This window comes from Ruegeria sp. AL1 (genome assembly GCF_056540905.1).
In genome coordinates this window covers 56,368-114,038 of the sequence record NZ_JBQFXP010000015.1, presented here as the reverse complement: position 1 = coordinate 114,038, position 57,671 = coordinate 56,368, and the positions used below count along the sequence as shown (strand labels likewise).

Here is a 57,671-nt window from a genome sequence, read left to right as displayed (position 1 = left end):
ACACGCGCGACTTTACAGGGCCGGCGGTGTTGAACGCGCTGCAATGCCACGAAGATACTTTCCGGTATCCGTTGTCTCGCTTTCTGTCTTCTTGAGGTCAGCAAAAAAGCCTGCAAGCGCGGACCCTTGGTCGCCCAGAATTTCTTTTGAGATCAAAGTTGATAGCATACGAGCGAAAATTGCGAGGCTCATTTCTGAGTTGCCGACATGGTCGCGCGAAGCTTCAATGTGGCAGAAGCGTCCACCGTCCATGAACTGGTGTCTATGACAACCCCATAGTCCTTCTCTGCGCTTTCAATGGACACGTAACCGTCGCGGACATCGTCGAGAACCAGTTCCGGGTCGCGATCAGGCGCGGGGCCGTAACCGCCACCGCCTGGCATTTCGAGAACGGGGACCGTATCGGGGGCAACCATGGCAGAAATCTTGGGTTTCAGATCGACGTCATTGTTTGTCACCAAATTACCTACGGCACCCGGGTTGCCGCCATGCAAGCCCGGGGCCGGGTATTTTACCCGCTCAAACAGGCCAGAGAACAGATAAGCGTCGTCGGTCAAAAGTTCGATTTCCATCGTCTGTCCAAGGCCGCCACGTGCCTTGCCCGGACCGCCCGAGTCTGTTCGCAACTCGCGGCGGCGCATAATGATGGGCGCCAGTGTCTCCATGACTTCCGATGGCACGCCGGCGATTCCGGAGGGATATGCCGTTGCCGAGAACCCATCCTTTCCGCTAAGCGCCCCGGTGCCACCCGATGCGAACCAAGTGTATGAGAAGTGTTTTCCGGTTTTGGGATCGACACCTGACAGGTGCGTATCCCACAGGCCGTCAAATCCCGGTGCCATGACATTGTCAGGCAAGGCATCCGACAGGGCACCCATGACAAGCGACGGAAGGAAGTGCCCGACCAGATGTCGCCCCCCAATAGCCGCCGGATATTTCGCATTGAGGAGCGTTCCTTCCGGAGCGACGATCTTGACGGGAAGGAAGCTGCCTTCATTGTTCGGAATGTCACCGCCGAGAGCGCATTTGACACCATAGGTCGTATATGCAGCCGTGTAGTTCAGGGTCACATTGACGCCAAGCGCCACCTGATCCGGTGAGCCTTCAAAGTCGACCGTCAACTCGTCGTCTTCAACGATAATCGCCGCCTTGAGGAGGAGCGGATCGTCGAACCCGTCGATGGTCAATTCATAGCTGTAACGGCCATTGGGCAACGCCAGAATACGGTCGCGCATCGCCCTTTCTGACCGATCGACGATTTCGTCGGCAAGCTCTTCAATATCATCCAATCCGAACTCGTTCAGGAATGAGAGGAGTTGCTTGGCTCCTACTTCATTTCCAACGATTTGACTGTGGATGTCGCCCAGCACTTCTTCGGGTGTGCGGACATTTGCGCTTATGAGATCAAAGATTGCTTGGACTGGTTTGCCTTGATCGACCAGCTTCATGACCGGAATGAAAAGCCCTTCTTCAAAAACAGAGCGCGAATCCGCCGAAAGACCACGGCCACCGATATCGAGCGCGTGGCAACAATTGGCGAACAGGGCTATGCACCGGTCTCCCTTAAAAACGGGCGTTGCGATGGTGATGTCGTTCAGTTGTGAGGCGGTTTTCCAAGGATCATTCGTCACCAGGACATCGCCAGGGCGCAATGTGTCGATAGGGAAGCTGTTTAGAAAGTGGATCATGCCGGTTGCCATCGAGTTGATGTGTCCCGGTGTTCCTGTGACCGCCTGGGCGATCATCCTTCCCCGCCTGTCAAAGACACCTGCCGATAAGTCACCGGCTTCGCGAACGATCGAGGTAAAGGAAGATCGCATCAGTGCGGCGGCCTGATCGTTGGTTGTCGCGATCAAGCGGCTCCAGAGAATATCGAGGGTGATCTGGTCAATTGCCATGGTGCGCTCCTATACCTCTGACGGCTCCATATCGATGATAAGGTTGCAGTTTTCATCCACCTGAATCCGACCTGAACCGTTGATCACGACCGTCGATTCACGTTCTTCAATTACTGCAGGACCAGATAAAACCGCACCGGCAGGCAAACGATACCGGTCATATACCGGCACGGTATTCAGGGACTTATGCGCAGGGAGGTAAATGGCACGCCGACCCTTGAGGGCGTCAGACACGTTGTTAGAGCTGTTCAAGGCGGTTGGGAGCGTCAGTTTGGGTTTGGGGCCCTCCGCCACGATGCGCCAGGACACGACTTCAATCGGGACATCAGGCAACACGTGGCCATAAACGGTGCGATAGGCGTCCTCAAACGCGGTTTTGAGTTTGTCGCGATAGCCCGTATCCAATGGGTCGTTGTCCAACGCCACCCGCACATCGAACCCTTGTTTGGCGTACCGCATGTCAGCAAACCGGCGAAACCTTACAGTGTCCGGGTCTATGGTCCGTCCTAAAGTCTCGCGACCAGCGTGTTCCATGTCTCGCACAGCCTGTTCTGCGGTTTCCCAGTCCATATCCTTCAACTTGCTCGGCAAGGATCGCGCAAAGCTCATGCTAAGGGGCGCAGTCAGGAATCCGATGCTCGACATCACACCTGCACCTAACGGATAGATGACCCGAGGGCTGCGAAGGATCGAGGCTACACCAAAGGCGTGAACGGGTCCGGCACCCCCGGTCGCAAAGACCGGGAACCGCGTGATGTTCATCCCGCGTTCGATCGTGTGAATACGGGCTGCGGATGCCATGCTTTCGTTTGCCAACTGGTGAATACCCCAAGCGGCTTCCAGCGACGAAAGCCCTAAAGGTTCGGCGATTTTTTCGCGGATGGCGGTTTCGGCTGCCGCAACATCCAACGCCATCGTTCCGCCCAGGAAAAAGTTGGGATCAAGATAACCAAGCAGCAGATCAGCATCCGTTACGGTCGGGTTGTCACCGCCGAGCGCGTAAGCCGCAGGCCCGGGCTCGGACCCGGCGCTGTCTGGTCCGACTTGCAGGCGGCGCATTGCATCAACGCGGGCAATAGACCCGCCGCCCGTCCCGATCTCAATCATCTCGATAACGGGTACCTTGATTGGCAAGCCGCTCTGTTTCTTGAACTGGTATTGACGGTCCACTTCAAATTCGTTGGTCACAAGCGGAAGACCGTCGGCGATCACACAGGCCTTGGCGGTTGTGCCACCCATGTCAAAGGCGAGCACATCCTTGTGCCCCAGAAGGTCGCCATAATAGGCCGCCGCCAGCGCACCCCCAGCTGGGCCAGATTCGACCAAACGGATCGGAGCCGTTGCGCCCTCGTCAATTTCACAAAGCCCGCCGTCGGATTGCATGATGAAGAGTGTGGCAGGCAGGTCCAACTGATCTTTGAGGCGCTGACTAAGACGGCTGAGATATTGTTCCGCGATCCGTTTGACATAGACATTCGCCAATACGGTCGAGCCGCGCACATATTCACCAATCTCGGGAACCAACGAACTGGACAGTGTCACCGCGATCTCTGGCGCTTCTTCCTGCAGGATGCGGGCAATCTGACGCTCGTGCGCGTCGTTGACATAGCTATGAATCAGCGAGACACCAACAGCCTCTACACCTGTCTCCTTCAAGGTCTCCACAAGTGCGCGCACTTCGTCGGGATCGAGCGGGGTTCGAATGGTTCCGTCCACCAGTACGCGCTCATCCAACTCGAACCGCCGACGTCGAGGGGCAAGCGGCAGAGGGCGTTTCATTCTCAAGTCATAAATGTCATAGCGATGCTCGCGGCCAATCTCTATCGCATCCCGAAATCCTTTGGTGGTGATCAGCGCGGTCACGGCGCCTTTTCGTTCGATCAGTGCGTTGGTGAACAAGGTTGTGCCGTGCAGAACGTCAAGAACGTCGTCTCGGTTTACACTTTTATCCGAGAGAAGCTTTTCCAGCCCTTCGATTATGGCGTTGTCGGGCTGCTGAGGTGTCGTAAGGATTTTGCCGAATTCGAAACGGGTGCCGTCGTCACTCACAAGAACAAGGTCGGTAAATGTACCGCCAATATCCGCTCCGACATGCAATGGCATGGTCTCTTATCCCCGCTTATTGAATGCCTTTGAATGAAGTACATGAACAAAGCAAATACAAGCATTTCCCCTGCCCACCTCCTGCAGCTGGTTGACGCCTTCACCAAGCATTATGACCGCCGATGGTTCCACAAGGGCTTGCAACACCTTTCGCTGACCGCCGTCCTTGCAGAGCGGGTCGCATGACCAGATTACTTCGGATTTAAGTGGTGCAGTTGCGCGCGCTGACGAGCGCGGCTCACGCCTCATACGGCGGCGTGTGGTTGGGAACCTGGATCGTAGCGCGCCAGTGCGCGGTGGTTTCCGTGCGTGTCCCCAGCAGCAGACCGCGGTTTTCCATCGCTTCGATGTGGGGGCCTTTTGGATAAGACCCGGCTGTTGGTGTCCACGCCATCGCTCAGAAAAATGATCAGACGGTCTTCGACTTCGCTGCCGTCGAACATTCGGATCGCCAGCCCGATGGCATCTCCGATGGCTGTGTTCGGCCCTTCCATACACACTTGCGTCTGGTCAAGGAACTCTTCAAGGCTTTGCAGAACTTCGGTGAAAAGAGCCTGCACAAAGGCCCGCGTACCAAAGACGATCAGGGCCATTCGGTCGCCGTCGCGTTCGGTGATGAAGGTCTTGAGCGCATCACGTACTGCGTCCAAATGTTGTAACCGCTGTCCGTTTTCACCAATGAAATCTCTCTGATCCATCGAGAAGGTCGATATAGTCTCGGTCGGCCAGCCAAGCGTGGGTGCGGCTGTATTTGTCCAGAGCAATCGAGGCGCGCGGGCCGGTATCGATCTCGATCCAGCTGCCCGGTCCCTCGCTGAGGGTTGTCGGCGTTCGTGTGGCGTAAACCAAATCGGCAAAGTAAAGCTCCATCGCTTCCAGCAGGGCGGCTTACACCTTGGCGGGCGCGCGATTGATCTCGTCGGCCAGAACGATTTTGGCGAAGATCGGTCCTGGCTCGAACCGGACCCCGGACGTGCCCCCGGCCTGAATGTACACCTCGGTTCCGGTGACATTCGAAGGCAGCAGATCGGGCGTGAACAGGATGCGGCTGAACTTCGCATCCAGATGATGGCAAGTGTCGAACTCCGTTTGCGGCTGAGACTGATTTGGGCACGCAAAAAAATCAATTTTTAACACAATGGCTCAATTTTCCGTGTAAACTGGGGTAGTTCCGTATTCCTCAAAAAAGGTTTGAAAACATGTTTGCAGCCATTGAGCTCCGGCGCATCATCCGACCATTTGTGACTTTGACCAGCGCGGTCTTTCTGGCCGTTTCAGCCACCGCGCAAGAGCAAAAACCCAATATTCTTGTGATCTGGGGTGACGATGTCGGCCAGTCCAACATCTCGGCGTACACGAAGGGTCTGATGGGATATCACACGCCCAATATCGACCGAATCGCCAACGAGGGCATGATCTTTACCGACTATTATGGTGAGCAATCCTGCACAGCCGGACGCTCTTCGTATATCATGGGACAGTCCGTGTTTCGGACCGGGTTGTCCAAGGTGGGCCTGCCGGGCGCTGATCTGGGGATGCAGGAGGAAGACCCGACAATCGCGGGACTGCTCAAGGCCGAAGGGTATGTTACCGGTCAGTTCGGCAAAAACCATCTGGGCGACAAGGATGAACATCTGCCGTCCAACCATGGTTTTGATGAGTTTTTCGGCAATCTCTACCACCTGAATGCCGAGGAAGAGCCCGAGAACGAAGACTATCCCGGCAACCGGGTTCTGGCCGATGGCCGCACCTTCCGCGAGGCATACGGCCCGCGTGGGGTGATTAAGTCCAAGGCCGATGGCACGATCGAGGACACCGGTCCGCTGACCAAAAAACGCATGGAAACAGTCGATGACGAGACAGTGGCCGCCGCTATCGATTTCATCAAGCGCTCGCACGAGCAGGGACAACCTTTCTATGTCTGGTGGAACGGCACGCGGATGCACTTCCGCACCCATGTAGCCGATGATCGACGCAACCCGGGCAACGACGAATATACCGACGGGATGCTGGAACATGACATGCATGTCGGACAATTGCTGGACCTGCTGGACGAGTTGGGCATCGCCGACAATACAATCGTGCATTATTCGACGGACAATGGCCCGCATATGAACACCTGGCCGGATGCCGCGATGACTCCGTTCTGGGGTGAAAAGAACACCAATTGGGAAGGTGGCTGGCGGGTGCCGTCGATGGTGCGTTGGCCCGGTCTGATTGAGCCTGGCTCTGTCTCGAACGAGATCATGCACCATATGGACTGGCTGCCGACTTATCTGGCTGCTGCAGGGCGTGACAATATCAAGGAGGAGCTGATTCAGGGCGGCGTTCAAGCCATCGGACGTGAATACAAGGTACATCTGGATGGCTATAACTTCCTCCCGTTTTTCAAGGGTGAAGTGGAAGAGGGACCGCGCAAGGAGATTTTCTATTTCTCGGATGATGGTGACCTGACGGCATTGCGGTATGACGACTGGAAGCTGATTTTCCTTGAGCAGAAGGCATGGGGCACTCTGCGCGCCTGGATGGAACCTTGGACAGAGCTGCGTATCCCTTTGATCATCAACCTGCGCCGCGACCCCTATGAGCGCGCTTACCGGACCTCGAATACCTATTATGACTGGTTGCTAGACCGGGCCTATTTCCTGGTCCCGGCGCAGCAGTATGTGGGCAATTTCCTGGCGACATTCCAGGAATTTCCGCCCCGCCAGAAGGCCGCCAGCTTTAACCTGGAGCAGGTTATGGAAAAGATGATCGCGCCGGTGGGTGACTGATCTTCGTTATTGTATCAAGCTGGGCCGCCGCATAGCGGTGGCCCTTCTTCTATTTTTTTGAACGGATAAGTGCTTTGCAATGCGTCGCCTATATTTGATCCTCTCGTTTCCTTTCATTGTTTCTGCGGCGCTCGCAGACCCATTGCCATCCTGGAATGACACGGAAAGCAAGGCACGGATCATTTCGTTCGTCGAAACCGTTACGGATGTCGCATCCGATGACTATGTCACGCCATCTGATCGTATCGCCGTATTTGACAATGACGGAACCCTTTGGGCTGAGCAGCCGGTATATTTCCAACTGATTTATGCGGTCGACGCGTTTCAGGGAATGGCGCAGGATAATCCAAACCTGATCACATCTGATGCGCTCCAGGCTGCGGCAAAGGGCGATTACGGCGCTCTTGCGGAAGGTGGCAAGGAGGCGGTGTTAGAGGTTTTGAGCGCAACGCATAGCGGGCTGAGCGTAGATTACTTTCAGGCTAGCGTCGCTGATTGGTTGGCGACCGCAAAGCACCCGGTTACCGGACTGCGTTATGACCAGATGACGTATCAGCCGATGGTGGAGTTGCTGCGCTATCTGCGTGATGAAGGGTTCAAGACATATATCGTCTCTGGCGGTGGAATCCACTTTATGCGGGTCTTTGCAGAGGCCGCCTATGGCATCCCTACAGAACAGGTCATCGGCACCTATACCGAAACCACCTATGAGGTGATCGACGGGGTTCCCACCATCATCAAACAACCCGCAATCGGTTTTGTCGATGACAAAGAAGGCAAGCCGATCAATATCGACCGGATTATCGGTAAGCGACCAATCATTGCAGGCGGAAACTCGGACGGTGATTATGCGATGATAGAATGGACAACGGCAGGTTACGGACCTCGGCTTGGTTTGATTGTGCATCACACGGATGGTGAACGCGAAGTGGCCTATGCCTGCGATAGCCATATCGGTCGGCTGTGTGACGGGCTTGAAAAGGGTCCGGATCTGGGATGGCTTATTGTTGATATGGCGAAGGACTGGGCGCGCATCTACACTGGCGTGCAATAGCGTGAGGAAAGGCTTTAATATCGACTATTTTGATCAATGCCTTGATCGGATGTGCCGCGTAACTTTCCTGTCCTGAGGTTTTTGGATATGGCAGTCAGCTAGCTTTCCGAGAGAATTTGGCTTGAGGCGGGTAGGGGCTTTTGTGGCCATATGCATGAATTAGCGAACTCTATCAAATTCTAAACAAACCAATCTCGGGGTCGTCCGTTTTGCAGTGATATTGTGTACTCGATTTCCGTTCTCGCTTTGGAAATGACGCCAGGCAAACTGGCGGGTGATGGGACGAACATGCTGCCGCGCCGCCCGAAACCAGTGACCACCTCGGTCGCGATCGGCAGAATATCGATTTTGTTCAAAACCTTCTGAATGGCAACGCAATACACATCAGGTGGCGGTAAAATCCCGCCGGTTCCTAGGATGGGTTGGCCGATGAAGGCCGCGATTGTGTCGTGCCCTTCGGCAAGGATCAGGCCTTCGAGACGGGCGGAGCGCCATTCGGAAAATTCCTGTTCGCTCATGCCGGCCTCGGGTCGGCGCAGGTAATACGGGGCTTCGGTGAAAATGGCCTGAGCAAGCATCAGGTCGAATTTCTTGTGAAAAGTTCGAGCCCGGTGAGTGACCCGGTCATCAGAAGCGACCTGTGATACCCTCGCTACCGGCCAATGATCTTCTTCTTATTAAGGCGGCCACGGATGTTGTTGTAGTCAGTCGGTCGTCGTTCAGTTTTTGTGAAAGCATCGAGCCCTTGTCTTGCGCCTTCGCGTCCAAGCCCGGGCCGTTTGACGTCGGCGAACGGCATCAACGCACAGGTAATTTGGGCGCGGTTCATCGAAACCATGCCGAATTGCAAAGCCCGGCTCGTTCGATAAATCCGGCGCCGGTCCTGCGTGTGGACATGTGCGACCAGCCCGTGTTCCGTCGCATTTGCGATCTCGACAGGTTGGTCTTCGGTGTCGATGGGCACGATTGTTGCTGCGGAGACAGGTGTCTCTTCGTGAAAAAACCGTGGCGGAACAATAAGTTTCGTTTTATCCGAGCACCGATACCAGTTGGCCGCCACAAGGGTTTGCGCCCGGGTTCCGTTCCATTGCAAAGATTGGGGTTGTTCGGAAACCCGGCTTTGTATCGGTGGGTTAGGCCGCCAGTTCTACGAACTGTAGAAATGGACGGAGTCCAAGCATGATTTGACCTTTGGTATGGTCCACCTGCGCTGGAAACCCAAGAATGAAACTTCTCAGGTCATTGCTCCAAATCCCAGAGGCATTGTTTCCATCTTTGTTGATGACACTCTTGCGCGGGATACCGGGGGACGAGTATGTCTTGGTAATAAGCTCGGTCGAAGCGGAACGAAAAGTTTCGGGTTGAGGGGTGAAGGGCTGCATATTCAGGTGTGTTTTGATCTGGATGCAGGTGCGCCCGGACCAGATTGTGGAGATTCTGATCAGTTTTGTGGTCAAGGCCCAACGCGCTGTCCCCCTATTGGACAAAAGGGGGTGTGTCAGGTTGTTGCGCGGAACCGACCGGCTATGCGACCTAATACAACCGCACTGAGTAGACCGTTCCCCGAAAGATATCCGTCATCGCCCGTGCCCGAGACACCGACAGCGGCACCACCGCCTGCAAAGAGGTTGGTGAATGCGGTCCCGTTTGGTTTGAGAACACGAGCGGAAGTATCGATCCGTAATCCGCCCTGAGTGTGAAATAGCGCTCCGGTCACGCGGACTCCCTTGAACGGGGGACGAAGCCTTGGAGCATTGAATTCCCGCCCGAATTTGTCTGCGCTGCGAACGGGAATTTCTTTCAAGGTTTGCGCCACGGCGGCAGATGGAAGGCCCAACAGGTTTGCCAGGTCTTCAATCGTGTGACCGGATTGGACCGCGCCACAGGTTTCGGCGCGTTTGAAATCCTCGAACTGGCGGGCAATTGCGGCGATGCGCTCGTCGAATATGGCAAAGGCCTCACCACCGGGTTGAGCGAGCACGGCGCGGGCGGCTTCGGAATAGCCTTGCGCCTCGTTCCAAAAGCGGTGGCCGTTGCGGTTTACCTGAATGCCGCCTTCGGTGATGACGGCCCATGTGATCAGGATGCCATGCGGATGGGCGACGTTGCCGTGGCCCTGAAAAGCTCCAAGGTTCTGGAGGTCGGCCCCCAGCGCCTGCCCCCAAAGAACGGCCTCGCCTTGATTGCCGCTGTGGCCGAACCACAGGGCCTGTTCGATCTGCGGCATGTGCCGGGCCACCAGTTCGCGATTGCCGCCGAACCCGTTGCAGGCCAGGATCAGCCGGTCGCAGGCGATGGTCTCGATGCGGTCATCCGGGCCGGTGACGGCGATGCCCTGGATCAGGTCGCCGTCCTTGTACAGCACCGTCGCGCGCCGGTTGCAGATGATGTCCAGACCTACATCTTCGCAAGCGCTGCGCAGGGCATTGATCAGTTCCTCGCCCGAGCGGGTCGGCAGCCCGTGCATCCGTCTGCGGGAATGGCCGGGGTAATCGAAATCCGTCACAATTGAGAAAGGCAAACCGTACCGGTCGGTCAGCCAGTCGATGACCTCGGCGGCATTGTCTGCCAGCAGGTCAACCAAAGCCTGATCGTTCTGATGATGGGCCTTGGCCTGAATATCGTTTGCGAACTGTTCAGGGGTATCGCCAATCCCTGCAACCTGTTGCAACTTGGTGCCCGCAGCCGGGATCAACCCCGCAGACAGCGCGGTTGAGCCGCTGGGTACCGGGTCAGCCTCGATCACCAGCACGTCCTGCCCCTGTTCGGCGGCAGACAGGGCCGCGACCATGCCGCATGCGCCCGCTCCGATGATCAATGTGCCGGTCTTCAGATCGAATTGATCGGGCAGTGCGCTTTCAACTCTGGGGGTCATCATAGCGTGCCCCGGCTTCCAGCATGTCGGCGGTTCCGATCACGTCGTTCAGGCCGCCAAAGTCGAACATGTGATCGGCAAAGGGTTTGTTGGACCCGTGTTCGGCAAGGCTGTGGTAATAGGCCTGCGCTGTCTTGGCCAAGGCGCGGACAATGCCACCTGGAAAAATGACGATGGAATAGCCTTGTTCTTCCAAGTCACCCGCCCCGAGGATCGGCGTCGCGCCACCCTCGACCATGTTCGCCAGCAGGGGCACGCGGGGGGCGAATTGGCCGGCAATGGCGGTGAGTTGTTCGCGGCTTTGCGGAGCCTCGATGAACAGCACATCCGCGCCAGCCTCCAGATAGGTTTCCGCGCGGTCGGTGGCGGCTGAGAACCCTTCGACCGCTATGGCGTCTGTTCGGGCGATGATCAGCGTATCGGCACTGGCGCGCGCATCGGCCATGGCCGCGATCTTTCCGGTCATTTCCTGCGCCGGGATCAGCGACTTGTCTGACAGGTGGCCGCAACGTTTTGGATAGGTCTGGTCTTCGACCTGCAGGGCCGATGCTCCGGCGCGTTCGTACAGCCGCATGGTGCGCTGCGCGTTCAGCGCGTTGCCAAAGCCGGTATCGGCGTCGATGATGACCGGCAAGCCAACACGATCCGCGATCAGGGTCATGGTATCCGCCATTTCAGAGGCGGTGGACAGGCCGATATCCGGACGTCCAAGCCGCGTATAGGCCACGGCGGCCCCGCTGAGATACAACGCCTCGAACCCGGCCTTTTCGGCCAGCGAGGCGGTCAGCCCGTCATAAACGCCGGGCGCGACAAGGATTTTCTGCTGTTGCAGCCGGGATTTCAGGCTCATGCTGCGCCCTCCAGCCAGTTCAGGACCTCGGCGCAGGTGCGTTGATGGGTGACCGTGCCCAGTGACAGGATCGTGGCCTCGTGAACCTCATCCCGGAAGGCTGCGCATCCGTCGGTCAGCATGACAGTATCGATATTGCGCAGATGCGCGTCGCGCAGGGTCGAGGCGACGCCGCCATTGGTAACGATCCCGCCAATGATCAGAGTTTCAACACCGACAGCGCGCATAAGGTATTCCAACCGGGTCTGGTAGAATGCGGAATAGGCGACCTTTTCGATGACAAAGTCGCAGGGTTGTAAGCTGTCCACCAGCGTGTGACCGAACCCTCCGGGCGCAAAATCGCCCTTGGTCAGGAACGGGCGCAGCTGTTTTAGATGCGGAGCGATCAGCGGCTCTCCATTGCGGTCCGGCACCAAAGTGAACTGGGCCGAGAAATAGTGCCCTCCGGCCTGTTGCAACCGCCGCGCCAAGGGGGCGATGCGATCGGGCAGGGCGGCGATGGCGGGGGCAGACTGCCCGGCGCGGCCATAGGCCCCCTCGGGATGCAGGAAATCGTTCTGCAGGTCGATGGTCAGAAGGGCCGTCTTTTGCGGGTCCCAGGTGTTTGGATCGCTCATTCACGCCTCCTGCGGTTCGATGATCGTGTTGCCATAGGCATCCACGCGGCCTTGCAGATGCGGTTCGATCAGCACGGTGGTATCGGGCTGGGTCAGGATCGCGGGCCCCGTGACAACGGCCCCGACCGGCAGGGACAGGCGGTCATAGATCGCCGTGTCATACCAATCTTGGGCAAAGTGAACCTGCCGCGTCGCTATTGGCGTTACCAGGCCTTGGGTCGAAGGAGCCAGCGTAGACAGGTCGAATTTTGGCCGTTTGCCTGTAACCGCGCTGCGCAGGTTCAGAATGCGGCGCACGCCGTTTTTCAGAAGCCTGCCATAGGTGGCGTGATAGGCCGTGTCGAAGGCCTGTTCGATGGCTGCGCTGTCAGGCGGAGTAACCATGCCCTCCGATACCGCAACGCGCAGCGGCACCGGCACCGTATGCGTTTGCCCGACATAGGCCATGTCGAGCTCGAACGAAATCTCGCGCGCCTCGAACGTGGTGCGGGCGGCGTCCAGCAAGGCCATGCCCTGATCGACGTGATCCTGCATGAACGCCCCCATCGCAGCGCTGTCCAGCTGCGAAACCAGCGAGTTGATCGTTTGCACGAAATCCTGCCGCATATCTGCAATTACGCACCCCATGGCCGAGGTCACGCCCGGATAGCGCGGAACGATGGCCCGCGCGATGCCGACCTCGGCCAGCATGGCCCCGGCATGCAGCGCACCACCACCGCCGAAGGGCATAAAGACGAACCGCTTGGGATCAAACCCGCGTTCAATACTGACCAGCCGGATCGCGCCTGCCATGCGAGAGTTGGCGACGCGGAGGATGGCCTCGGCGGCCTCAACCGTGGACAGGTCAAGCGGCTGCCCCACATGGGTGTCAATCGCCTGACGGGCTGCCTCGACATCCAGTCTCTCCAACTTGCCACCGATGGGATTGTCCGGGTCGATCCGGCCCAGAACCACGTTGGCGTCGGTCACCGTGGGGCGGTCATTGCCCAACCCATAGGCCACCGGGCCGGGCTTTGATCCGGCGCTTTCGGGGCCGATATTCAGTAAGCCACCCTTGTCGACCCAGGCGATTGAGCCGCCGCCTGCGCCGATGGTCGTGATCTCGATCATCGGGTTGCGCACGACCATGCCAAAGTCGATCGAGGTCTGAGCCGACAGCATCGTCTGTCCCCCCGCAATCAGCGAGACGTCAAAGCTGGTGCCGCCCATATCGCCGGTGATGACATTGTCGAACCCCGCCGATTGCGCGATGTAACCGGCAGCGATGACCCCTGCGGCAGGGCCGGACAGGGCAGTGCGGACGGGTAACTGGCAAGCCGTGCCAACGCCCATAACACCGCCGTTGGACTGCACGATCATGAACTCCCCGTCGAACCCGCCCGATTGCAGAGCGTTTTCCAGCCGGTTCAGATAGCCCGAAACCTCGGGCTGCAGATAGGCGTTCAGTGCGGTGGTGGAAAATCGCTCGAACTCCCGGATCTCTGGCAGGATTTCCGATGACGCCGACACATGCGGGTTTGGCCAAATTTCGCGCACCGCAGCCACGGCGGCAGCCTCATTTTCGGGGTTGGCATAGGCGTTGGCGAAAAGGATCGAGACGGCCTCGCATCCCTGATCGCGCAATTGGGTGGCCGCCGCGCGCACGGCATCCAGATCGACCGGCGTGCGGATACTGCCGTCGGCCAGAGTACGCTCGGGCACTTCCAGCCGGTCGCGACGGTCCACGACCGGTTCGAAATCACCGCGTAGGCCCCATGTGCGGGGGCGGTCGCGGCGGCGCATCTCCAGCACGTCGCGCAGGCCTTGGGTGCAGATCACCCCGGTTTTCGCACCCTTGCGTTCCAGCAGAGCGTTCGTGCCAGCGGTGGTGCCATGCACAACAACTGCAATTTCGGACAGGTCCGAGACCTCGCGCCCGATCCCGTCGAGGAAACCACCCGACTGATCCGGGCGGGTTGTGGGCACCTTGGCAACGGTTGCGGTGCCGTCGCCTTCGTTCAACACGAAAACATCCGTGAAGGTGCCGCCGACATCAACGCCGATCATGCGCCCGGTCATTGAGCTGCCTCCCGCCAGGCAGAGCCATAGACCTGGTCCGCCTGATCCGCGCTGACCAAGCCGCGCGCGACGTCTTTGGCGATATTTTCAGGCGCACGGCGTTTTGCTGCGCCGTAACCCCCACCGCCGGGTGTTTCCAGCCGCACGGCTTGTCCTTGGCGCAGTTTGATCCCGCGCATTTTCGACACCAGAGGCGGCGCTTTCCAGCCGTCATCCTGTTCGTAGGTGAAGACATTCATCGCGCCGTCCTGACCCTCGGCGATCCCCTTGGGTGCAAAACGTCCGCGTTCGCCGAACAAAAACGCCTCGGCCCCGTTCTCTTCCAGCACTTCGATCTCATAGACAGCCCCAAGCCCGCCGCGATGCGCGCCCGCGCCTGCGCTGTCCGGGCGCAGGGCCCATTGCCGGAACATGACGGGATAGGCGGCCTCAAGAATTTCCATCGGCGGGATTGTGGCGGTGGAAATCGGCGCATTCCCGTGGTTCAACCCGTCGCTTTCGACCGAGCCGCCGTGCCCACCGCCGTAAAAGCTGAACATTACCCAAGGCTGCCCGTTCGACCGTTTTCCCGCAATCGACAGCGCGTTGATCGTGCCATAGGCATTGGCCACAACCCGGTCCGGCGCAGCCTTGGCGAAGGCGGAAAAGACCACGTCGATCATCCGCAAAATAGTCTCGGTATACCCGCCGGTCGGGGCCGGGAACTTGGCCGACAGCAGGCTGTCATCGGGCACGATGACTTCGATGGGCCGCATCACCCCGGCATTGGCGGGCAGAGACGGGAAGACGTGCTTGATGGCCACATAGGCCGTTGCGACAGTCGTCGGTAGAGCGATATTCACCGGCCCTTCGCATTGCGGCGAGGAACCGGAAAAATCCAGAACCATCCGGTCGCCTTTGATCTCAAGCGCCATGTTGATGCGCAGGGGCGTGTCGGTGATGCCGTCATTGTCGAGGAAATCCTCAGCCTCCCATCGGCCATCGGGCAGGTCTTGCAATTCGGCCCGCATCAGCGCCTCGGCGCGATGGCCGAGCGCCTCCAGCGCGGCTGACACGATGTCCGCGCCGTATTCGTCCAGCAACTCATCCATTCGCCGAACGCCCAGATCAAGCGCCCCCAACTGGCCGTTCAGATCGCCCATGGCTGATTGGGGCAGGCGGGTGTTGCGCAGCAGGATGTCGATGATGTCCTGATTGACCTCACCTTTGCGTGCCAGTTTGACGGGCGGCAAGACGAACGCCTCCTGAAACACATCTGTCGCGGCAGGGTTGTAGTTCCCGGGCACCGCGCCGCCCACGTCATGCCAATGCCCGACCGAGGCGAGATAGCTGAACAGCTGCCCATCACGAAAATAAGGCCGCACCAAACGCATGTCCGACAAATGCGTGCCGCCGATATGCGCGTCGTTGAAGATGTAGATGTCACCGTCTTCCAGATCACCGTCAGCGGCGGCCTTTTCGATCACCGCCTTCACCGCAAAGGACATCACGCCGACAAAGATCGGCAGGCCGGATTTGCCCTGAACCAGCGTGTCGCCGGTTGTGGCCGAATAGAGCCCGTGGCTGGCGTCATGCGCCTCGGCAATGATGGGGTTGAAGGCCGCGCGGAATAGGGTTGCGTCCATTTCGTCCGCGATCTGTTCCATGCGACCTGCCAGAACCGAAAGAGTGATCGGGTCAATCTCGCTCATGCCTGTGCCCTTGTTTCTGCGATGTCGTTCCAGACATCCTGACGAGTGATCCGGTTGTCGATGATCTCGAACCGGTCGATGAAGCGGAGTCCTGCGAAAGGGGTCCCGTCCGGCCATTCCCCTGACAATGTACCCCGGCAATAGACAATCGCGGCGTCGCCCGCGCCTTGCAGCGCATCGAAGCCTTCATAGGTTTTGGTGATGCTGCGATAGCGGGGTGCGGCCCAGCCCATAAGCTCGGACAGGTCGTGCATCGGTGGTGCTCCGGGGAAGTGCATGACGAAGCCCGGTGCCAGTCGGGCCGCCGCCTTGTCGAGAGCGCGTTCGCTCATTTCCACAAGGAACGCGCGGACGATCTGTTCGGGGTCATCCTTGGCCTGTGCGGGCTGTCTGGTCTGGCCGCCGCGGTAATAATCCTCAGGCGGCAGGTCATGGATCAGCACAGTAACGAGATCAGGCGCAGCGGGCACGACGAATCGCACCGCATCGGTCAGCACGCGGCCAAGCCGTTGTTTTTCCACGGCGCTGTAACCTTCGATCACATGCAGCTCGACGATCGGCACGCAGCTTTCCCCTCTGTAATTGGTATTATTTGTAATACAGCTTAAACACCAATGATAAGACTTTTTTTGAACCAAGTATAATACTAAAGCTTGATTTTCGAAGTCTCGCTCTTACGATTGCCAGTGCTGGGAAAGGGGAATCATCGGGTGAACCAGATCAACGCGGCCAATCTTCCGGACGGGACCAAGGCGCAGCGCGTCTACCTGTCTCTGCGCGATCAGATCACCGCAGGGCAGCTGTCGGCGGGGGAAACCCTGCCGGGTGAGCAGCGTCTGGCCGAAAAGTTCGGCGTGTCCCGCGTGACCATCCGGCGCGCGCTTGAGGCGCTGGCGGGCAATGGTTTGATCGAACGGCAGGCGGGCAGTGGCACGCGGGTGTCGGGCCGATCGCCGCAGGGCGCGCGGGCGGCGATGGATTTCAACACCCTGATGCCGCAGCTTGTTGAAATGGGGCAGAGTACCACCGCGCGGCTCTTGTCCTTTTCTTATGGCAATGCGCCCGAGGCGGTGGCGTCGGCCATGGGCCTGCAGGACGACCGACAAGTGCAGATTGCCACGCGGGTCCGCCTGACAGATGATGTACCCTTTTCGCACCTCACAACATATGTGCCCGCCGCAATTGCTCGGAATTATTCTGAAAGCGATCTGGCCACAACGCCGCTGTTCAAGCTTCTGGAACGGGGTGGCGTGCAGATCGAAGAGGCGCATCAGACGGTGTCGGCCACGCTTGCAGGCCCCGATGTGGCCGAGGCCTTGGGCGTTGCCGTCGGCTCGGCGCTGTTGTCGCTGAAACGTATTGTGCGGGATATCGAAGGCAACGGGGTCGAATACCTGTCCGGCCTATACCGGCCTGACATGTTCCGCCTTGAGATGCCTCTGGCGCGGGTCGGAACCGGGTCCGCCCGCCATTGGGAACCCGCCATCGGTCGCAGTGAGGCCGAAGAATGACGGCCCCGCGCACCATGCTCGATAAGCTCTGGGTTTCGCATGAGGTGTTGCGGCGCGAGGATGGTGTCTCGCTGCTGTGGGTAGATCGCCATCTGGTGCATGAGGGCTCGCACCATGCCTTTGCAAAGCTGGCTGAGCGGGGTTTGCAGGTGGCTGAGCCGGATTTGACCTTTGCGGTTGTCGATCACTATGCGCCCACGCGGGACCGGGGCCGGATTACAGACCCAAAGATTGCCCGGATGATCGAGACGCTGCGCAGCAATGCCGACACGCACAATCTGCGGATTTTCGATCTGGACGATCCGGCGCAGGGTATCGTGCATGTCATCGGGCCGGAACTCGGGCTGACCTTGCCGGGGCTGTTGATCAATTGCGGGGACAGCCATACCTCGACCCATGGCGCGTTCGGAGCGTTGGCTTTCGGGATCGGCGCGACCGAGGTTGCGCATGTTCTGGCGACTCAGACTGTCTGGCAGCGCAAGCCAAAGGCGATGCGCATCGTGGTCAATGGCCGTCTGGGGCCGGGTGTGTCGGCCAAGGACATCGCGCTGAACTGGATTGCCATGCTGGGCACGGGCGGCGCGCAGGGGCATGCGGTGGAATATGCGGGGCAGGCCGTGCGGGACCTGTCGATGGAAGGGCGCATGACCCTGTGCAACCTGTCCATCGAGGGCGGAGCGCGCTTTGGCATGGTGGCCCCTGATGAAGTGACGTTTGCCTATCTTGAAGGACGTGATCACGCGCCGGAGGGCGAAGAGTTTGACGCAGCTTGTGAAACATGGCGACGGCTGACCTCGGATGAGGGCGCGATTTTTGACCGCGACGTTGTGCTGGATGCGTCCAGCATTGCGCCGACCGTGACATGGGGCACCAGCCCGGAACAGGCGCTGCCCGTATCGACGGCGATCCCAAACCCGGACATGATGGACCCTGCAAAGGCAAACGCCGCGCGCGACGCGCTGGATTACATGGGGTTGGCAGTTGGTCGGCCCTTGGACGGGGTGCCTGTGGATCAGGTCTTTATCGGGTCCTGCACCAATGGCCGGATCGAAGACCTGAGGGAAGCCGCTCTGGTCTTGTCCGGACGCCGGGCGAAAGTGCCGGGGTTGGTCGCACCGGGCTCGGCCCGGGTGAAAGCACAGGCCGAAGCGGAAGGGCTGGACCGCATATTCACCGAGGCTGGGCTGGAATGGGCGGCGTCGGGCTGTTCGATGTGTGTCGGCATGAACGGCGACCTGGTGGCTGAGGGCAAGCGCTGCGCCTCCTCGACCAACCGCAATTTTCGGGGCCGTCAGGGGCGCGGCGCACGCACGCATCTGATGTCTCCAGCGATGGTGGCGGCAGCGGCCGTGACCGGCACGATCACCGATGTCCGACCATTCCTGCAGGGCAGGGCGGCGTGATGGCGGGGTGGAGCGCGCTTACCGGGCACGCGGTCGCTTTGGTGGGCGACAATATCGATACCGATCAGCTGATCCCTGCGCGGTTCATGTCGGTTCCTCGCAGTGAGGGGTATGGGCCATATCTGCTGCACGACATGCGGCGGGACGAGAATGAAAACCTGCACCCGGATTTCCCGCTGAACCGGCACACAGGCATCAGCATTCTTGTTGCGGGGCAGAATTTCGGCAGCGGGTCGTCGCGTGAGGCGGCGGTTTATGCGTTGGTCGATGCCGGGATACGCGCGATCATCGCGCCCAGTTTCGGCGACATCTTTGCCAACAACGCCATCAACAACGGCCTTTTGCCCGCGCGGGTAAGTGCCGCGACGATGACGCAGCTGAACGGCGCACTGACAGATGCCCCCGCGCGGATGTCCATAGACCTGACCAAAGGCCGCGTCACGCTGGGAGAATTCGAGGCGGAATTCGAACTGGATGAGGGCTGGTGCGTCAAGCTGATCAACGGCTGGGACGACATCGATCTGACCCGACAGCACGCACAGGCGATCAGCGCCCACAAGCAAACCCGTAATCAGACCGCGCCATGGGCGTGGCCAACTCTATCCGACTAAGACACGTCGCGCGAAGACGGCGCAACAGGCCACAAGGCCAGGAAAACAAGGGGTGAACTCAGGAAAATGCCCCGGACACAAGTGGAGGAAGACTTATGAAACTGAACGCATTGGCGGGCCTGTTGACTGGGGCCGTGATGGTCGCCGGGGTGGCGAAGGCCGAAGAGACCATCTCGGCCGTGCACGCCTTTCCCGAAACGCTGATCTATACCCAAAGCTTTCTGGATTTCGTGAACAAGGTGAACGAAGCGGGCAAGGGCGTCATCCAGATCGACGTGCGTGGCGGACCCGAGGCCATCGGCATGTTCCAGCAGCCCGATGCGGTGCGGGATGGTATTGTCGACATGGTCTACACGCCGGGTTCGTTCTATGGCGGCGCGCTGCCTGAAAAGGACGCAATGGTTGCGTCGAACCTGACCGCGATTGAGACCCGCCAGAATGGCGGCACCGAGTTGATCGACCAGATCCATCAAGAGAAGATGGGCCTGAAATATCTCGGCTGGTTCGATAGTGGTGTTTGCTACAACCTCTGGACCCGGAATGAGCCCAGCTTTGACGCCGATGGCAACCTTGAGGTCGAAGGGCTGAAGCTGCGCGGCAACAACGTATACAACGCCTTCTTCACGAACTACCTAGGCGCGCAGGTGATCGACCTGCCCACGGGTGAGGTTTATTCGGCCCTGCAACGCGGTGTCGTGGACGCAACGGGCTGGACCCAGATCGGATTGATCGACTTGAAGTGGAACGAATTCCTGAACTACCGGATCGAGCCCTGTTTCTTCTCGACCGATCTGGGCGTTATCGTGAATCTGGAGCGTTGGAACGCGCTGTCGGATGAGGCCAAGACGATCCTTCAGGACGTGGCGATCCAGCACGAGAAAGACAGCGTCGAAGCCCTGCGCAGCAAGCGGGATGAGGATTTCGCCGCGCTGGATGGCGCGGGCATGACCGTTGTCAGCCTGGAAGGTGAGGCCAAGGCGAATTACCTCGCCGCTGCCCGTGAAAAAACGTGGGAGCGGATGAACAGCCTGATGGCGGAGCAACCGGGTGGAACCGACAACTATGATCGCCTGATCGAGCTGTTCTACGATCTCGACGCAGCAAACTAAGACCAAGAAAAGGCCCGCATAAAGTCTGCGGGCCCGACCGGTATTCGGGGCAATTCAGGCATGACGATGAAAAAAGCCTATGACGCAGTGCTGTTTGGCATGGCCATTCTGGCAGGGCTGTTGCTGGTCTGGCTGATGCTGTCCGTCATTACCTCGGTGCTAATGCGCAATGCAGGGCTGCAGCCGTTTGCGTGGCTGTTCACCTCGGCCGAATATGGGCTGTTGTACATGACCATGCTGGGCGCGCCCTGGCTGGTGCGGGAAAAGGGGCATGTGCATATCGAACTGGTCACGGCTGCCCTGCCTTTGCACCTGCGCCGGATCGTCAGCCGTTCGGTCGCGGCGGCCTGTGTGCTGGTCTGCCTGATCCTTGCGTGGCAGGGGGGTGATCTGGTCCTGACCAACATCGAACGCGGCGACTATGACACGCGCGCCTATTACTTCCCCCGCTGGCTGCTGACCATCGCCTTTCCCCTGTCCTTTGGGCTGATGGCGATCGAATTCTCGCGGTTCGTGTTTGGCCCTGACCTGATGCATAGCGGCGAAGCGGGGATTCACGAATAATGGAATGGTACGAGGCCCTTGCCCTTTTGCTGGGTTCCATCGTGTTCCTGATGGCCATCGGAATGCCCGTGGCGCTGGCCTTTCTGGCCGCGAACATTCTGGGGGCCTGGGTGTTCATGGGTGGCGAGCGCGGGGTGACGCAGCTGCTCAACAACGGGCTGGGGGCGCTGACGAAATACGCCCTGATGCCCATCCCGCTGTTTCTGCTAATGGGGGAGATTTTCTTTCACACCGGCCTTGGTGGGCGGATGTTCAACGCCATCGACAAGTTGCTGGGCCGATTGCCCGGACGGCTAAGCTATGTGACCGTTATGGGGGGTACGGCCTTCTCCACTCTGTCCGGGTCGTCTATGGGGTCCACTGCGCTTCTGGGGTCGCTGATGGTGCCCGAGATGAAGCGGCGTGGCTACAAATCGCACATGAGCATCGGCCCCATTCTGGGCACGGGCGGCCTTGCCATCATCATCCCGCCCTCGGCGCTTGCAGTTCTGCTGGCCACGCTGGCGCAGATCGACGTGGCCGCGTTGTTGATCGCGGGCGTGATCCCCGGCCTGATCCTGGCCGCGTTCTATATCGGAACGATCTGGCTGCAGACCCGGATCGACCCGACCGCTGCGCCCGCCTATGACGTCGAGCCGATGTCCATGGCCTACCGCCTGAAACTGTTGATGACCGAGGTGGTTCCAATGGTCGGCGTCATGGTGGTGATTATCGTCCTGATGATAAAAGGTTTTGTCACCCCGTCCGAGGCGGCGGCTTTCGGCGCCTTGGGCGTTCTGATCCTTGCCGCCCTTTTCCGCTGCCTCACATGGGAGGCGATGAAGAAATCGGTTATCGGCGCGCTGAAAGTGACACTGATGGCCTACCTGATCGTCTTCGGCTCGGCCACGTTCAGCCAGCTTCTTGCGTTTTCCGGTGCATCCCGAGGGCTGGTCAACTGGGCGATTGCGTTCGATCTGGCCCCGCTGGCGATGCTGACGGTGATGTTTGCCGTCCTGTTGCTTTTGGGCATGTTCATGGAGCAGATCTCGATCATGCTGCTGACGGTGCCGATCTTTTTCCCGCTGGCGCAAACGCTTGGGTTCGATCCGATCTGGTTCGGCCTGATCATGTTGCTGTCGCTGGAAATCAGCTTCACGACGCCGCCCTTTGGGCTACTTTTATTCGTGATGAAAGGAGTCGCCCCACCGGGCACGACGATGCGCGAGATCTATACTTCGGCCTTTCCGTTCATCTTCTGCTCGCTCTTTCTGGTGGTTCTGTTGATCGCCTTCCCCGGGCTCGCGTTGTTCCTGCCGTCTTTATGAGGCATCCCGGTTGTGTGGCTCAGACGTAGAAGACCGGTCGCGACCTGCAGAGATCAACGAGCTACCCGAAATAGCCCGCACCTGGGCACAACAAGCCTGCGGGTTTTGCTCGGCGGTTTGGCAATGCGACCTCGGCGAGAAAGGCAGTGAACAAAACGGGTGTCTTTCCACCTCCTGTTCAAAGAGATAGCCCTAAAGCAGACGGTCTTGGCACAACACGACGAGATCTTGCTGAGGTGATCGGCTCACTTGGATAGAGAACAGATCACCTGCGACCTCCTGTGTTTGCCGCAGAAACTCGGGGCCAGGATATTCTTTAGGTCGAATTGTATCCGGTGTTATCCCAGCGCCGCTTGTATTCTATTCTGAGCACGCTTTATCCCTGCAATTACATGGTTTTGACCACGCACCAGTTCAGTTCGTGAAAACCCAAGAAGCTTTTCGGGTCTGGTGGCAATCTTCGTCGCTTCTTCCAGCGCGGGAAGGGGTGGAATGGTTAAGGCCGGATCGTGCCGGAACCGGTCTGAGCGGTTGAAATTCAGCGGAACCAGAATACGAGCGAGGTCCTGAATAGCCGCATTGGCCGCCGCTTCGGGGATGCTGCTAGCTTGCGTCCGGTCGTAGAACGCCTCAAGATCGGCCAGCAACGCATCGGCGGCGGTGGCTGTTGCGGACAGGTCGAAGCACTCGCCCGCCTGCGTCTGATAATCCGCGACCGTAGCCTGAAACTCACGCGCGGTGGCGCGCCAGTCCATCGGCAGGATACCCGCATTTGCATTGCGGAAGACGGCCAGCAGATAGACCTTGATGTCGCGCAGCAGAATGTCTTTGTCCGCAATCTCCAACGTGTCGTTTTCAGTGTGCCACGCGATGTTCATACCGCAGCCGCCCACGGCATAGTAGCCAAGCTCTTCCCGGTGGGCGTCTGTCATGGCTGACGACAGCATAAGGTAGCTGGAGATGCCGATATTGTTGAACGAGTAATCCCCGGCCCGATGCGGACGTTCGGATTGCAGCGTTTTACCCGCGACATCCTGAATGACCCCGGCCAGAAAATCATGCGCCTCGGACATGACCGAGACATGGATGAACTCGGTCGCCCACCGGCAGCCGGGGCTGTCGCAATTCACCTGCGCCACGCAATTCTCGTCAAGATCCAGCGCGAAAGTATCCGAATACCAGGTCGATCCGGCATAGCGCCCTGTCGAATGCCCGGGCCACCAGCAGATTTTGACCGTGCGCCGCAGCTTGTCGCGATTGGCCCAAAGCACTCGCGCGACCTCCAACATTGTAGCATCGCCTGTGGCGTTGTCGCCGACGCCCACATCCCAACTGTCCAGATGGCCGTGCAGCAGGACGTATTTGTCCGGCTCTTCGGTGCCCGGAATGGTGACCTCGGGCAGTTTTGAGCGGAACCACCCCTCTTCCATCTCGGTAAAGATCGTGGCCTCGCCTCCGGCTTTGGCAAGCTCGATCAACGCTTTGCCGCTTTCCATATTCACCGCTGCCGCAGGGATCGCCGGTTTGCGGTGCAGATCGCTGGCACTCGGAATGCCCCAGATCGTGGTGCAGATCCCCCAGTGGATGTCGACGCCGGGGTTGATCGCGATCACCCCCACCGCCCCACAGCCTTCCATCAGCGAGATGATGGCGGGGCTGGCAAAGCCTTCGGTCAAAACAATCTTGCCGCGCACGCGGGTTTCCATCTCAGGCCCGGCCTCAAGCTGACTTTCAAAGGCGTCTTCCTCGTCCAAATTCGTGGTGCCACGGATATAGACCAGCGGGCCGCTGAACCCGCCCGGCGCATTGGCGCTGAAGGCAGGCGGCTTGGCGCGATAGGTGACGCCCGCGGCCTCAACCCGGGCTTCGCCAGGCAGGCTGAGAAACAGGTCAGGCTCGTGCACCTTGACCTCGACCCCGTGTTTGGTCAGCCGGCCCACGACCTCATCCATGCCGCGATTGACGTCGTCGGGATGTTCCCGCTTGAACGTTGCGAAGCTTTCGACCAGAGCCCAGGGTTCATCGGTTGTGACTTGATCCAGCAATACGGCTTCTTGGGGGGTCATGGGGCTCTCCGATGTTTTATTCAGTGAAACGCTGTAGCAATGATTAAAACATAAACCGACAAATTGATTCCACGCAAGGCTCGTGCCTGTACGTCTTGGAATGCAGAAATCCGCCTTCGCCCGGATATTCTGTCAGGTTTTTGATCAGCCCAAAGTCAGTTTTTCGGAAATCTCGTTGGCCGCTGTGACGGCTTTTTCGATGTATGTCGCTCGCCGGACCTCATCCAATCGGACAGAGGCACCAGCCACCGAAATTCCGGCGATGATCTCACCGGCGCTGTTGCGGATCGGGGCAGCGACCGAGAAGGCCCCGTCATCCAGATCATTGATCGCCACGTTATACCCATTGGCCCGGATCAGCAGCAAAACCTCGCGCAGCCGCTCGGGGTCGGTGATCGTATGTGGGCTGAACCGTTCAAGGTCACTGGCCAGAACACTGTCGCGGATGCTGGGTTCGGCATAGGCCAGCAACAGCATCGAGGCACCCCCGGCATGCAACGGCCCGCGCCGCCCCAGCTGCGCAAAAAGCCTTATACTGTGCAATCCCTCGCGCGTTGCGATGGCCACAGATGCGGTGGCCTCGCGGATCACAAGATTGACATTCTCGCCCGTATCATCCCGCAGCGCGTCCATCACCGGGCGGGCAACCTGCAGCAAGGCCCCCTCGCGCCCGACACGTTCACCCAGCAGCGCCACGCGGTATCCCAGCGAATAAATCGCCCGTTCCTCATCGCGCTGGACATAGCCATCCTCTTCCAGCGTTTGCAACAGGCGAAAGACGATCGACTTGGTCAGGCCAAGCTGTTCTGCAAGGGCAGTAGCGCCGATCCCGGGTGTGTCGGCCAAAGCCTCCATCACCCGCAAGGCGCGGGCGACGGCGTCGATCCGATACGACTTTCGCTCAGGTCCCGTTTGGGTGGTTTCTTGTGACATCGGCGATTTCGACACTCTTGCTTTTAAGCGAATCTATGTTTTACTGACCGAACGATAGCAAACTCGTTTCAGTGAGTAAAACAATAATACCGCACCCGGGATAGCAACTTTGCCGGGTGACCATGGGAAAGGGTGCTGCGCCTTCGGCGGCAAAGGAACGACCGCCAGGATTGAAACAGCCCGCGTGCCCCGTGGGCCAACCAACGGGAGAATGACCTTGAAGACTCTTGTTACAGCTGCTGCCGGACTTGCTGTCTCAGCATCGCTCTGGGCGGCAAGTGCCAGCGCACAGGATCAAATCCGAACCATCGAACTGTTGACCCGCCCACAGGCGGCACAGCCTGCCGAGTTTCAGGCCATCCAGCTGATCGCGCAGGAATGGCGCAAGCTGGGGCTGGACGTCAATGTGAACGTGATGCCGTGGTCACAAATGGCCGATGCCGTCTGGTACAACCGCGACGATTGGGACGTGACCGCCTGGCAGATGACCGGGCGGCCGGAACGGTCTGACCCGGATGAGATCATCTATAACCTGTTCCATTCCTCCACCGCCGAGAACGGGTATAATTTCATTGGCTACAAGAATCCCGAATACGATGCGCTGGTGGAAGAACAGCGGGTGACAGTTGACCCAGAGGCGCGGCAGAAACTGGTGCTGAAAGCGCAGGAGATTCTGGACGCGGATCAGCCCAACATGATGTTGGTCCATCCGCAACAGGCCTTTGCCTTTGACAAAAATGTCTTCGATCCGGCCTCGGTCGTGGATCAGTCCGGTATTGGCATCCGTAGTTACTGGACCTGGCTGGGCCTGACGCCCACGGGCGATCAGAAGGATATCATCGTCAACAGCTCGGACAATGTGATTGCGGTTAACCCGCTTTACATCTCGGGCGTGACCGACAACTGGCTGACCGAGCTGATCTATGACCGTCTGTTCCGCGTGGGCCCTGACGGTCTGCCGCAGCCCTGGGCGGCGGAAAGCTTTGAATGGCGCGATGACACCACCATCGCGGTCACGCTGCGCGACGGGCTGACCTTCCATGACGGCAAGCCGGTCACCGTCGATGATGTGGTCTTTTCCTATGAGGCGACCACGGGAGGCGAGGCCCCGATGTACGCCCCGTTCGGCAGCAATGTCGCCAGTGTCGCTGTCGAAGGTGACAACACGATTGTCTTCTCGCTGAATACACCTTCGGCGTCGTTCCTGACCTCCAGCCTGGCCAAGATCAACATCATCCCGAAACATGTGTGGGAACCCATTCTGGCTGATCTGGCGACCAAGGATGAAAACGCGGAAAGCTATCAGGAGGATACGCCGATCGGCTCTGGTGCTTACAAATTCGTGCGTTGGCTGCAGAATGAAGAGATTGTGCTGGAAGCCAACACGGATCACTTCAATGCCCCCAAGGCCGAGCGCTTTATCCTGCGTCTGGTCCCGAACGCCGAGGCCGCGCTGGGTATGCTGCGCTCGGGTGAGCTGAACTTCCTGACCGATTTCCAGGGCGATCCGCAGGTCCTGCTGGATGCCGCGGAACAGGATGGCGATCTTGAGGTGGTTTCGACCGTTGATATCGGTTTCCGCTATGTCGCCTTCAACCTGCGCCGCCCACCGTTCAACGACCCGGCCTTCCGCCGCGCGTTGTCTGCGGCTGTTGACCGCCGCCTGATCGTGAACGCGGCCTTCAAAAAGTTCGCTGTCCCATCGAACTCGGTCGTCTCACCGGCGCTGGAATACTGGCACGCCGAAGACGTGGTAAACGGGTTCAAAGCCGGCAGCGATGTGGCCAAATCGATCCTGGAAGAGGCCGGTTATGGCGGCGTCGGGGATCGGCTGACCTATCCCGACGGTGTCAAGGAAACACTCGCGGACTAATACCCGTCGGGCTGGCGCGGCGGGCAATCGCCGCGCCCTTCTAAACACCACAACCTAACCCTCCGGGATCCGTTCAGGACAGAGATGAGCACTCTCAAGCCTTTCCTCATTCGCACGCTGCAACTGATGCTGGTCCTCTGGGCGGTTGTGACGATCCTGTTCCTGATGTTCCGCCTGATGCCTGGCAATCCGCTGGCGGCTTATATCGACCCGACCTTTACCGCAGAACAGCAAGAGGCGCTGATCCGGCAGTTCGGCCTGGATAAACCCCTGTGGCAGCAGTATTTCACCTATCTGGGCAATCTGTTGCAGGGGGAGCTTGGCTATTCCTTCCGCTATCGCAGCCCCGTCTCAGAGCGGATCATGCTGCTTTTGCCGAACACTCTGATCCTGACGTTTTCCTCGCTGATCGTGGCCTATACCTTTGGCATCCTCGCCGGGGCGTGGCTGGCATGGAAACGCAATTCGCGGTTCGAAGCAGCGGCGCTGCCCGCCGTTCTGGCCACCCGTGCGATGCCCGAATTCTGGCTGGGCATGGTGCTGCTGGCGATCTTTTCCTTCTCGCTGGGCTGGTTCCCCGCAGGCGGCACGCGGTCTGCAGGCACCAGCTATGACAGCCTGTGGCAGCTTTATACCTCGACCAATTTCCTGTCGCACCTGTTCCTGCCGATGATGACGCTGGCGATCTACTCGCAAGGCCTGCCACTGCTGCTGATGCGATCAAACATGCTGGATGTGATGAAAGAAGATTTCGTCACCATGGCCAAGATCAAAGGGCTTTCGCCCTCCGCCGTTGTGATCCGGCACGGGGCCCGGAACGCTCTACTGCCAGTGATGACCTCGTTCGCCATTGCGGTGGGCTATCAGCTGCAAGGCAACGTGGTGGTCGAAAGCGTGTTTTCCTGGCCCGGTCTGGGGCGAGAGCTGGTGAATGCAGTTGCGGCTTCGGATTATCCGCTGGCGCAGGGGGCGTTCCTGATGATCGCCATTGTGGTCATCATCATGAACCTGATTGCCGATCTGCTTTATACCTTCCTGGACCCGAGGATTTCTCATGCCTGATGCGACGATCAAGGCGGCCCCCTCGGGCATCGCGCGGGTATTCGAGGCGATCAAACTGCCGGTGGGCGATCCTTTTGCTTTGGCCGGTCTGCTGATCTACGCTTTTTTCATCATCACCGCCTTGGCCGCGCCGATCATCGCGCCGTATGACCCGACCGAGATCCTCTACACCGAAGATTTCGACCTGGCCTCGGACCTTTTGCCGGGTGAACAGGGGCATATTCTGGGCACCACGTCATTGGGCCGCGATATCTTTTCCCAGATCGTCTGGGGGGCCAGATCGGCATTGCTGGTGGGCTTCACCGCAGCGTTCATGGTGGCGTTCATCGGCTCGGTCGTGGGGTTGCTGGCCGGGTATTTTGGAGGGCGCGTCGATGCCTTCCTGATGCGACTGGCCGATGTGGCCTTCGGCATCCCGTTCCTGCCCTTCGTCATCGTGATCTCGGCCTTCTCCGAGCCATCGATCTGGAACACGGTAATCGCCATGGCGCTGGTGCTGTGGCGGGACACGGGCCGGGTGATCCGCTCGCAAGTCCTGTCGCTGCGCTCGCGCGGATATGTCGAGGCCGCGCGTGTCGTCGGGTCCTCGGACCTGAAAATAATCCTGCGCCACATCACCCCCAATATTCTGCCGCTGAGCTTTCTTTATGGCTCCATCGCCATCGGCTGGGCCATCCTGACCGAGGCATCAATCAGCTTTCTGGGTTTCGGCGACCCGGATGCGATCAGCTGGGGTTTCATGCTGCAGGACGCATTTGCCAGCCAGGCTTTGGCGCGGCAGGCCTATCACTGGTTCATCCCGCCGGGGCTGGCGATCATCCTTGTGGTAAGCGCCGGTTTCTTCATCTCGCGCGGGTATGAAAACCTGCTGTTTCCGAAGCTGGGGCGCTGATGATGACAGACACGCTTCTTTCCATCCAGGATCTGTCGATTGCCTATCAGGTGGGCGCGCTCGATGTGGTCGCGGTCAGTGAGGCGTCTTTCGACGTTCCGCAAGGCGCCATCGTCGGTCTGGTCGGGGAATCGGGCTGCGGCAAGACCACCATGGCCCGTGCCCTGACCCGCGTGATTGCCGACAATGCGCGTATTGCGGGCGGCGCGATGCAGTTCGACGGGCAGGACCTTGCCGCGATTTCCGAGCGTGAGATGAACAACCTTCGCTGGCGCGATATTTCGTTCATTCCGCAATCGGCGATGAACTCGCTCGATCCGGTGTATCGCGTGGAATATCAGATCATGGAAGTCCTGCGCGACCGGGGCGGGATGAGCAAATCACAAGCGCGGAAGCGAGCCGTCGAGTTGTTCGAGATGGTGGGCATCGACCCGGGCCGCCTACGCGACTTCCCGCATCAATTCTCAGGCGGCATGCGGCAACGCGCGGCGATTGCTCTGGCTTTGGCGCTGAACCCGAAACTGGTTGTGGCGGATGAGCCGGTCACAGCGCTTGACGTTATCATCCAGCGCCAGATTCTGGACCAGTTGCGCAGCCTGCAGCGTGACCTGGGCCTGTCCGTCATCATGGTGACGCATGATATCTCAGTTGTGGCCTATATCTGCGACCGAACGGTGGTGATGTATGCGGGAAAGGTCGTTGAAAATTGCGACACCGCGACCCTGCTGAATGAACCGCTGCACCCCTACACGATGGGTCTGAAAAACGCGTTTCCCGATCTGCAATCCGCCGGAACAGGCGTTCTGACCCCCATCGCAGGCAGCCCGCCGGACCTGATTGATCCGCCCAAAGGCTGCCGATTTGCCCCGCGCTGCCCCTTTGCCACCGATCTATGCCGCAATACCGAACCGCCCCTGACCGAAGCGGCCCCTGACCACCACGTCGCCTGCCACCGCGCCGATGAGGCCGCCGCCCTGCGTGAAACGGCCCGCAACCCCTCGACCTGGGGGACAGCCGCATGACCGAGGCGATGATCGAAATGGAGAACGCGCAGCTGCACTATAATATCGGCAACGCGATCTCGGCGATGATGGGGTTGCCCTCGACCGTCAAGGCCGTGGACGGCGTGACGCTGACCCTGAAGAAAGGCGAAAGCGTCGGGCTGCTGGGCGAATCCGGCTGTGGCAAAACCTCGATGGGTCGCATCCTTGTGCGTTTGGAGGAGGTCACGGGTGGCTCGGCCCGGTTTGATGGGCAAGAGATCAAAGATCTGTCGGGTGATGAGCTGCGCGCCTTTCGCAGCCGGTCGCAGATGATCTTCCAGAACCCGTTCGACGCGGTGAATCCGCGCTATTCCATCCGAAAGACGCTGGAAGAACCGCTGGCCAACGCTCGCATTCCGCGTGATGAATGGCCCAGCCGCGTTATCGACTCGCTGGAGCTTGTTGGTCTGGGCGATCCGGAACAGTTTCTCGAACGGTATCCGCATCAACTCTCGGGCGGTCAGTTGCAGCGCGTTGTCATGGCACGCGCGCTGATATTGGAACCGGAATTCGTTGTCGCGGACGAACCCGTCTCGATGCTGGATGTGTCGGTGCGCGCGGGCGTGCTGAATGTCTTTCGCGACGTGCGCGACCGGCTGGGGCTGACGGCGATCTATATCAGTCACGATCTGGCACTGGTGCGCTATGTCTGCGACCGCACCATCGTCATGTATCTGGGCCGGATCATGGAGGACGGCCCGACCGAAGACATCGTGCATGCCCCGCTGCACCCCTATAGTCAGGCGCTGGTCGCCGCGGTGCCCACACCGCATGTCGATCAAAGTCACGATCCCCTGCCCATCGGCGGCGGCGCGCCGGATCCGCGCAATCCACCCTCAGGCTGCGTTTTCCGGGACCGATGTCCGCGTGCGCAATCCCGATGTGCCGACGAAATCCCGATGCCCCGCTCCATAGGAACACGCCGCGTCGCGTGCCATTTCGCCGAAGAATGACTCAGCCCGCCCCATATTCAGGCACGTCCGGTCGGACGGTGCTTACCCTCAGCTTATCAGAAGGGAGATGACCATGAACAAGCCATCACGGCTCAGCCAATCCGCGCTGTGCGATCCGGTCTCGCTCGAAATCATCCGCGGGGCCATTGCCGCCGCGCAATCCGAGATGGAAGCGCTGATCGAACGCACGGCCATCTCGGCCTTCATCCGCGAAAAGAAGGATTTCTACACGGCGCTGTTTGACGGCAATGGCACGATGGCCGTTGGGTCTATGGTGCCGATCTTTGGCGACATGACCCGGCCTGTGCTGGAGAAATTCCCGATTGAGACGATGCAGGATGGCGACGTCTATTGGTACAATGACTGCTACGGCTCGTACGGCGCGATTTCCCATTCCAACGATCAGGTCCTGTTGGCTCCGGTCTTCCGCGAGGGTCGTGTCTGCGCCTTTGTCATGAGCTGGGCGCATTTCGCCGATATCGGCGGCTTGCGCCCCGGATCGATCAGCCCGGACGCCACCGATATCTTTCAGGAAGGCGTGATGATCCCGGTGACGAAGATGATCGAGGCCGGCCAGGTCAACCAGGCCGTGCTCGACATCTTCCACCGCAATTCCCGCTATCCGGAGCAGAGCGAAGGCGACATGCGCGCATTGATGGCCAGTGTCGAACTAGGCGTGCGTCGGGTCGGCGAAATCCTCGACCGGTTCGGGCCGGACGTGACCGAGGACGCCTTGGCGCAATTGCTGGAACGCACTCGGAATTTGGTGCGGGACAAGATGGCCGAGACCTTCGATTACGGCACCTATTCCTTCACCGATGCGATTGACACTGATGGGCACGGCAACGGCCCATTCCACATGCGCTTCTCGCTGACCCGTGCCAAAGGAGCTGACGGGGCGGATCACTTTACCTTCGATGCCCGCGACACCGATGATCAGGCCCCCGGCCCGATCAATTACCTGATGAACAAAGGCGTGCCCGGCATGGCACTGGGCCTGTTCTATCTGGGGGGCGATCCCAGTCAGGTCTGCAATGCCGGCGGACCCAATGCGCTGGACGAAGTGCTGTTTCGCAAGGGCAGTTTTCTGCAACCGGAATACCCCGCGCCGCTGGGTCTGCGCGGTCTGACCGCGATGCGCATGATCTCGGCCATGTGTGGCCTGCTGAACGCGGGCGGTGGCGAAGCCCCTGCCGCGAACTCGGCCTATGTGGTCAACATCATGCGCGGGAAATACCGGACCGAGGCCGGAACGTTGGAGCCCTACCTGCTGGCCGACGGGATCGGTGTCGGCTACGGCGCGCGCTCTACGGCAGACGGGATTGATGCAGTCTATTTCGTGGCGCAGGAGAACTATCCGGTCGAGTTTCTGGAGGCGGGCTATCCCGTGACCATGCGCAGCTATGGCATCGTCGCGGATTCCGGTGGCGCGGGCCGGTACCGGGGCGGCTGCGGCATCGTGCGTGAGTACGAAATTCTGGCCGAAGAAACCATGGTCGCCATCCGTATCGACAGCGTCCAGAACCCGCCTTGGGGCATTCACGGCGGCAAATCCGGTCGCCATGGCATCGCCATAGTGAACCCGGGCACACCGCACGAGGTGCGGCTTGATCCGCTGTCGGACGGCAACATGCTCAAACGCGGCGACATCCTGCGGATCGAAACCGGCGGCGGTGGGGGCTATGGTCACCCGTTCGACCGGCCCGCAGAAACCGTGCTGCAGGATGTGCTGAGCGGGTTTGTCACCGCGCAGGCCGCCCGTGCGGAATATGGCGTGGTGGTCGCGGGCGACGCGCTGGACGTGCAGGCCACGCAGACCCTGCGCGCCAACCGTCCGGAAACCCGCCGCTTTTACCGACAGGAGTATGTCGATGCCCTCGTCTGATATGTCCTTTGACCCGTCTTTTGCCGTAGCCGTCGATATAGGCGGGACCTTCACGGATATCTCTCTGCTCGACCGCAGTTCGGGCGCGGTGTGGCGGGCCAAGACCGCCTCGGTGCCCAGCGATCCGTCGCAGGCCTTCATGACCGGCGTGAATATGGTGTTGGAGGATGCGGGCATTCGCGCAGCCGACCTATCGCGCGTTCTGCACGGCACGACGGTTGCAACCAACATGATCCTCGAAGGCAAGGGGGCACGCACAGCCCTAGTGACAACCCGCGGGTTCCGCCACGTGCTTGAGATCGGACGGCAAGACATTCCGCGCCACGCCAATCTGTTCACCTGGGTCAAACCGGCGCGGCCCGTTCCGGCAGACCGCATTCACGAGGTCGATGAGCGGATCGGCACGGGCGGTCATGTGGTCGAAAAACTGGACGAAAGCAGCGTGACCGCACTGGTGGACCGCCTGCGCAAGCAACAGGTCGAGGCTGTCGCCATCTGCCTGCTGCACGCCTATGCCAATCCCGCCCATGAAAAACGCGTGGCCGAGCTGTTGCGCGCGGCGCTGCCGGATGTTGCCATCACCTGTTCCACAGATGTCTTGCCCGTGGTGCGGGAATTCGAACGCTCTCTGGCGACCGTGCTGAATGCAAATGTGATGCCGGGGGTGTCGACCTATATCTCGCGTCTTGAAAACCGGCTGAGTGAGGCCGAGGCCAGCTCTCCTCTTTTGCTGATGCAATCCAATGGCGGCGTGGCAGGGACCGGAGCGATCCGCACCGCGCCGGCTCTGACCGCATTGTCCGGCCCTGCCGCTGGCGTGGTGGGCGCAGTAGATGCGGCGGCGGCCTGCGGGATCAAGGATATCATCACCGTGGATATCGGCGGCACATCCGCTGACATCTGCCTGATCCGGGACGGAGAGATCAACCTGACGCAGCAAGGCAAGGTGGGCGAATGGCCTCTGTCGCTGCCGATGGTGGACATGGTGACGATCGGCGCGGGCGGCGGGTCGATTGCGGCCGTCGCGAACAACACGCTGTCGGTCGGGCCCAATTCGGCAGGGGCAAGACCCGGACCTGCGGCTTATGGGCATGGAGGGACCGAGGCGACCGTGACCGACGCCCATGTCGCCTTGGGCAACCTGCCGCAAGCCCTGTTGGGCGGGGCCATGTCTTTGGATCTCGATGCAGCCCAAGCCGCAGTGACCAACAATGTCGCGCGTCCGCTGGGCCTGACACCCGAGGCAGCGGCGCAGGGCATTCTGGCCATCATGAACAACAACATGGTCGGGGCGGTGCGCACCGTCTCGGTCGAACGGGGGCACGACCCGCGCGATTTCACTCTGGTCCCTTTTGGGGGCGCGGGGCCCTTGCATGGGTGCGCACTGGCCGAACTGCTTGGCATCCGTCAGGTGATGATCCCGGCAGCGCCCGGTCTGCTCTGTGCCGCCGGGTTGCTGGCCGCCGATATGAAAGCCGAATTCACCCGCGCCCTGCCCACGCCCGGTGCGATCAACCAGACCCAGGGTGAAAGCATTGTGGCAGAGCTGACCAAAGACGCCATTGCCTGGATGGATTACGAAGGCATCGCCTTGGGTCAGCGCGCCCTGAACGCCCGCGCGCTGTTGCGGTTTCACGGGCAAGGCGGCGAAATCGCGGTCGACTGGGCTGACAGCCCCGAAGAGACCGAAGCCCGCTTCCGCGCCGCGCACACATCGCTCTACGGATTTGTTCTGGACGCCCCGATTGAGCTGGTCACATTGCGGATCGAAGCTGTTGGCCGAACCGACCCGGTCAACAGCCCTTCACTGGCCAAAGCCGATCTGCCGGACGCACTGCAGACGCAGAAAGTGCACTGGCCCGGCGGTATCGTTGAAACGCCGGTCTATGACCGCGCCGCGCTTGGGGCGGAAACCATGATCCACGGCCCCGCCATCCTGACGCAACTGGATACGACCGCCCTCATCGCACCCGGCTGGACAGCTTCAGTCCACACCTCGGGCGCGGTGCTGCTGACCAAGGACCCCGCCTGATGCAAGCTCTGTTCGATCACATCGACACCCATGCTGGTAGTTTCGTCGCGCGGGTCATGGACTATGTGCGCCACCCCTCAATCTCGGCCCATGACATTGGCATACGCGAGGTTGCCGATATGCTGGTCGGACACCTGACTGAACTGGGCTTTGACGCCGGACTGGTCGAAACGCCGGGCCACCCCTTTGTTCTGGGTCATGCCACGGTCGATCCCGATAAGCCCACCGTGCTGCTGTATGGCCATTATGACGTACAGCCGCCCGATCCGCTCGACCAATGGATCAGCCCACCCTTCGAGCCCACGCTCAGGGATGGCCGTATCTGGGCCCGCGGGATCGGAGACAACAAAGGCCAGCATTTCGCACAACTGCTGGCGATTGAAACCCACCTTGCCGTTAACGGCACGCTGCCCTGCAACATCATCTTTCTGCTGGAAGGCGAGGAAGAGATCGGTTCACCCCAGATCGCCGATTTTGTGCGTGAAAATGCGGACCGCCTGCAAGCCGATCTGGTGGTCACATCGGACGGTCCGCTGCATGAAAGCGGCGCGCCGGTGATTACGTTTGGCGTGCGCGGTGTCGCCTCGTTCGATCTGGTTGCCAAAGGGGCCGCGCGCGATGTGCATTCGGGCAATTACGGCGGCGTGGTGCCCAACCCGATCTGGACGCTGGTGCAGCTGCTGGCCACGATGAAAGACGCCGAGGGCAATATCACCGTCGAAGGCCTGACCGAGCCGGTGATCCCGCCCACCAACCTGGAACGCGATGCGGTGGCGCGTTTGCCGGATGATGAACAGGCGGTGATGGAGGACCTGAAGCTCGACCAGATGGACGGCCCCAGCGACCGGCCCTATTGGGATCGGCTGATGTTCCACCCGACGCTGACGATCAACGGGTTGCATGGCGGCTATGGTGGGCCGGGCAGTAAAACCGTGCTGCCGAACGAAGCCATTGCGAAATGCGACGTGCGGCTGGTTGAGCCGCTGACCCCCGACTACGTGTTCGAACGCATCGAAGCCCACGTCGCGCAACACGCTCCGGGTGTCGAGGTCGTTCGGCACAACGGCATGTTGCCTTCAAAAACACCTCTGGACAGCCCTTACGCAAAACCCCTGCGGGACGCGATCATCGCCGCGCGTGGGATGGAGCCGCTGATTTATCCGACCGTTGGTGGGTCGCTTCCCGACTATGTCTTTACCAAGATCCTGAAAAAAGACGCATTTGTCATTCCATACGCAAATGCAGATGAAGCCAACCACGCGCCAAACGAGAATCTGGAGGTGGTAAGGTTTCTGGATGGCATAAAGACCGGCGCGGCCGTTTTGAACGAACTTGGGACGCTGTATCGCGATGGCTTAAAGTGATTACGGACGTTTGCGTAAGGTCAGGTCATGGGTGTCACGCGACAGCAGGAGTTCTCAGTCGCAACGCACAATGGTTCTGCCACGATTTTTCTTGCTGCCCGTCAGATCAAACGTCGTTTTGACAGCACATGCTTTGTCCCGCGAAGTGAAATATTTGCCAATCACCCTGCAATCGTGCATGTGACTGTCGGAAACTTTAACCCGACTGCAAAACAATTGACTGAGGCATCGCTCAGTAGGTTCAACTGGCCAATCGGAATTGGGTGATAGGGCAACCTGATACCGCACTGTAGACCGTCACAAGAGACGTTCGCTGTCGTCGAGGAGTTAGCAACCTGAAGAACTCTCGGTACATGAACGAAACCGTCTTGTGAAACTCTTCAGTGGCAAGCTGATTGACCGGCGTACATCCCAAGGCCAGCGCCGGCTGCTGTTGAAAGAGTCTTGCCCGTTCCGCCACCGAACCGGTTCCCGACAACTCCTCCAAGGGCTGCACCGCCGAGAATACCCGCAGCACACTGAGCGTCTTGCCGGACCTGAGCCTGTGTTGGCGTTGTTGGTGCTCCGCATGCGGTCAAGAGCATAGAACTGCCTGCAATGCTGATTAACACTAACTTTTTCATCATTGACGCCTCTCAATCTGGCAAATGTGTTACGTGTTTAGGTGGTCTGGGGAAGGGTGTCGTACAAGAGTTCAACCCTCGTATTAAGAAATGTTAATCTTTTCTTAACAAAGGTAACTCAGGTCTAAGTCTCACATTTATTGTTTCGGGGAATTCAGCCAGTTTCTCGGAACTTTTTCAGAAGCACAGAGGAAGGCGACTTGGTTGGGTTCAGTGCCTGTCGGCCCGAGGCCCGCCTTCGTTTATCTCCGGGGCGTTCAAGTGCTGCGTGGACATCCCGCCATTCTCTGAGCTAGTAAAATCTGGAAAAGGCCTAACGCGAATTACGCGCCCGAAACGCCCTCTTTGAGGACACAGCGACAAGACCGAGAGCTACTCAGTGGTTTCAACTCCGGGCGTGCTTCTGCGCATCTCGGCTCAGCCAGAGGGCAGCGGGTGACAAAGGGGCATCCTCCGGGCGGGTGCATCGGGCTGGGCAGATCGCCCTTCAGGACAATGCGTTTGCGTTTGTCGCGCAGAGAGGGGTCCGGTAGCGGGATCGCTGAGATCAGGGCTTCGGTGTAGGGGTGTTTGGGGTCTGAAAAGATCTCTTCTGCGGGGCCTTCCTCGACAATGACCCCGAGATACATGATCGCCACGCGATCAGCTATGTGTCGCACGACAGACAGGTCATGCGCGATGAACAGATAGCTTAGCCCAAGGTCGCGCTGCAATTGCATCAGAAGATTCAGGATCTGGCTTTGGATCGAAACATCCAGCGCGGATACCGGTTCATCGCAGATGACAAGTTTGGGATTCAGGGCCAGTGCGCGCGCAATGACCACGCGTTGCCTTTGCCCACCCGACAAGGCACCGGGCCGTCGGTTTCTTTGATCCGGGTTCAGGCCCACCAGAGCCATCAATTCATCAACCCTTGCGTCGATCTTTGTTCGGGCGAACCCATGAATACTCAGAGGTTCCGCAATGGATTGCGCAATTGTCCGGCGCGGGTTCAGGGCTGATACCGGGTCCTGAAACACCACCTGCATATCGCGCCATACCTGCTGGCGCTGATCCGGGGTCAGATCAGACAGGTTTTTATCGTCAAAGATGATCTTCCCGTGTGTGACCGGCGCCAGCCCCAACACTGCATTGCCGGTTGTCGACTTTCCGCACCCGCTTTCGCCGACAACGGCAAGGGTTTCCCGTTCCTCTATGCGAAGTGACACTCCGTCAACCGCTTTGACCACAGCCTTTTGACCCCGCAATCTTCCTGTGCGGACGGGAAAATGAACCTGAAGATCCTGTACAGACAGCAAGCTCATGACCGGTCTCCGACAGGGTGGTAGCAGGCGAACCGATGTGTCTCACCCTGCAAGGCCGGGCGCGTCGCGCATGCCGCTGAGGGGCGGTCGCACCGGGTTTGAAAGCGGCAGCCCTCGGGCCAATCCTTGGGGCTGGGCACGTTGCCGGGAATGGCAAACAGCTCTTCCTTTGGGTCATCATCGAGACGCGGAAGTGTTCTGAGCAACATGCGGGTGTAGGGGTGTCTGGAGTTTGCGAAAATTTCATCGACCGGGCCCTGTTCGACCACGCAGCCGCCATACATGACACAGACCCGATCAGCGAGTTCCGCGACAACGCCCATGTCGTGGGTGATCAGCAGAATGGCGGTCTGGGAATCTTTCGTCAGGTCGCGCATGAGTTCTAGGATTTGCGCCTGAATGGTCACGTCCAACGCCGTTGTTGGCTCGTCCGCGATCAAAAGCTGCGGCTGCGAGATCAGGGCCGCCGCAATCATGACACGCTGACACATGCCGCCTGACAACTCGGTCGGCAGCTGGCGATAGCGGCGTTCCGGCTCGGGGATGCCGACCTTTCGCAACATGTCGATGGCGCTCTGTGCAGCTTCGGTCGGCGAGACACGGCCATGCACGATCAGGCTTTCGGCGACCTGATCGCCTACCGGCACCAGAGGGTTGAGTGAGGACACAGGCTCCTGAAAAATCATCGACAATGAGTTGCCGCGCAGATCGTTCATCGCATCGGATGACGCCTGTGTCAGGTCGACCCCGTTCAGGCTGATTGCACCGCGTTCCAGGGTCAGTCCCTCGCCCAACAGACCCATCACGGACAACGCAGTCAGAGATTTCCCTGACCCGCTTTCACCGACAAGGGCTACAACTTCTCCGGCTTTGACATCCAGTGTCACACCATCGACCAGTGAGAGGTCTTTCACACGTATAGCCAGATCCTGAATGGTCAGAAGAGTCACTTCGGGACCTCGCTTCGGACCGCCGTCCATGGGTTGTTGGGATGCACGGCCCCTACATTGGGTTCACCGTCCCGTCCGGCCTGCACCATCGACGGGATGGCGAATTGCACCGGGTACAAACTGTCCTCGGCGATCTGAACCGCGTGGTGCGCGGCCACCGCCGATGCAATGTCGGGCCGGGCGGCGCGGTTGATGACAATCAGCGGGCTGCTGGCATCAATGCGGGGGGCGTGGAACGCCGCCTCGGGTGTCTCTGACCGGTCGATGATACGCGACAATAGCTGCACCAGCGCGGGAAAAATCTGCCGACCGCCAGCCGCGCCAATGGCGATATCCGGACGCCCGTCCTTGGTGGTTATGACCGGCGCCATATTCGCCAACGGCGCGGCACCCGGCGCAATCGAATTGGGCTGGCCGGGGCGCGGGTCGAACCACATCATGCCATTGTTCATCACCATCCCCAACGATGGCGCAACAACCTTGGAGCCGAAGCGGGACAGCAGTGTATTGGTCAGCGAAACCATATTCCCCGCCCTATCGATGACCGACAAATGGCTGGTGCAATCCTGCGTTCCGGCAGCATGCCCCATCTGTTTCAGGCGCGTCTCATAGGCGGATCGAATGGCGTTTGCATGCTGTGCTGCAAACTCAGGCTCATCCATATCCCCGAGGTTATGGGCCTGTAACTCTGCAAGAGACGCAAGCAGGCTGGGTCCACCCGACAAACCCGGGACGGTGTGAACAAGCCGGTCCCGGTAGTCTTGCATGGCAGGAGCGCCCCAATTGGGTTTGTAGGACGCAAGGTCTTTCTCGGACAACACGGACCCAATATCCCGCATGTCCTGAACCAGCATGCGCGCGACTTCACCGGTGTAGAAATCCTGCGGCCCGGCATCCGCCAACCGTTTCAGCATCGCGGCTTTGGCTGGCATGGGGATGAACCGGGCCGTGGGATCGCTTGGGTCAGATACTCGCCCGGCCGGGTTCAGAAACAGATCGGCTGAGGCCGCGAATTTTGACAGACCCGCAGTATCGATCGCAAAGACCAGATCCGCAAACCAGTCCACGCGCATGCCGCGCTCGGCCAGGGCGATGGACGGTGCCAGAACCTCGGCCCAGCCCAAAGTTCCGTATTTCCGCAGTGCTTCGGCCAAACCGGCCACGGCCCCCGGGGTACAGATGGAATGCGGGCCGAACAGGTTGCGGTCGTCTTTCACCGAAGGCCAGTTGAACCAATCGCCGCCTTCACCCCCGGACAGGGGATAATCGTCCGGCGACGCGGCCATTGGCGCGCGCATGTTGAAATCGAGCGTGTCGACGCTGCCATGCGGATCGGCGTGCAGCAGGAACCCACCCCCGCCCAGGCCCGACAGCCAGGGTTCGACAATAGACAGCGCAACGGCGGTTGCGACGGCGGCGTCCATCGCGTTGCCCCCGGCTGAGAGTATGTCCGCGCCGACCTGCGCCGCCTCGTAGTGCTGTGCCGCCACCATGCCGCCATGGCTTTGAACCTGAGGTTTTGTAATCGACCAAAGCTGGTGCGATATGGGCGTTTCGGGACGCGTATCCATCACATCACCTTGCTGTTAAACGGTTCGAGGTGGTCTGGCGCGACATGCAGGCCGCCTTTTGTGGTCTTGTGGTGTTCAGCGATATTGCCGCAGGTTGTCACCCAGACATCGGGACGCGCCGCCAGAGTCGATAGAAGGGTTTCCAGCTTTGCAACTCGGTTCGCGCGCCCGGAAATCCAGTCATGGACCGTAAGCATGAAAAACCCATGATCGTTAATCTGCGCCTCGGCGTCCTCTTGCCATTGTTGCGCCACTTCGTGATCCGGTCGCGGTGACTTGTCGCCTGCGCCAAGGAATTTGAAAAAGATGGCATCGTCATTGTCCCACCGCACCGGCAGTTCGGGAACGCCAACGATTGTGTATGGCACGTCCTCTCCCATCAAGCTGCTGTCCCATAGTTGAAGACGGGACAGTTCCGCCAACATATGCGGGGTCATTTCCCAAGCAGGAGACCTGAAACCGCGCGGGCGTTGGCCGGTCTGGGTTTCGAACAGGTTGAGCGATGCCTCTAACGCGTCAGTGAATTGCTGATCGGATATGTCCCCGACCAATTCGTGGATGTACCCGTGCAAGGCAATTTCCTGTCCCCGTTCCAGAAGGCCAGGCAAAAGATCAGGATGTTCCTCGGCCACGATGCCGGGCACAAAGAAAGTGCCCTGTACGCCAACGCGGTTCAGCATCTCGACAAGGCGTGCCAACCCACGGCGCATCCCGTATCTGCGGTGTTCCAACGCGGCCAGCGTTCGGGGCATTTCGGCCCGATGCTGCCACAGATACGGCGAGGTCGCATCGACATCGACCGTAAAGCAGGCGGCAGCCCGGTACGGCTCGGGCCAGGGGTAAGGATCAGGGGTCCAGATCATAGCGCGCTCTTCTTGTCCTGATAAACATCCATCACCCCGGCCGAGTTGCCGCCATCTACGGCCAGAGAGGTGCCGGTCACATTTTTTGCCGCCCGCGACGCCAGATAAAGGGCGGCTTGTCCGACATCTTCCGGCCCGGTTTCTGTGCCCAGCGGGATGGCTGCCATAACTCGGTCGATGTGTTCCTGCGACAGCGACGACACCGCACTACCGGCAGCGAAACCGGGCTCCAGACAATTCACACGGATACCATATTCGGCCAGTTCAAGCGCAAATCCCTTGGTCATCCGGTCCAGCGCGGTTTTTGACATGCAATAGGTGACCGCCGTGCGCCGCATCTTGCGGGCGGCCCCGGATGAGATGTTGATGAAATTGCCCTGAACTTTTTGCTCGATCATCTGCAAGGCAAATCCCCGCATTAGCGCAAAGGGCGCACGCACGTTGATGTCCATGATACGATCCCAATCCGCGACCTCCATGTCCAGCAGGAATGAGGACGGATAAATGGCGGCGTTGTTCACCACAACATCCGGCGCGCCCCATTCATCCTGCACGCTTTGCAGCAGCGTGTTCAGACCTTCGTCACTGGTCAGATCGGCGGCGACGCAAAACCCCTCAAGGCCGTTTGTTGTTTGGTCTGTGGCGCAAATTTGCGAGCCGGCTTGCGCGAACGCGTCCACAAGCGCGCGCCCCATGATACCCGCTGCACCGGTCACCACGACGCGTTTGTCTTTGAATTCTGGTCCGAAATCGATCATTTGCCTTCTCCAATTCGGTCGCCGAACCTGGCCCCAATCAGATTGGCGCTGAGGACCAGCAGAAACAGCGCCAGGCCGGGAAACATCGCGATCCACCATGCGGTTGCGATGTAGTTCCGCCCGGTCGACAGCATCGAGCCCCAGCTGGCGGTCGGGGGCTGCACGCCCAGACCCAGAAAGGACAACCCGGCCTCAAACAGAACCATCAGGCCGAATTCCAGCGTCGCGACGACCAGCAGCGGGCCGATGATGTTGGGCAGGATATGGATGGCCAAAACGCGCAGCGGACTGGCCCCCATGGAGCGAGACAGCTTTACGAAAGGTCTTTCTGCGATGGCCAGCGTCTGGCCATAAGCGACCCGCGCATAGCGGGGCCACCGGGTCAGCGCGAGCACCAGAATGACATTCAGAAATCCCGGCCCCAGCACCGCAACTGTGATGATGGCCAGCAAAATGGCGGGGATCGAAAGGAAGATGTCGACAAGGCGCATCAGAATGGTCTCGGTCCAGCCCCGCAGGTAACCCGCGATCATGCCAACCAGCACTCCGACGATGCCCGACAACAGAACAGACAGGGCGGCAACTGTCAGCGAAACCCGCGCGCCGTAAATCAGACGTGAAAGGACATCGCGCCCCAGCTCATCCGACCCCAACAGAAAGACCGTGCCGCGGGTTTCGAAGCCGGGTGGTTTCAACCGGCCCAGAAGGTTCTGCCGATCCGGGTCAAGCGGTGCCAGCCAGGGGGCAAACACAGCGCAGAACACGAGCGCAAGAAACAGGGCCACCGGCCACCATGCCAGCGCGGCTTTGATGTCAAAGGATGCGCGCGTCACGATGTCCCCGCCAGCCGCACCCTTGGGTCGACAACCGAATACAGGATATCCGCCGCAAGGTTGGCAAAGATGGTTACGAAAGCACCTAGAAGGACGATAGCCTGGACAACCAGAAAATCGCGTGAGGCAATGCTCTGCACGGTCAACAACCCCAGACCGGGCCATGCAAAGACGGTTTCGACAATGACAGCACCGGCCAGCAACTGCGAAAGTTCCAGCGCGGTGATCGAGATGATCGGTATCATCGAGTTGCGCAGCAGATGTCGCCGCACAAGACGACCCGTTCGAACCCCGCGTGCGCGCGCGGATCGCACATAATCCTTTCCAAGCTCATCCAGAACCGCAGCCCGGGTAATCCGCGCATAGGTGGCAAGGGACAACAGCCCAAGGGCAATGGACGGCATGATTAGGTGGGAAAAGGACCCGGTCCCCGAGGATGGCAGCCATTTGAGCCAGACACCAAAAACGAGGATCATCATGATCCCGGACCAGAAGGTCGGCATCGACTGACAGGCCAGCACGAACCACATAATGGCCTTTGAGGCCCGCTTGCCCTTGGTCAGCGCCATGATCAAGCCCAGCGGCAATCCGATGCACAGGGCCACGGTGATCGCCCCTGCCGCAAGTTGCAACGTTTTGGGAATGCGGCTGGACAGGATATCCCAGACATCCGCGTTCTGAACAAAGCTGCGTCCCAGATCGAATCGGGCAAGATCGCTCAGGAATGACAGGTATTGAATGACAAGTGGTCGATCGAGGCCAAGCGTTACCCGCATGGCCTCGATGTCTGCCTCCGTGGCGGTTTCGGGGAGAAGCAGCGCTGTCGGGTCTCCGGAGAGGCGCTGGATGAAGAACACCAGCGTGACCACTCCGAAGGCCGCAATCAGGGCCTGACCGCCTCGGTTAAGCAGAAAGCGCAGCATGCTTATTCGTTGATGCTCATTCGGTTGAGGAACATGCTTTCATTCGCGGTCGGCGTGAAGGACAGGTCCGATGATGCGCCATACAGAACTGCGGCCTGATACATCGGCAGCAGATAGTAATTGTCACGCACCATCTGATGCACCTTGTCATAGGCATCCTGACGCACTTGCGGATCAAGCGAACCACGCGCGGTTTCCAGCAGGGCATCCAGTTCCGGCACGTTCACACGCGACCATCTGCTGTCCGAATGCAAGGTCGGATAGGCGATCCCGTCCGCGTCCTGACAGGCACATGACCAGCGACCAAAGCTGAGCTCCGAGTTCTCGGCTGGCTCCGAGCGCACGATATCCAGATAGGTTGGCATATCGGTCATGCTGATCGAGACGTTGAAGCCCACATCGTTCAGCATCTGTTGCACCGCCTGAACGATGCGCTGGTCGAACACCGGGGCCGTGGCCAGCGTCGCCGGGGTGGCGGCAAGATCGGCCTTGGCGGAAATCAGTTCCTTGGCTTGTTCGGGGTCATATTCGAACAGGGCCAAATCCGGTGAGTACCCAAAGTGCGCCGGGCTCGACATCTGGGCCATCGGAACTTCGCCTGCCTGCAACAAGCCTTCGGTGATCCCAAGACGGTCAATCGCCATACTGGCCGCCTTGCGCATTTCCAGATCGTTGAACGGGGGTTTGTCCAGGTTCAGACCCATATACCCGACACGTTCGGTTGGTGCAGACAGCAGATCAACGTCTGGGTTTGCCTCGATCTGAATACCCGCATCCGCATCGATGCTGACAACCAGATCAGCCGTTCCGGCCAACAGGTCGGCCACACGGGTCGCGGCGTCGGGCACGGCCCGGAACACGGCATTCTCGAAAGGTCCTGCTTCGCCCCAATAATTGTCGTTGCGGTTCAGAGTGACCGACACGCCCCGGTCCCAGGTGTCAAACACATAGGGACCCGAGCCCACCGGCGCTTCGTTGAAGGCGTCGCGCCCGACCTCTTCCACGATCTTTTGCGGTACGATCGACAGCTTGACCAATTGCGCCAGCAGGGCCGGGTAAGGCTGCGCGGTGGTCAGCACCACTTTGGACCCGTCCACGACCTTTGCATCAGTGATCTGGTTGAACTGACCCAGCTGCGGCGATCCGAATTCGGGATCGGTGATGCGCTTGACCGAAAACACCACGTCTTCGGGCGTCAGGGCCGAGCCATCGTGGAAGGTGACGCCTTCGCGAATGGTCAACTCCAGCTCGGTGTCCGAAAGCTGCTGCCAACCGGTGGCGATCTGTGGCACAATCTGACCGTCATTGTCCCGCGTGACGAGATTGTCGAAGATGTTGCGATATACATAATAGCTGTCCGGGTTCCACTGTAGATGCGGGTCCAGCGACGACGGCTCGCCCGCCAGATCGATGGTGATATCCCGCGCGAAGGCAGGTGAAGTCAGGGCGGCCATCGCGACAGCACCCAGAAGATGCTTGAGTGAAGGTTTCATAGATCTCTCCTGTTTTGGGCAGTTGGTCTTGTTTTTGATTGCAGTCCCGGACGCATCAACGGCGTCTGGTCTTTCAGCAGTTGACGGGTGAAATAGGCCTCTTGCGCGGCCATCAGGTCTTCGCGGGCACGCTGCACCGCCGCCCCGTCGCCCGCACACAGTGCCCGGATCAGCGCGGGTCCGTCTGTGCGGCGCAGGGGATTTTCCGGGGTGGCTGCGTCGAAGTAATGGGTGATGCGCGCCGTGTGGTGCCATAGCTTGCGCAGGTGGCGCGCGGTGAAAGGATTACTTTGCTCCAGCATGATGCCGTCAATTCGATTGAGGTAATAGTTGGCGGTTCTGACCACGCCCGGCTCGGTCCGGCCTTCGATGGCCGACAGCATATGCCCGATCTGTTCCAGTTCTTCGCAGGCCGCTTTGTCCAGCTTGATATCGGACAGTGAGGGTTCAACAATGCGTCTTGCAGCGATGATCTGCCCGATCAGCGCGCCGGTGATGGGCAGAACCTGCCACCCGGTGCGCGGCTGCGGCGCGGCCCAGCCATCATACCCCAACCGCGCAAGCCCGGACCGTGCGGCGGCCTTGGTCAGACCGAAGCGTTTCATCACATCGGCTTCAGTCACCGTCTCGCTCGGCAGCAGCTCACACCAGATGACCGCATCCAGCAACCGATCCTCGGCAAAGCGAACCTTGCCATCGGGGTTAGGTGTTCCGTCTTCCGAGACGGCAGGGCGGAGCAAGGGCGACGTTGGATCGTACATGGAATTTCAAAATGATGTTATTGACATGTCAAACCTACCTATATGACATTTTTAATCAAACAATTTCTTGAACCGGGGCGACGTGATGTCGAAAAAACGCATATCCATCGCGGGAATCAGCACGCTTTTAGGGCAGAATTTCGCAATCAAAGTCTTGCAAAATCCTGAATTCATTGTCGAAAGCCTGCACGATGATAAATTGCGCGGTGCGAATTGTCGTTTGTCCGACATTTGCGACTGGAACGTGGCGGAGTCTGCTCTGACCCGACTTGATGACCTGCCGTTGCTGCCTGCTGACGCGCCCGCTCAGGCGCCAACGCTGGTTTCGTTCCTGCCAGATTCGGTGGGAGAGCAGATCGAAGCCCGCCATCTTGCAGGCGGCACGCGCGTGATCACCCATTGCGAATACGCACGGCTGTCCGCGCCCTTGCTTATGCCCGGCGTTTCGCAGATCGACAGCGCACCCGCCCTGGCGGCAACACCCAATTGCACAACGGCAATCTGCGCACCGCCATTGGCCTGTCTGAACCAAGCGTTCAAGGTAGAACGCGCAACACTCACGACCTTGCAAGCCATCAGCGGGACCGACATACCCGGTATGCCAGCCTCCGCCATCCACGATCAGGTGGTCGGACATCTGTCTGGCGAGGCAGATGCTTTGTCGAACGAGCTGTCGATCCTGTTTGACGGCAGTTTCCCCGTTGACACCTTCACCACCCGGGTTCCGGTGTGGCGCGGACACACAATCACCATGGCCGTAGACCTGTCCGAAAACCCCGACATCGCGACGATCGAAACGGTCTTGGACGCTGACCCGGACATCATACTTCAAAAAGCTCCAAGGCACCGGAGACAATTCCTGTCCGATGCCCCGCTGACGACGATCGTCAACCTGCGCCGCACGGAGCGCGGTGCTTTGATTGTCTTGGAAGGCGACAATCTTGAAGCCGCCACAGTCGGGGTCATGCTAAAGATACTAGAGCAGCTTTCTTCGTGAAACCGCCTGCGATGTTTGAAATGCGAAATCCGTGGTCCAATCCCGGCTTTTTCTGACCATTGAGCTGTCCCGCTCGTCGCCCGCGTAGCAACCATTCGCCGGTCTTGTTCGACCCCAGCAAGGGCGGATGACCAGACTGCGGACAATCCCCAAATTCGCTGCTGAGCCGGCAGTGACGACTTATTGAGATTCATCTGCCTGGCGCCCAAACCGTTGCTCTTGGATGGCGAACGATTGCCATTTGACATTGCCGTAGGGGGTTGGTCAGTTTGAAAGGTGAACCAAAAAAATGAGGCTCGTCTTTCATGAATTTTCCGGCGTTTTTGATTTTTGTTTTGTTGCTCTTTCCAGCAACTGCCCGTGCCCAGGACAGCTCTTTTTGGACTCCACCCACTAATCTCACTGGATGCGGCGGCAGTTTTTCAGGCGTCAATTCTTTTACCTTGTCGCAGCAAATTGTGCGTCGCCCATTTCCGAATGACGACGGAGTCAATTTCACGCACTACTACGGGATAGGCTTATCGCGAACAATGGCAGGTAAGGACGTTCAAGGTTTCAAGAACTACATTTTGGAAGTCGCTCGGGCAAAGACGTACACTAGAGGGACATACAAGTCAGGGAATTCTCCTTTTTATATTCAATCCACAATTTTAAAACTCACGGCTTTGTATATTACTTTCATGGATTCCAAAGGCCTACTTACTGCTGAGGAGCGGGCGACATTAATCGCTTGGGGCGCTCCAATGGTGAAAAATCAAAAACAGCTTAAGGGAAATAGTGCCGCTGACAGCCGGGCTGCGTCCGGTGTTGCGCTCATCAGTTGGGGTTCAGTCACGAACGATAAACGATTGATAAAAGCCGGTCAGAGAAACTGGCAGCAGGCACTTCCATATTTGATTGGCAGCACTGGCAATCTTACGCGACACAAAGACCACAAAGATGTACCGCTGAGCGAACTAAGTATGGAAGACGAGTATAATGAGACCTTGGCGCCCGTTATCGAGGGTGCTGCGATGTTGGAGAACCTTGGCATTGATGCTTTCAACACTTCTTACAAAGGGCGAAACGTTCATGACGCGGTCAATTGGTGGGCTGATGTCGTCGCAAGCAGACCACCCGGTTTCGACGGCTACCGGAGGAAAAACCACACTTGGTCGCTCGGTTGGATACCCATTTACGTCTGCAAGAACCCGAATAGCCCTTCAGCTCCACTATTGCGGCGAATGGCCAAAGACGTATCAAAGGGAAGGAAGCCAATGTTTGAAGCAATAAGCCTAGGAACTGCAACTGATTGTATCTGGGGTTACAGATAGACCATTTTGCGTGAATTCCCCTCTTTAGCCACCTGAACGCGTATGGAGCAATGCAGCTGCAGAGAAAGCAGTTCAATGCCGAAACTGTCCGTTTCTCAAGATCTGAAAAGTCTAGTTTTGAAGGTCAAATTCAGGCTGCGTCTTGTCTAAATGCGGATCGGAGAATGCGGTCAATACATTGCGCGGTTGTGGGTCCAGCAAGAACCCCAGTTCGGATTGGCCTTCCAGTACAGAGTTTTCACAGTTGCTGACGATCCGAATGCGCGATATGGAAACCGCACTCGGAAACACAACTGTGAGAAGAGTTTGCGACTGTACCGAGTGGAACATTCCAAATTGGTATGCCGAAGCCAGTCGGGGATTTCACATGATCAGAAAAAAATCAAAGCGCTTGCCCATCTGCGTCGAAGAACTGGAGTTTTTCCGGCGCGAAATGTAGGCCTATTCTGGTCCCTGCTTTGATATCTGTGTCCCCGCCAAGCCGAATAGTGACCTTTTCCTCGGTCCCACAATCGACAATGACGAACATGTCAGCCCCGAGGTATTCGACCACCTCGACCATCCCGTCGCTGTGACCGGTACCGGGTTCCACCGCGGTGATGTGCTCGGGACGGATGCCCAGCTTCGTGGCCGCACCGCCCCGGTCGAACGGACCACGACCTCCATTTTCCAGTTGGAACTCGGATTCAGACACTGTGCACGGAATGACGTTCATTTTTGGGCTGCCGATGAACTGCGCAACGAACAGGTTTGCTGGGCGTTCATACAGTTCGCGTGGGGTCCCGACCTGAGCGATCTTGCCGAATTCCAGCACAACGATCCGATCGGCCAAAGTCATCGCCTCGACCTGATCATGGGTTACGTAGATCATGGTACGGTTCAAGCTTTGATGCAGTTTGGCGATCTCATAACGCATTTCGACTCGTAAAGCGGCATCGAGATTAGACAATGGCTCGTCGAACAGAAATGCAGTGGGGTCCCGCACAATCGAGCGTCCGATGGCAACGCGCTGGCGCTGACCTCCTGACAAATCCTTGGGGCGTCGCTCCAGGTAGGGCTCGAGCTTGAGGACTTCGGCCGCTTTGCCCACGCGCTCGGCAATATCCGCTTTGGACTCGCCCGCGACCTTTAACGAGAAACCCATATTCTCGGCCACCGTCAGATGGGGATAAAGCGCATAGGACTGGAACACCATGGTCAGCCCCCTTTTTGACGGAGGATGATCCGTGACGTCATCTCCGTTGATCAGCAACGACCCGCGCGAGATATCCTCAAGACCGCCAATCATCCGCAACAAGGTGGATTTGCCGCAGCCCGAGGGGCCGACGAAAACCACAAACTCACCTTCTTCGATCAGCAGGTCGATGCCCTTGATGACCTGCACCTCGCCGAACCACTTCTCGACAGCGCTGAGTTCGATACTGCCCATTAGTTCCTCCCTGCCCAATGCAACCAGACGGCGGCGGTCCATGTGAACGAGTCGCCGCCCGCTGGACCTCCTGTCAAAGGATCGAAATACTCGGCAAAACCATGCTCTGCGATCAGGCGGGCGGTTTTCAGACGCAGGGTCTCGGCCTCGACTCCATGACCCATCTCGGCCAATCCAAAACCCGTCAGCATGTTCATGAACGCCCATGTCGGGCCACGCCAATACCGACGCGCGTCAAATTTGGGCAAGCCCGGATCATAGCTCGGGATCGGGTGCGGAACCGTGGTCAGAACCGTTTTGACCCGCTCTAGCATAGGGGCCGAGTCGATCCCGGCGTACCAGCACAGATAGCTGGCGTTCGAGACACTCTGTGCCCATTGTCCGGTATGCGCATCGCGTGCATCAAACGCACCAAGCGTGTCGTTCCAAAGAGACCACGCTCCTGCCTCCAATCTGGCTATATCCGCGTCGAGACCTTCGGCCTCCATCCCCAGCTCTGTACTGACGAGCAGCAGATCCCGGGCTGCGCGTAACGTAGTGAAGCTCATGGTGGGGTCGGCGACACGGAACGGGTTCAGCTCCAGCAGCTTGGCTTGGTCCCAACCGGCTTCGCGACCAATCTGAACCAGCTTGATGTAGCGGTCATAGTCGTATTTCGTCGGCCGATCGGCACTGTTTACGTGACTCGTATCGCGGCGCTGATATTCGCCTACGTCCGATGCATCAATCGCGGCCATGGTGTTGTCCCAATCGGGGGCATTATCGCGTCCAGCTTCCCACGGGTGCGTGGTGCACACGGCGCCATGATCGTCCAGCCGCCAGGTCATGACCCAGCGGTGCCAGGCCAGCAATTTGGGGAACAGGGCGCGCATCCGTTCGGCCCCTGCGGTTCGGTCCATCTCTAGCACGCGCCGCGCCATGGTTGCCGCCAGCGGAGGCTGGATGATCCCCGAAGAAGGAATAGGCCCAGTGCCCCCCCACACATCTGGGCCGGGAAAATACCCGGGATCAGGTTTGTGAAACAGGATATGCGGGACCATACCATCTGCCCACTGGCCCGAGAACAGCGTCTCAAGCTCGACCCATGCGCGATTGATGTCGAACTCGGCAAATCCCAGTGCAGCGACGGCGCTGTCCCAGTTCCACTGATATGGGTAAAGGCCACTGGTGGGGATGGTATAACCACCGCGATCATTGGCAATCAGAATGTTGCGGGCCGATTCAGTCGGGCTCGTATAGTAGTTCATCTCAGTCATCCTTTGACGGACCCCGCAGTCAGGCCCTTGGTCATGAAACGTTCAAGTCCCAGAAACAGCGCCATGATGGGAACGGTGGCGATCACCGCACCGGCCATCAGGTGCTGTCGGGGAATTTCCGAGGAGTTCAGCATTGTGACGCCTCGGGTCAGGGTAAATTTCGACGGATCGTCCAGCAGCATGAAGGCCAGCAGGAACTCGTTCCAGGCGATCATGAAGACATAGAGCGACACCGACGCCAGCGCAGGCAGGCTGAGCGGCAGGGTGATCTTCCAGATCACCGCCAGCCGCGACAGGCCATCCATCAGACCGGCCTCTTCCACTTCGGTCGGCAGACCTCGGAAATAGCCTTGAAGCATATACAGCGCGACCGGGATCGTTGTGACCGGATAGATCATAACGATGCCAAGGATCGAGTTGCGCAACCCGGTCAGCGAGAAGGCAATATAGATCGGCAGCGCCAGCACGATCATCGGCACCATGTAGATCAGCAGGATCGAGCGTGAGAACGCCTTTTGCCCTTTAAAGCGGAACCGTGCGACGGCATAGGCGCCGGGGACGCTGAACAGCAGGGTGATGAACACCGTCAGGACCGAGACATACAGCGAGGTCCACAGATAGGTGCCGAAATTGAAATCGCGGAACAGTTCGGTGTAGCTGCGGAACAATGCCGTGCCTTGGGACAGGTCGACCGAGAAATCCAGCGGGTTCTGCAACAAGGCCTGTTGCGATTTCAGGCTGGTCATCACCATCACATAGAACGGGATGACTACGATCGCGGTGAAGAAGATATAGCCGAAGCCGGTGCAGAACCGGATCACGGCCTCTTCATATTCATGGCGGGTCAGCTCTGCGAACGGTGTTTCCTTCAGAATTGCCGCCAAGGACAGGTGCATGACAACCGCCATCGCAACCACAGTGACCAATACCGCCTGCAGCGACGTGTCCGAGTCGATCAGAACCGGCCCGAACCTGGTCAGGCAGGACAGGCCCAACAGCGCTGAAATCCCCAAACGGGCCGGAGCGCGCTGCGCCGGGAAGCGGACATAGACCAGACCGGCCACAGCCCCCCAGATCAGGCAGAGCAGGACCTGCGGACGGAACGCCGCCCCGGTCGAGAATGACATGGTAATGGCGACCGATGTGGCGATCACCACAAGCCAGAGCGCGCCCAGAACCGGGGCCGTGATATACCCTTTGCGCATCACAAACCCTCCTCGCGGCTGATAAAGCGGAAGAAGACGAAGCTGAAGGCGATCAGGCACATCAGGATCACGACGGCAACAGCCGCGCCCGCGCCGATGTTGGAAATCGCAAAGGCCTGTTCATAGACATTCACGGTCAGCGTGCGGGTGCCCGCGTTGCCGCCGGTCAGCAGGAAGATGTCGTCGAACTTGTTGAACGTCCAGATGAAGCGCAGCAGGAACAGTACCGACAGGATGCCCAGAAGCTGCGGGATGCTCAGCAGCCAGAATTTCTGGAACGGCGAGGCCCCGTCCATATCCGCTGCCTCATACATGCTGCTATCGATGGATTGCATCCGCGCCAGAATGAACAGGAAGGACAGCGGGAAATAGCGCCAGATCTCAAACACCGTCACCATGATCAGTGCTAGGGGGCGTTCGCCAAAAAAGTTGATCGGTTCGCTGCTCAGGCCCATCTGTACCAACAAGGCATTGGCCGAGCCCGAGAACGGATCGAACAGCGTGACCCACGTGAAAGCCACAGCAATGACCGGGGCCACATATGGAAACAGGTACAGGCCCCGTATGATCCCTTGCCCTTTGAAGCTTTTATTCAGCAACAAAGCCGCAAAAAGCCCCATCACCAGCGCCCCGATGGTGCCAAAGACGGTGTAGAACAGCGTCACCCAAAGCACGCCCCAGAACTCATCCCCGTCAAAAACGCGGGCATAGTTTTCAAGGCTGAACTCGAAGTTCGTCAGAATGTTCGGCCCGCTTCCGGTGACACCGGGCTCTGAGGCTTCGATCAGATCCTCGAATGCGTCAGGGTCCCCGTCCACGGTGACCGGGATGCGGATGCGCTCGCGCTGGCCGCCTTCCAGTGTGCCGAAATCGCAAAACAGGTTTGGCCCGTCCAGAACGCAGGGCGCGGCGACCTCTCCGGCGGTGACGCCATCTGGCAGAACGTCGGTCAGGGTCACGCCTTCGACGGCGATCTCCTGACTGGAGTTGCGCAGGCGGTATTCGATGCGCAGGTCGTCACCCGATCCGCGCAGGCTTTCGCGCACCACAGGCGCGGGCGGGCGCAGGTCAGACAGGGTGAACGGCTTGAAGCTGATCCAGAAGATCGCCAGCAAAGGCAGGATCACCACAAGCGAGACGCTGATCACGGTCGGAGACAGCAGTGCCCAGGCCAGACGCGCCTCGCGTTTGGCAAGCGCCCCGGTTCCGGTCGGTGGGGTGGCCGAAGTCATGGGATACCTCGAAGGGTTGAGTGCAGCGGCGCAACCGCCGCTGCAAAAGTCACAAGGTTATTGCACCTTGGCGAGTTCTTCGTTCATGGCGGCAACGGCGGCAGCGGCGTCGATCTCATCGTCGATATACTGACGCACGACGCGGTTGATGGCCTGACTGTTGATCATCTTGGATGCCAGGGCCAGTTGACCCTCGGCAACGCCCCAGCGCTGCGCCACATCCAGACCGCCAACGATTTCGTCGATCATCGCCTGATCATACAACTCACCCAGCGGGGCCTTGCGGTCCACACCAACGGGCAGTTCTGCCCATGCGTCCGAGAAAGCGGTTGGGTTGTCGGCATTGCCGCGACGCACCGGGAACTTGCCCTCGGGCGCGATGGCCAATGTTTGGGTATAGCCGTCATCCATGGCGAATTTGACGAACTCCATGGCGGCGTCGGTATCGGCGTCATTGGTGATGCCGAAATACCGAACATCACCCCAGGCCGCGCCATCGGGGTTGGACGGGCCCGAAAAGTTGGTGACAATGCCAGTCTTGGAGGCCAGATCGCGCGAGGTCGGATCATCGTTGATTGTCGGCGGGGCGCTGTCGCGCAGGCCGGCCAATTCGTCCAGAATGAAGGGCGACCAGATGATCATCGCCGCTTTGCCGTCGAAATACAGCTCGCGCGATTGCTTCCAGAACAGCTCGCCCGGAGGGGAGGCGTTTGAGATCGCCTTGTAGAAATCCAGAACCTCGGTGGTTTTGGCCTCATCCAGCGGCTGGAAGCCGTCCGCGCCAACCGGCGAGACGCCATTGGCAAGAAAGACATGCTCCAGCACCTGGCTCATGAAGTTCTCGTCCACCTTGGTGGCTGCGACAAAGCCGTACATCTCAGGCGGGTTGTGCAGTTTTTCCAGCGCAGCCTCGACCGCCGCAAAAGAACTGGGCGCGTCCAGCCCTGCGTCGTCGAACAGGTCTTTCCGATAGACAACCATCTGCGTCCAACCATCAACGGGGACAGAGGCGGTTTCACCATTAAAGGCCGCCATGCCCAACGCTCCGGGCGCGAATGTGTCAGCACCCAGCTCTTCGATCACCTCGGTGGCGGCTTCGGTGTCCAGAATACCAGCCTCGGCCCAGGGCAAGGCGTACTGCAGCGGGTGATAGACCACATCTGGCAGGTCTCCGGCGGCAAAAGCTGCGGTGGCGCGGGTGCCCAGATCGGTTTCGGTAACAGGGATCACCTCGACCGTGGTGCCGGTTTCAGCTTTGAACTGGTCCGCCATTTCCTGCTGTTTGGCCAGTCGCTCGGGCTGTTCTTCGGTTGTCCAGAACCGGATCGTGTCCGCCTGCGCTGACACGGTAGTCAGTACAAGAGCAAGCGATGTTCCCAGCAGCAGTCTGGACGCTGTGGATGTCAATTTCATTGTTGGTCTCCCCGTTTTTGGTTTGTCAGATATTGTCGTTTCTGCGCCAGTTCTTCCGGTGTCAGTCTTGGCGGACCGTCCGATCCCCCCTCGACAAGGGTGGCGTCGGTCAGTTCGTGTAAAGTCGAAGGGTCGGCGCCCCGGATTTGCTGGATCAACAATGTTGCCAACCGTTGTCCAGCGTTGTGGGAGTCCACCGAAAAGGTGGTGAGCGCCGGACGAGCATATTGGCATTCCGGCACGCCATCATAGCCAATCACCGAGATGTCGCGCCCGATCTCGAACCCCTGATCCTGCGCATCCGCGCAGAAACCCAGCGCGGCCAGATCGGTTGCAAAGACAATAGCGGTCGGAGGCTGATCCAGCGCCACCAAAGCCCGTCCCTGCGCTGCGCCATCTTTACGCGTACGCGCACCCTCGCGGATCAGTTCCGGGATCAGCGGCAGACCGGCGGCTTGCAGGCCTTCGACATAGCCCTCACGGCGCAGATGGGCGTAGTTAAACTTGGGGTCGCTGCCGACAAAACCGATACGAGTATGTCCGAAATCGCTCAGCCGCAAAACGGCGTTGCGCATCGCGCTTTCCCCCGCAATGTCGAACCACGAGGTGTCATCCCACCTGTTCGGTTGGCCGTAGCCTGTGCGCCCATACAGGATATGGGGCACCTCAAGCCTGCGCAGCAGTCCGACACGGGCGTCCTTCACAGCAGTGCGCGGCAAAATGAAACCGTCGGCCTTGCGCTCTTCAAACAGGCGGTTGAGCACCTTCAGAGTGTCCTGCTCGGATGCGGCGGTTGAAATCGTCATTGTCCAGTCAAGTTTACTTGCGGCGTCACAAGCACCAGCCAGAAAATCCTGCAAGAAAGGGTTGTGTTGGTCCGGTTCGTCAGCATTCAGCACCATGGCAATCGCGCGCACCTGACCGGTGCGGATAGCCTGCGCGTGACTTAGCGGGCGGTATCCCATCGTGCGGGCAGCCTTTTCGACCCTTTTTCGCGTGATCTGCGAAATGTCTGGATAGCCGTTCAGGGCGCGCGACACCGTGCTTTTCGATAAACCCAGATGTGCAGCAAGTTCGTCAATTTTGACCCGGCCCGGACCCGAAGCGCGATCTGCAGGTTTGCGCGAGTGATATGAAAGATTCGTAGTCACCCTTTGCATTTTTTGTTCCGAAACCGGTTTCGGCAACACAAAAGTCAAAAATTTGTGCAAAATGCCAAAAGAACAATCTTCGGCTATGCCAAGCAAGGCCCAACGCTATGGCAGAAAATTGTTCGGCAATTGTGTTGGTGAGGTCAGCGTATGTCCAATTGGGTAAAACGCTTTTGGGCGTGTGCCCGTACTGCGGCCACGGACAAATATTTTGCACTTACCCTATACATTGTGGCGTAGTCGACCGTAACGGAAGTTGTTTAGCCTTGATAAAGGAACTCTTCGTCAAATCTCACTTTCTTGGGGAAGTGACCCCCTTTTTGAAAGACCAAACTGGAACATGTTTGAACGCTACAAGCATCATACGACGTGCGTGTAAATCCAAATCCAATGTATGCGATGCATCTTTCAAATAGCACCAATTCAACTCACGCGGGGTCTAGCGAGAAGATGTTCCATACCTGTTGGCTCGCACATCTTTGCCTGGCCATTTTCCTGAGGAAAAACTTCTTGCCAAAATGGCTGTCCACACAGGAGAGAAGATCGGCTCCAGCATCCGGGTAACCAATTGCGCCAAAGCTGCAATGCAAACTGATCCGATCAAAGTCGCTGCGAACATAGACATGTTTGACCAGCGTTCATCCGATGCCCCTTGGCCGAAACGTTGGACAACGGCCAGAACAAACGGATGAAACAGGTAAATAAACAGCGTCAAGCTGGCCAAGTAGGCCACTCCGGTCGCCAGGGCCGGTTTCAGATAAACTTTGAACCCAAAGAGAATTCCGATCGACCCAATCGAAATGAACATAAGAGCCAGTGGCGCGGCATCGCGCCAATGTGTGGCCAAAAGAGCCACGACAACAAAGGACAAGACAATTTTGCTGTCTTTTGTCTGGGCGTAGAACAAACACCACCCCAGTGCAGCAAGTTGGAAGGCTCCGACCGTGTGCCGCAACCTGTGCGCTGCTTCAATTTCCATTACCCCTGCATATTCAAACGCAAGAGAGGCGCAAATCAGAATAACCGCCCCGGCTGCAAGTGGAGAGCCCGCAACCCACCTGCGCACCT

General features: G+C 59.1%; 49 protein-coding genes and 2 pseudogenes (2 of these 51 only partly in view). 19 read left to right on the top strand and 32 right to left on the bottom strand.

What is annotated here, in order from left to right:
- Positions 1-95 carry the 3' portion of an MEDS domain-containing protein gene (locus tag ACRZ9X_RS20825; RefSeq protein WP_480521994.1) on the top strand. Its footprint begins 673 nt before the window's first position, so only the last 95 of its 768 coding nucleotides appear in the window; its start codon lies beyond the left edge, outside the window; its stop codon occupies positions 93-95.
- A gap of 93 nt (positions 96-188) precedes the next feature.
- Here ACRZ9X_RS20825 and ACRZ9X_RS20820 read toward each other — a convergent pair whose 3' ends face one another.
- The 5 genes from ACRZ9X_RS20820 to ACRZ9X_RS20800 all read right to left on the bottom strand — a co-directional run bounded on the left by ACRZ9X_RS20820 (position 189) and on the right by ACRZ9X_RS20800 (position 5,138).
- Entirely contained in the window at positions 189-1,898 is a 1,710-nt protein-coding gene (locus ACRZ9X_RS20820) for a hydantoinase B/oxoprolinase family protein (RefSeq protein ID WP_480521993.1), read from the bottom strand.
- A gap of 9 nt (positions 1,899-1,907) precedes the next feature.
- On the bottom strand, positions 1,908-4,001 hold the full coding sequence (locus ACRZ9X_RS20815; protein WP_480521992.1) for a hydantoinase/oxoprolinase family protein: 2,094 nt from the start codon (positions 3,999-4,001) through the stop codon (positions 1,908-1,910).
- Between the two features lie 245 nt (positions 4,002-4,246).
- Positions 4,247-4,651, bottom strand: coding sequence for a VWA domain-containing protein (locus ACRZ9X_RS20810; protein WP_480521991.1), 405 nt, complete (start codon positions 4,649-4,651; stop codon positions 4,247-4,249).
- Between the two features lie 22 nt (positions 4,652-4,673).
- Entirely contained in the window at positions 4,674-4,871 is a 198-nt protein-coding gene (locus ACRZ9X_RS20805) for a hypothetical protein (protein ID WP_480521990.1), read from the bottom strand.
- An 18-nt stretch (positions 4,872-4,889) separates the two neighbouring features.
- Entirely contained in the window at positions 4,890-5,138 is a 249-nt protein-coding gene (locus ACRZ9X_RS20800; RefSeq protein WP_480521989.1) for an AAA family ATPase, read from the bottom strand.
- 62 nt (positions 5,139-5,200) lie between these two features.
- Between ACRZ9X_RS20800 and ACRZ9X_RS20795 the strand changes: the two genes are divergently transcribed.
- Together ACRZ9X_RS20795 and ACRZ9X_RS20790 are read left to right on the top strand one after the other, a co-directional pair.
- Positions 5,201-6,775 (top strand): arylsulfatase, encoded by a 1,575-nt coding sequence (locus ACRZ9X_RS20795; RefSeq protein WP_480521988.1) that lies wholly within the window; start codon positions 5,201-5,203, stop codon positions 6,773-6,775.
- A 79-nt stretch (positions 6,776-6,854) separates the two neighbouring features.
- Entirely contained in the window at positions 6,855-7,829 is a 975-nt protein-coding gene (locus ACRZ9X_RS20790; RefSeq protein ID WP_480521987.1) for an HAD family hydrolase, read from the top strand.
- Between the two features lie 284 nt (positions 7,830-8,113).
- On the opposite strand, the pseudogene ACRZ9X_RS20785 reads toward ACRZ9X_RS20790, so the two are convergent.
- The 8 genes and pseudogenes from ACRZ9X_RS20785 to ACRZ9X_RS20750 form a co-directional block, all read right to left on the bottom strand.
- Positions 8,114-8,532, bottom strand: a pseudogene (locus ACRZ9X_RS20785) (aminotransferase class III-fold pyridoxal phosphate-dependent enzyme); the annotation flags it as partial.
- Between the two features lie 30 nt (positions 8,533-8,562).
- Positions 8,563-8,889, bottom strand: a pseudogene (locus ACRZ9X_RS20780) (aldehyde dehydrogenase family protein); the annotation flags it as partial.
- A gap of 438 nt (positions 8,890-9,327) precedes the next feature.
- Positions 9,328-10,704 carry an FAD-dependent oxidoreductase gene (locus tag ACRZ9X_RS20775; RefSeq protein WP_480521998.1) on the bottom strand — a complete coding sequence of 459 codons (1,377 nt, stop codon included), beginning with the start codon at positions 10,702-10,704 and terminating at the stop codon, positions 9,328-9,330.
- Positions 10,688-11,554 carry an isocitrate lyase/PEP mutase family protein gene (locus ACRZ9X_RS20770; protein WP_480521985.1) on the bottom strand — a complete coding sequence of 289 codons (867 nt, stop codon included), beginning with the start codon at positions 11,552-11,554 and terminating at the stop codon, positions 10,688-10,690. Before ACRZ9X_RS20770 ends, ACRZ9X_RS20775 begins: the two co-directional genes overlap by 17 nt.
- The gene (locus ACRZ9X_RS20765) at positions 11,551-12,171 is read right to left on the bottom strand and encodes a cysteine hydrolase family protein (protein WP_480521984.1); all 621 of its coding nucleotides are present in this window, start codon (positions 12,169-12,171) and stop codon (positions 11,551-11,553) included. Before ACRZ9X_RS20765 ends, ACRZ9X_RS20770 begins: the two co-directional genes overlap by 4 nt.
- Entirely contained in the window at positions 12,172-14,229 is a 2,058-nt protein-coding gene (locus ACRZ9X_RS20760) for a hydantoinase/oxoprolinase family protein (protein WP_480521983.1), read from the bottom strand. It abuts the gene before it with no gap.
- The gene (locus tag ACRZ9X_RS20755) at positions 14,226-15,920 is read right to left on the bottom strand and encodes a hydantoinase B/oxoprolinase family protein (RefSeq protein WP_480521982.1); all 1,695 of its coding nucleotides are present in this window, start codon (positions 15,918-15,920) and stop codon (positions 14,226-14,228) included. The genes ACRZ9X_RS20760 and ACRZ9X_RS20755 overlap by 4 nt, the downstream gene beginning before the upstream one ends.
- The gene (locus ACRZ9X_RS20750; RefSeq protein ID WP_480521981.1) at positions 15,917-16,483 is read right to left on the bottom strand and encodes a tautomerase family protein; all 567 of its coding nucleotides are present in this window, start codon (positions 16,481-16,483) and stop codon (positions 15,917-15,919) included. The genes ACRZ9X_RS20755 and ACRZ9X_RS20750 overlap by 4 nt, the downstream gene beginning before the upstream one ends.
- A gap of 147 nt (positions 16,484-16,630) precedes the next feature.
- On the opposite strand from ACRZ9X_RS20750, the gene ACRZ9X_RS20745 reads away from it, so the two are divergent.
- From ACRZ9X_RS20745 to ACRZ9X_RS20720, 6 genes are all read left to right on the top strand, one after another.
- Positions 16,631-17,431: a GntR family transcriptional regulator gene (locus tag ACRZ9X_RS20745; RefSeq protein ID WP_480521980.1), complete on the top strand. Its 801-nt coding sequence runs from the start codon at positions 16,631-16,633 to the stop codon at positions 17,429-17,431.
- Positions 17,428-18,834: a 3-isopropylmalate dehydratase large subunit gene (gene leuC / locus ACRZ9X_RS20740; RefSeq protein WP_480521979.1), complete on the top strand. Its 1,407-nt coding sequence runs from the start codon at positions 17,428-17,430 to the stop codon at positions 18,832-18,834. The genes ACRZ9X_RS20745 and leuC overlap by 4 nt, the downstream gene beginning before the upstream one ends.
- Complete coding sequence (gene leuD, locus ACRZ9X_RS20735; RefSeq protein ID WP_480521978.1) at positions 18,834-19,445, top strand: 3-isopropylmalate dehydratase small subunit; 612 nt, start codon at positions 18,834-18,836, stop codon at positions 19,443-19,445. The genes leuC and leuD overlap by 1 nt, the downstream gene beginning before the upstream one ends.
- A 95-nt stretch (positions 19,446-19,540) precedes the next feature.
- Positions 19,541-20,554, top strand: a complete 1,014-nt coding sequence (gene dctP / locus ACRZ9X_RS20730; RefSeq protein WP_480521977.1) for a TRAP transporter substrate-binding protein DctP — start codon at positions 19,541-19,543, stop codon at positions 20,552-20,554.
- Positions 20,555-20,614: 60 nt separating this feature from the next.
- Positions 20,615-21,118, top strand: coding sequence for a TRAP transporter small permease (locus ACRZ9X_RS20725; protein WP_480521976.1), 504 nt, complete (start codon positions 20,615-20,617; stop codon positions 21,116-21,118).
- Positions 21,118-22,425, top strand: a complete 1,308-nt coding sequence (locus ACRZ9X_RS20720; RefSeq protein WP_480521975.1) for a TRAP transporter large permease — start codon at positions 21,118-21,120, stop codon at positions 22,423-22,425. Before ACRZ9X_RS20725 ends, ACRZ9X_RS20720 begins: the two co-directional genes overlap by 1 nt.
- Before the next feature lie 338 nt (positions 22,426-22,763).
- Here ACRZ9X_RS20720 and ACRZ9X_RS20715 read toward each other — a convergent pair whose 3' ends face one another.
- A complete protein-coding gene (locus ACRZ9X_RS20715; protein ID WP_480521974.1) occupies positions 22,764-24,491 on the bottom strand; it encodes a M28 family metallopeptidase in 1,728 nt (575 codons plus the stop codon).
- A 144-nt stretch (positions 24,492-24,635) separates the two neighbouring features.
- Positions 24,636-25,424 carry an IclR family transcriptional regulator gene (locus tag ACRZ9X_RS20710; protein WP_480521973.1) on the bottom strand — a complete coding sequence of 263 codons (789 nt, stop codon included), beginning with the start codon at positions 25,422-25,424 and terminating at the stop codon, positions 24,636-24,638.
- 211 nt (positions 25,425-25,635) lie between these two features.
- Here ACRZ9X_RS20710 and ACRZ9X_RS20705 point away from each other — a divergent pair, with 211 nt between their 5' ends.
- From ACRZ9X_RS20705 to ACRZ9X_RS20670, 8 genes are all read left to right on the top strand, one after another.
- Positions 25,636-27,297 (top strand): ABC transporter substrate-binding protein, encoded by a 1,662-nt coding sequence (locus ACRZ9X_RS20705; RefSeq protein ID WP_480521972.1) that lies wholly within the window; start codon positions 25,636-25,638, stop codon positions 27,295-27,297.
- Positions 27,298-27,381: 84 nt separating this feature from the next.
- Positions 27,382-28,359 (top strand): ABC transporter permease, encoded by a 978-nt coding sequence (locus ACRZ9X_RS20700; RefSeq protein WP_480521971.1) that lies wholly within the window; start codon positions 27,382-27,384, stop codon positions 28,357-28,359.
- Positions 28,352-29,251: an ABC transporter permease gene (locus tag ACRZ9X_RS20695; protein WP_480521970.1), complete on the top strand. Its 900-nt coding sequence runs from the start codon at positions 28,352-28,354 to the stop codon at positions 29,249-29,251. The genes ACRZ9X_RS20700 and ACRZ9X_RS20695 overlap by 8 nt, the downstream gene beginning before the upstream one ends.
- Positions 29,252-29,253: 2 nt before the next feature.
- The gene (locus ACRZ9X_RS20690; protein ID WP_480521969.1) at positions 29,254-30,273 is read left to right on the top strand and encodes an ABC transporter ATP-binding protein; all 1,020 of its coding nucleotides are present in this window, start codon (positions 29,254-29,256) and stop codon (positions 30,271-30,273) included.
- Positions 30,270-31,247, top strand: coding sequence for an ABC transporter ATP-binding protein (locus tag ACRZ9X_RS20685; protein WP_480521968.1), 978 nt, complete (start codon positions 30,270-30,272; stop codon positions 31,245-31,247). The genes ACRZ9X_RS20690 and ACRZ9X_RS20685 overlap by 4 nt, the downstream gene beginning before the upstream one ends.
- A gap of 73 nt (positions 31,248-31,320) precedes the next feature.
- Positions 31,321-33,132, top strand: coding sequence for a hydantoinase B/oxoprolinase family protein (locus ACRZ9X_RS20680; protein WP_480521967.1), 1,812 nt, complete (start codon positions 31,321-31,323; stop codon positions 33,130-33,132).
- On the top strand, positions 33,119-35,164 hold the full coding sequence (locus ACRZ9X_RS20675; protein WP_480521966.1) for a hydantoinase/oxoprolinase family protein: 2,046 nt from the start codon (positions 33,119-33,121) through the stop codon (positions 35,162-35,164). The genes ACRZ9X_RS20680 and ACRZ9X_RS20675 overlap by 14 nt, the downstream gene beginning before the upstream one ends.
- A complete protein-coding gene (locus ACRZ9X_RS20670; protein WP_480521965.1) occupies positions 35,164-36,528 on the top strand; it encodes a M20/M25/M40 family metallo-hydrolase in 1,365 nt (454 codons plus the stop codon). The genes ACRZ9X_RS20675 and ACRZ9X_RS20670 overlap by 1 nt, the downstream gene beginning before the upstream one ends.
- A gap of 380 nt (positions 36,529-36,908) precedes the next feature.
- Here ACRZ9X_RS20670 and ACRZ9X_RS20665 read toward each other — a convergent pair whose 3' ends face one another.
- From ACRZ9X_RS20665 to ACRZ9X_RS20620, 10 genes are all read right to left on the bottom strand, one after another.
- Positions 36,909-37,112 carry a glycine zipper 2TM domain-containing protein gene (locus ACRZ9X_RS20665; protein WP_480521997.1) on the bottom strand — a complete coding sequence of 68 codons (204 nt, stop codon included), beginning with the start codon at positions 37,110-37,112 and terminating at the stop codon, positions 36,909-36,911.
- 362 nt (positions 37,113-37,474) lie between these two features.
- Positions 37,475-38,455, bottom strand: a complete 981-nt coding sequence (locus ACRZ9X_RS20660; RefSeq protein ID WP_480521964.1) for an ABC transporter ATP-binding protein — start codon at positions 38,453-38,455, stop codon at positions 37,475-37,477.
- Positions 38,452-39,405, bottom strand: a complete 954-nt coding sequence (locus ACRZ9X_RS20655) for an ABC transporter ATP-binding protein (RefSeq protein WP_480521963.1) — start codon at positions 39,403-39,405, stop codon at positions 38,452-38,454. The genes ACRZ9X_RS20660 and ACRZ9X_RS20655 overlap by 4 nt, the downstream gene beginning before the upstream one ends.
- The gene (locus ACRZ9X_RS20650) at positions 39,402-40,976 is read right to left on the bottom strand and encodes a gamma-glutamyltransferase (RefSeq protein WP_480521962.1); all 1,575 of its coding nucleotides are present in this window, start codon (positions 40,974-40,976) and stop codon (positions 39,402-39,404) included. Before ACRZ9X_RS20650 ends, ACRZ9X_RS20655 begins: the two co-directional genes overlap by 4 nt.
- A complete protein-coding gene (locus ACRZ9X_RS20645) occupies positions 40,976-41,839 on the bottom strand; it encodes a polysaccharide deacetylase family protein (protein WP_480521961.1) in 864 nt (287 codons plus the stop codon). The genes ACRZ9X_RS20650 and ACRZ9X_RS20645 overlap by 1 nt, the downstream gene beginning before the upstream one ends.
- Positions 41,836-42,597, bottom strand: coding sequence for an SDR family NAD(P)-dependent oxidoreductase (locus ACRZ9X_RS20640; RefSeq protein ID WP_480521960.1), 762 nt, complete (start codon positions 42,595-42,597; stop codon positions 41,836-41,838). Before ACRZ9X_RS20640 ends, ACRZ9X_RS20645 begins: the two co-directional genes overlap by 4 nt.
- Positions 42,594-43,430: an ABC transporter permease gene (locus ACRZ9X_RS20635; RefSeq protein WP_480521959.1), complete on the bottom strand. Its 837-nt coding sequence runs from the start codon at positions 43,428-43,430 to the stop codon at positions 42,594-42,596. Before ACRZ9X_RS20635 ends, ACRZ9X_RS20640 begins: the two co-directional genes overlap by 4 nt.
- A complete protein-coding gene (locus ACRZ9X_RS20630; RefSeq protein ID WP_480521958.1) occupies positions 43,427-44,353 on the bottom strand; it encodes an ABC transporter permease in 927 nt (308 codons plus the stop codon). Before ACRZ9X_RS20630 ends, ACRZ9X_RS20635 begins: the two co-directional genes overlap by 4 nt.
- A 2-nt stretch (positions 44,354-44,355) precedes the next feature.
- Complete coding sequence (locus ACRZ9X_RS20625) at positions 44,356-45,846, bottom strand: ABC transporter substrate-binding protein (RefSeq protein WP_480521957.1); 1,491 nt, start codon at positions 45,844-45,846, stop codon at positions 44,356-44,358.
- Positions 45,843-46,607, bottom strand: coding sequence for a GntR family transcriptional regulator (locus ACRZ9X_RS20620; protein ID WP_480521956.1), 765 nt, complete (start codon positions 46,605-46,607; stop codon positions 45,843-45,845). Before ACRZ9X_RS20620 ends, ACRZ9X_RS20625 begins: the two co-directional genes overlap by 4 nt.
- An 85-nt stretch (positions 46,608-46,692) precedes the next feature.
- On the opposite strand from ACRZ9X_RS20620, the gene ACRZ9X_RS20615 reads away from it, so the two are divergent.
- Positions 46,693-47,604 (top strand): Asd/ArgC dimerization domain-containing protein, encoded by a 912-nt coding sequence (locus ACRZ9X_RS20615; protein WP_480521955.1) that lies wholly within the window; start codon positions 46,693-46,695, stop codon positions 47,602-47,604.
- A gap of 305 nt (positions 47,605-47,909) precedes the next feature.
- Positions 47,910-48,917, top strand: a complete 1,008-nt coding sequence (locus ACRZ9X_RS20610) for a hypothetical protein (RefSeq protein WP_480521954.1) — start codon at positions 47,910-47,912, stop codon at positions 48,915-48,917.
- 382 nt (positions 48,918-49,299) lie between these two features.
- Here the strand turns inward: ACRZ9X_RS20610 and ACRZ9X_RS20605 are convergent, their stop codons facing one another.
- The 7 genes from ACRZ9X_RS20605 to ACRZ9X_RS20575 form a co-directional block, all read right to left on the bottom strand.
- Positions 49,300-50,346, bottom strand: a complete 1,047-nt coding sequence (locus ACRZ9X_RS20605; protein ID WP_480521953.1) for an ABC transporter ATP-binding protein — start codon at positions 50,344-50,346, stop codon at positions 49,300-49,302.
- Positions 50,346-51,593, bottom strand: coding sequence for an MGH1-like glycoside hydrolase domain-containing protein (locus ACRZ9X_RS20600; protein ID WP_480521952.1), 1,248 nt, complete (start codon positions 51,591-51,593; stop codon positions 50,346-50,348). The genes ACRZ9X_RS20605 and ACRZ9X_RS20600 overlap by 1 nt, the downstream gene beginning before the upstream one ends.
- A 5-nt stretch (positions 51,594-51,598) precedes the next feature.
- Positions 51,599-52,807, bottom strand: coding sequence for a carbohydrate ABC transporter permease (locus tag ACRZ9X_RS20595; RefSeq protein ID WP_480521951.1), 1,209 nt, complete (start codon positions 52,805-52,807; stop codon positions 51,599-51,601).
- A complete protein-coding gene (locus ACRZ9X_RS20590) occupies positions 52,807-54,039 on the bottom strand; it encodes a carbohydrate ABC transporter permease (RefSeq protein WP_480521950.1) in 1,233 nt (410 codons plus the stop codon). The genes ACRZ9X_RS20595 and ACRZ9X_RS20590 overlap by 1 nt, the downstream gene beginning before the upstream one ends.
- Positions 54,040-54,096: 57 nt before the next feature.
- Positions 54,097-55,452 carry an ABC transporter substrate-binding protein gene (locus tag ACRZ9X_RS20585; RefSeq protein WP_480521949.1) on the bottom strand — a complete coding sequence of 452 codons (1,356 nt, stop codon included), beginning with the start codon at positions 55,450-55,452 and terminating at the stop codon, positions 54,097-54,099.
- Positions 55,449-56,603 carry a LacI family DNA-binding transcriptional regulator gene (locus tag ACRZ9X_RS20580; protein WP_480521948.1) on the bottom strand — a complete coding sequence of 385 codons (1,155 nt, stop codon included), beginning with the start codon at positions 56,601-56,603 and terminating at the stop codon, positions 55,449-55,451. Before ACRZ9X_RS20580 ends, ACRZ9X_RS20585 begins: the two co-directional genes overlap by 4 nt.
- A gap of 439 nt (positions 56,604-57,042) precedes the next feature.
- Positions 57,043-57,671, bottom strand: partial view of an AMP-binding protein gene (locus tag ACRZ9X_RS20575; RefSeq protein ID WP_480521947.1) — the final stretch only. The gene runs 2,026 nt beyond the window's last position; 629 of the gene's 2,655 nt are visible here — the last part of the coding sequence; its start codon lies off the right edge, out of view — the gene reads right to left on this strand; the stop codon is at positions 57,043-57,045.

What these genes read in the sequence shown, in the direction of transcription:
- ACRZ9X_RS20815 (WP_480521992.1), bottom strand. Translation starts at nt 4,001, where the DNA reads ATGCCATTGCATGTCGGAGCGGATATTGGCGGTACATTTACCGACCTT.
- ACRZ9X_RS20775 (WP_480521998.1), bottom strand. Translation starts at nt 10,704, where the DNA reads ATGACCCCCAGAGTTGAAAGCGCACTGCCCGATCAATTCGATCTGAAG.
- ACRZ9X_RS20595 (WP_480521951.1), bottom strand. Translation starts at nt 52,807, where the DNA reads ATGCGCAAAGGGTATATCACGGCCCCGGTTCTGGGCGCGCTCTGGCTT.
- ACRZ9X_RS20790 (WP_480521987.1), top strand. Translation starts at nt 6,855, where the DNA reads ATGCGTCGCCTATATTTGATCCTCTCGTTTCCTTTCATTGTTTCTGCG.
- ACRZ9X_RS20770 (WP_480521985.1), bottom strand. Translation starts at nt 11,554, where the DNA reads ATGAGCCTGAAATCCCGGCTGCAACAGCAGAAAATCCTTGTCGCGCCC.
- ACRZ9X_RS20695 (WP_480521970.1), top strand. Translation starts at nt 28,352, where the DNA reads ATGCCTGATGCGACGATCAAGGCGGCCCCCTCGGGCATCGCGCGGGTA.
- ACRZ9X_RS20665 (WP_480521997.1), bottom strand. Translation starts at nt 37,112, where the DNA reads ATGCTCTTGACCGCATGCGGAGCACCAACAACGCCAACACAGGCTCAG.
- ACRZ9X_RS20700 (WP_480521971.1), top strand. Translation starts at nt 27,382, where the DNA reads ATGAGCACTCTCAAGCCTTTCCTCATTCGCACGCTGCAACTGATGCTG.
- ACRZ9X_RS20680 (WP_480521967.1), top strand. Translation starts at nt 31,321, where the DNA reads ATGAACAAGCCATCACGGCTCAGCCAATCCGCGCTGTGCGATCCGGTC.
- ACRZ9X_RS20710 (WP_480521973.1), bottom strand. Translation starts at nt 25,424, where the DNA reads ATGTCACAAGAAACCACCCAAACGGGACCTGAGCGAAAGTCGTATCGG.
- ACRZ9X_RS20755 (WP_480521982.1), bottom strand. Translation starts at nt 15,920, where the DNA reads ATGAGCGAGATTGACCCGATCACTCTTTCGGTTCTGGCAGGTCGCATG.
- ACRZ9X_RS20705 (WP_480521972.1), top strand. Translation starts at nt 25,636, where the DNA reads ATGACCTTGAAGACTCTTGTTACAGCTGCTGCCGGACTTGCTGTCTCA.
- ACRZ9X_RS20670 (WP_480521965.1), top strand. Translation starts at nt 35,164, where the DNA reads ATGCAAGCTCTGTTCGATCACATCGACACCCATGCTGGTAGTTTCGTC.
- ACRZ9X_RS20820 (WP_480521993.1), bottom strand. Translation starts at nt 1,898, where the DNA reads ATGGCAATTGACCAGATCACCCTCGATATTCTCTGGAGCCGCTTGATC.
- ACRZ9X_RS20720 (WP_480521975.1), top strand. Translation starts at nt 21,118, where the DNA reads ATGGAATGGTACGAGGCCCTTGCCCTTTTGCTGGGTTCCATCGTGTTC.
- ACRZ9X_RS20640 (WP_480521960.1), bottom strand. Translation starts at nt 42,597, where the DNA reads ATGATCGATTTCGGACCAGAATTCAAAGACAAACGCGTCGTGGTGACC.
- ACRZ9X_RS20600 (WP_480521952.1), bottom strand. Translation starts at nt 51,593, where the DNA reads ATGAACTACTATACGAGCCCGACTGAATCGGCCCGCAACATTCTGATT.
- ACRZ9X_RS20620 (WP_480521956.1), bottom strand. Translation starts at nt 46,607, where the DNA reads ATGTACGATCCAACGTCGCCCTTGCTCCGCCCTGCCGTCTCGGAAGAC.
- ACRZ9X_RS20685 (WP_480521968.1), top strand. Translation starts at nt 30,270, where the DNA reads ATGACCGAGGCGATGATCGAAATGGAGAACGCGCAGCTGCACTATAAT.
- ACRZ9X_RS20795 (WP_480521988.1), top strand. Translation starts at nt 5,201, where the DNA reads ATGTTTGCAGCCATTGAGCTCCGGCGCATCATCCGACCATTTGTGACT.
- ACRZ9X_RS20805 (WP_480521990.1), bottom strand. Translation starts at nt 4,871, where the DNA reads ATGGAGCTTTACTTTGCCGATTTGGTTTACGCCACACGAACGCCGACA.
- ACRZ9X_RS20675 (WP_480521966.1), top strand. Translation starts at nt 33,119, where the DNA reads ATGCCCTCGTCTGATATGTCCTTTGACCCGTCTTTTGCCGTAGCCGTC.
- ACRZ9X_RS20610 (WP_480521954.1), top strand. Translation starts at nt 47,910, where the DNA reads ATGAATTTTCCGGCGTTTTTGATTTTTGTTTTGTTGCTCTTTCCAGCA.
- ACRZ9X_RS20660 (WP_480521964.1), bottom strand. Translation starts at nt 38,455, where the DNA reads ATGAGCTTGCTGTCTGTACAGGATCTTCAGGTTCATTTTCCCGTCCGC.
- ACRZ9X_RS20690 (WP_480521969.1), top strand. Translation starts at nt 29,254, where the DNA reads ATGACAGACACGCTTCTTTCCATCCAGGATCTGTCGATTGCCTATCAG.
- ACRZ9X_RS20605 (WP_480521953.1), bottom strand. Translation starts at nt 50,346, where the DNA reads ATGGGCAGTATCGAACTCAGCGCTGTCGAGAAGTGGTTCGGCGAGGTG.
- leuC (WP_480521979.1), top strand. Translation starts at nt 17,428, where the DNA reads ATGACGGCCCCGCGCACCATGCTCGATAAGCTCTGGGTTTCGCATGAG.
- dctP (WP_480521977.1), top strand. Translation starts at nt 19,541, where the DNA reads ATGAAACTGAACGCATTGGCGGGCCTGTTGACTGGGGCCGTGATGGTC.
- ACRZ9X_RS20715 (WP_480521974.1), bottom strand. Translation starts at nt 24,491, where the DNA reads ATGACCCCCCAAGAAGCCGTATTGCTGGATCAAGTCACAACCGATGAA.
- ACRZ9X_RS20585 (WP_480521949.1), bottom strand. Translation starts at nt 55,452, where the DNA reads ATGAAATTGACATCCACAGCGTCCAGACTGCTGCTGGGAACATCGCTT.
- ACRZ9X_RS20760 (WP_480521983.1), bottom strand. Translation starts at nt 14,229, where the DNA reads ATGACCGGGCGCATGATCGGCGTTGATGTCGGCGGCACCTTCACGGAT.
- ACRZ9X_RS20590 (WP_480521950.1), bottom strand. Translation starts at nt 54,039, where the DNA reads ATGACTTCGGCCACCCCACCGACCGGAACCGGGGCGCTTGCCAAACGC.
- ACRZ9X_RS20625 (WP_480521957.1), bottom strand. Translation starts at nt 45,846, where the DNA reads ATGAAACCTTCACTCAAGCATCTTCTGGGTGCTGTCGCGATGGCCGCC.
- leuD (WP_480521978.1), top strand. Translation starts at nt 18,834, where the DNA reads ATGGCGGGGTGGAGCGCGCTTACCGGGCACGCGGTCGCTTTGGTGGGC.
- ACRZ9X_RS20630 (WP_480521958.1), bottom strand. Translation starts at nt 44,353, where the DNA reads ATGCTGCGCTTTCTGCTTAACCGAGGCGGTCAGGCCCTGATTGCGGCC.
- ACRZ9X_RS20615 (WP_480521955.1), top strand. Translation starts at nt 46,693, where the DNA reads ATGTCGAAAAAACGCATATCCATCGCGGGAATCAGCACGCTTTTAGGG.
- ACRZ9X_RS20650 (WP_480521962.1), bottom strand. Translation starts at nt 40,976, where the DNA reads ATGGATACGCGTCCCGAAACGCCCATATCGCACCAGCTTTGGTCGATT.
- ACRZ9X_RS20725 (WP_480521976.1), top strand. Translation starts at nt 20,615, where the DNA reads ATGACGATGAAAAAAGCCTATGACGCAGTGCTGTTTGGCATGGCCATT.
- ACRZ9X_RS20765 (WP_480521984.1), bottom strand. Translation starts at nt 12,171, where the DNA reads ATGAGCGATCCAAACACCTGGGACCCGCAAAAGACGGCCCTTCTGACC.
- ACRZ9X_RS20645 (WP_480521961.1), bottom strand. Translation starts at nt 41,839, where the DNA reads ATGATCTGGACCCCTGATCCTTACCCCTGGCCCGAGCCGTACCGGGCT.